Origin of the sequence: Aquimarina sp. Aq107, from assembly GCF_943733665.1 — a bacterium.
Classification (GTDB): domain Bacteria; phylum Bacteroidota; class Bacteroidia; order Flavobacteriales; family Flavobacteriaceae; genus Aquimarina.
The window spans coordinates 1,452,501-1,510,171 of sequence record NZ_OX030782.1; the positions used below are offsets into that span (position 1 = coordinate 1,452,501).

49 protein-coding genes, 2 rRNA genes and 1 other RNA gene (2 of these 52 cut by a window edge) are annotated in these 57,671 nt (G+C 31.7%); 23 read left to right on the plus strand and 29 right to left on the minus strand.

Translation table 11 applies throughout. The features are described 5' to 3' along the window. A 23S ribosomal RNA gene (locus tag NMK29_RS05840) occupies positions 1-14 on the plus strand (it extends 2,808 nt beyond the left edge of the window). Positions 15-210: 196 nt separating this feature from the next. Continuing rightward, positions 211-318 (plus strand): 5S ribosomal RNA (rrf, locus tag NMK29_RS05845). A 366-nt stretch (positions 319-684) separates the two neighbouring features. On the opposite strand, the gene NMK29_RS05850 is transcribed toward rrf, so the two are convergent. Further along, on the minus strand, positions 685-2,901 hold the full coding sequence (locus NMK29_RS05850) for an ATP-binding protein (protein WP_108803007.1): 2,217 nt from the start codon (positions 2,899-2,901) through the stop codon (positions 685-687). Positions 2,902-3,106: 205 nt separating this feature from the next. Here NMK29_RS05850 and NMK29_RS05855 point away from each other — a divergent pair, with 205 nt between their 5' ends. After that, entirely contained in the window at positions 3,107-3,733 is a 627-nt protein-coding gene (locus NMK29_RS05855; RefSeq protein ID WP_108803008.1) for a hemolysin III family protein, read from the plus strand. A gap of 46 nt (positions 3,734-3,779) precedes the next feature. Here NMK29_RS05855 and NMK29_RS05860 read toward each other — a convergent pair whose 3' ends face one another. The 4 genes from NMK29_RS05860 to NMK29_RS05875 form a co-directional block, all read right to left on the minus strand. After that, a complete protein-coding gene (locus tag NMK29_RS05860) occupies positions 3,780-4,580 on the minus strand; it encodes a hypothetical protein (RefSeq protein ID WP_108803009.1) in 801 nt (266 codons plus the stop codon). Between the two features lie 125 nt (positions 4,581-4,705). Next, positions 4,706-5,134 (minus strand): DUF4268 domain-containing protein, encoded by a 429-nt coding sequence (locus tag NMK29_RS05865; protein ID WP_108803010.1) that lies wholly within the window; start codon positions 5,132-5,134, stop codon positions 4,706-4,708. Between the two features lies 1 nt (position 5,135). Continuing rightward, complete coding sequence (locus NMK29_RS05870) at positions 5,136-5,813, minus strand: ZIP family metal transporter (protein ID WP_342667683.1); 678 nt, start codon at positions 5,811-5,813, stop codon at positions 5,136-5,138. Continuing rightward, positions 5,813-6,544 (minus strand): cyclopropane-fatty-acyl-phospholipid synthase family protein, encoded by a 732-nt coding sequence (locus NMK29_RS05875; protein ID WP_108803011.1) that lies wholly within the window; start codon positions 6,542-6,544, stop codon positions 5,813-5,815. The genes NMK29_RS05870 and NMK29_RS05875 overlap by 1 nt, the downstream gene beginning before the upstream one ends. A 71-nt stretch (positions 6,545-6,615) precedes the next feature. Between NMK29_RS05875 and NMK29_RS05880 the strand changes: the two genes are divergently transcribed. Then, complete coding sequence (locus NMK29_RS05880) at positions 6,616-7,761, plus strand: class I SAM-dependent RNA methyltransferase (RefSeq protein WP_108803012.1); 1,146 nt, start codon at positions 6,616-6,618, stop codon at positions 7,759-7,761. A 19-nt stretch (positions 7,762-7,780) separates the two neighbouring features. Here NMK29_RS05880 and NMK29_RS05885 read toward each other — a convergent pair whose 3' ends face one another. From NMK29_RS05885 to rlmD, 3 genes are read right to left on the minus strand one after another with little or no spacing between them, the layout of a single operon-like run. Beyond that, the gene (locus NMK29_RS05885) at positions 7,781-8,506 is read right to left on the minus strand and encodes a DUF6048 family protein (RefSeq protein ID WP_108803013.1); all 726 of its coding nucleotides are present in this window, start codon (positions 8,504-8,506) and stop codon (positions 7,781-7,783) included. Then, on the minus strand, positions 8,472-8,975 hold the full coding sequence (locus NMK29_RS05890; protein ID WP_027392940.1) for a DUF6452 family protein: 504 nt from the start codon (positions 8,973-8,975) through the stop codon (positions 8,472-8,474). Before NMK29_RS05890 ends, NMK29_RS05885 begins: the two co-directional genes overlap by 35 nt. Then, the gene (gene rlmD, locus NMK29_RS05895) at positions 8,976-10,388 is read right to left on the minus strand and encodes a 23S rRNA (uracil(1939)-C(5))-methyltransferase RlmD (RefSeq protein WP_108803014.1); all 1,413 of its coding nucleotides are present in this window, start codon (positions 10,386-10,388) and stop codon (positions 8,976-8,978) included. A gap of 115 nt (positions 10,389-10,503) precedes the next feature. Between rlmD and NMK29_RS05900 the strand changes: the two genes are divergently transcribed. The 3 genes from NMK29_RS05900 (at position 10,504) to rocD (ending at position 12,947) form a co-directional block, all read left to right on the plus strand. Then, positions 10,504-11,052: an RNA polymerase sigma factor gene (locus NMK29_RS05900; RefSeq protein ID WP_234424243.1), complete on the plus strand. Its 549-nt coding sequence runs from the start codon at positions 10,504-10,506 to the stop codon at positions 11,050-11,052. A 3-nt stretch (positions 11,053-11,055) separates the two neighbouring features. Further along, positions 11,056-11,436, plus strand: a complete 381-nt coding sequence (locus NMK29_RS05905; protein WP_108803015.1) for a DUF6768 family protein — start codon at positions 11,056-11,058, stop codon at positions 11,434-11,436. A 233-nt stretch (positions 11,437-11,669) separates the two neighbouring features. Continuing rightward, the gene (gene rocD / locus NMK29_RS05910) at positions 11,670-12,947 is read left to right on the plus strand and encodes an ornithine--oxo-acid transaminase (protein WP_108803016.1); all 1,278 of its coding nucleotides are present in this window, start codon (positions 11,670-11,672) and stop codon (positions 12,945-12,947) included. 59 nt (positions 12,948-13,006) lie between these two features. On the opposite strand, the gene NMK29_RS05915 is transcribed toward rocD, so the two are convergent. Both NMK29_RS05915 and NMK29_RS05920 read right to left on the minus strand, forming a co-directional pair. Then, positions 13,007-13,441: a DUF2752 domain-containing protein gene (locus NMK29_RS05915; RefSeq protein ID WP_108803017.1), complete on the minus strand. Its 435-nt coding sequence runs from the start codon at positions 13,439-13,441 to the stop codon at positions 13,007-13,009. After that, positions 13,428-13,706, minus strand: coding sequence for a CD225/dispanin family protein (locus NMK29_RS05920; protein ID WP_108803018.1), 279 nt, complete (start codon positions 13,704-13,706; stop codon positions 13,428-13,430). Before NMK29_RS05920 ends, NMK29_RS05915 begins: the two co-directional genes overlap by 14 nt. 146 nt (positions 13,707-13,852) lie before the next feature. Here NMK29_RS05920 and NMK29_RS05925 point away from each other — a divergent pair, with 146 nt between their 5' ends. Together NMK29_RS05925 and NMK29_RS05930 are read left to right on the plus strand one after the other, a co-directional pair. Then, on the plus strand, positions 13,853-14,071 hold the full coding sequence (locus NMK29_RS05925) for a hypothetical protein (protein ID WP_108803019.1): 219 nt from the start codon (positions 13,853-13,855) through the stop codon (positions 14,069-14,071). Continuing rightward, positions 14,072-14,629, plus strand: coding sequence for a Smr/MutS family protein (locus NMK29_RS05930; RefSeq protein ID WP_108803020.1), 558 nt, complete (start codon positions 14,072-14,074; stop codon positions 14,627-14,629). Between the two features lie 2 nt (positions 14,630-14,631). Here the strand turns inward: NMK29_RS05930 and NMK29_RS05935 are convergent, their stop codons facing one another. Both NMK29_RS05935 and NMK29_RS05940 read right to left on the minus strand, forming a co-directional pair. Continuing rightward, on the minus strand, positions 14,632-15,192 hold the full coding sequence (locus NMK29_RS05935) for a hypothetical protein (RefSeq protein ID WP_108803021.1): 561 nt from the start codon (positions 15,190-15,192) through the stop codon (positions 14,632-14,634). After that, on the minus strand, positions 15,182-16,315 hold the full coding sequence (locus NMK29_RS05940) for a hypothetical protein (protein ID WP_159092183.1): 1,134 nt from the start codon (positions 16,313-16,315) through the stop codon (positions 15,182-15,184). The genes NMK29_RS05935 and NMK29_RS05940 overlap by 11 nt, the downstream gene beginning before the upstream one ends. Positions 16,316-16,607: 292 nt before the next feature. Here NMK29_RS05940 and NMK29_RS05945 point away from each other — a divergent pair, with 292 nt between their 5' ends. After that, a complete protein-coding gene (locus NMK29_RS05945) occupies positions 16,608-17,756 on the plus strand; it encodes a cysteine desulfurase family protein (protein ID WP_027392931.1) in 1,149 nt (382 codons plus the stop codon). Here NMK29_RS05945 and NMK29_RS05950 read toward each other — a convergent pair. Continuing rightward, positions 17,753-20,215 (minus strand): TonB-dependent receptor, encoded by a 2,463-nt coding sequence (locus tag NMK29_RS05950; protein ID WP_108803177.1) that lies wholly within the window; start codon positions 20,213-20,215, stop codon positions 17,753-17,755. The two genes, NMK29_RS05945 and NMK29_RS05950, sit on opposite strands and share 4 nt — an antisense overlap. Before the next feature lie 13 nt (positions 20,216-20,228). Then, positions 20,229-21,944 (minus strand): M23 family metallopeptidase, encoded by a 1,716-nt coding sequence (locus NMK29_RS05955; RefSeq protein WP_234424244.1) that lies wholly within the window; start codon positions 21,942-21,944, stop codon positions 20,229-20,231. 153 nt (positions 21,945-22,097) lie between these two features. Between NMK29_RS05955 and NMK29_RS05960 the strand changes: the two genes are divergently transcribed. The 4 genes from NMK29_RS05960 to rny all read left to right on the plus strand — a co-directional run bounded on the left by NMK29_RS05960 (position 22,098) and on the right by rny (position 24,483). Continuing rightward, positions 22,098-22,388 carry a hypothetical protein gene (locus tag NMK29_RS05960; protein ID WP_108803023.1) on the plus strand — a complete coding sequence of 97 codons (291 nt, stop codon included), beginning with the start codon at positions 22,098-22,100 and terminating at the stop codon, positions 22,386-22,388. An 8-nt stretch (positions 22,389-22,396) separates the two neighbouring features. Further along, entirely contained in the window at positions 22,397-22,687 is a 291-nt protein-coding gene (locus NMK29_RS05965) for a cell division protein ZapA (protein WP_027392927.1), read from the plus strand. Between the two features lie 55 nt (positions 22,688-22,742). After that, positions 22,743-22,862, plus strand: a non-coding RNA gene (ssrS, locus tag NMK29_RS05970) — 6S RNA. 55 nt (positions 22,863-22,917) lie between these two features. After that, on the plus strand, positions 22,918-24,483 hold the full coding sequence (rny, locus tag NMK29_RS05975) for a ribonuclease Y (RefSeq protein WP_108803024.1): 1,566 nt from the start codon (positions 22,918-22,920) through the stop codon (positions 24,481-24,483). A gap of 37 nt (positions 24,484-24,520) precedes the next feature. On the opposite strand, the gene NMK29_RS05980 is transcribed toward rny, so the two are convergent. The 4 genes from NMK29_RS05980 to NMK29_RS05995 all read right to left on the minus strand — a co-directional run bounded on the left by NMK29_RS05980 (position 24,521) and on the right by NMK29_RS05995 (position 28,690). Then, complete coding sequence (locus NMK29_RS05980; RefSeq protein WP_159092184.1) at positions 24,521-24,937, minus strand: hypothetical protein; 417 nt, start codon at positions 24,935-24,937, stop codon at positions 24,521-24,523. Between the two features lie 51 nt (positions 24,938-24,988). After that, positions 24,989-25,360 carry an STAS/SEC14 domain-containing protein gene (locus tag NMK29_RS05985; protein WP_108803026.1) on the minus strand — a complete coding sequence of 124 codons (372 nt, stop codon included), beginning with the start codon at positions 25,358-25,360 and terminating at the stop codon, positions 24,989-24,991. A 113-nt stretch (positions 25,361-25,473) separates the two neighbouring features. Beyond that, on the minus strand, positions 25,474-25,860 hold the full coding sequence (locus NMK29_RS05990; protein WP_108803027.1) for a hypothetical protein: 387 nt from the start codon (positions 25,858-25,860) through the stop codon (positions 25,474-25,476). 274 nt (positions 25,861-26,134) lie between these two features. Further along, positions 26,135-28,690, minus strand: coding sequence for an ATP-dependent Clp protease ATP-binding subunit (locus tag NMK29_RS05995; protein ID WP_027392923.1), 2,556 nt, complete (start codon positions 28,688-28,690; stop codon positions 26,135-26,137). Positions 28,691-29,080: 390 nt separating this feature from the next. On the opposite strand from NMK29_RS05995, the gene gyrA reads away from it, so the two are divergent. After that, positions 29,081-31,630: a DNA gyrase subunit A gene (gene gyrA, locus NMK29_RS06000; RefSeq protein WP_108803028.1), complete on the plus strand. Its 2,550-nt coding sequence runs from the start codon at positions 29,081-29,083 to the stop codon at positions 31,628-31,630. A 25-nt stretch (positions 31,631-31,655) separates the two neighbouring features. Continuing rightward, on the plus strand, positions 31,656-32,930 hold the full coding sequence (locus NMK29_RS06005; RefSeq protein WP_108803179.1) for a tetratricopeptide repeat protein: 1,275 nt from the start codon (positions 31,656-31,658) through the stop codon (positions 32,928-32,930). 89 nt (positions 32,931-33,019) lie between these two features. On the opposite strand, the gene NMK29_RS06010 is transcribed toward NMK29_RS06005, so the two are convergent. The 3 genes from NMK29_RS06010 to NMK29_RS06020 all read right to left on the minus strand — a co-directional run bounded on the left by NMK29_RS06010 (position 33,020) and on the right by NMK29_RS06020 (position 37,440). After that, positions 33,020-33,430, minus strand: a complete 411-nt coding sequence (locus NMK29_RS06010) for a glyoxalase (RefSeq protein ID WP_108803029.1) — start codon at positions 33,428-33,430, stop codon at positions 33,020-33,022. Positions 33,431-33,592: 162 nt separating this feature from the next. Next, entirely contained in the window at positions 33,593-36,598 is a 3,006-nt protein-coding gene (locus tag NMK29_RS06015) for a hypothetical protein (protein WP_234424245.1), read from the minus strand. A 119-nt stretch (positions 36,599-36,717) separates the two neighbouring features. Continuing rightward, the gene (locus tag NMK29_RS06020) at positions 36,718-37,440 is read right to left on the minus strand and encodes an outer membrane lipoprotein-sorting protein (protein WP_108803180.1); all 723 of its coding nucleotides are present in this window, start codon (positions 37,438-37,440) and stop codon (positions 36,718-36,720) included. 91 nt (positions 37,441-37,531) lie between these two features. Here NMK29_RS06020 and NMK29_RS06025 point away from each other — a divergent pair, with 91 nt between their 5' ends. The 6 genes from NMK29_RS06025 to NMK29_RS06050 all read left to right on the plus strand — a co-directional run bounded on the left by NMK29_RS06025 (position 37,532) and on the right by NMK29_RS06050 (position 44,794). Beyond that, complete coding sequence (locus NMK29_RS06025) at positions 37,532-38,422, plus strand: DUF72 domain-containing protein (protein ID WP_108803031.1); 891 nt, start codon at positions 37,532-37,534, stop codon at positions 38,420-38,422. Between the two features lie 206 nt (positions 38,423-38,628). Continuing rightward, positions 38,629-39,015 carry a hypothetical protein gene (locus tag NMK29_RS06030; RefSeq protein WP_108803032.1) on the plus strand — a complete coding sequence of 129 codons (387 nt, stop codon included), beginning with the start codon at positions 38,629-38,631 and terminating at the stop codon, positions 39,013-39,015. An 81-nt stretch (positions 39,016-39,096) separates the two neighbouring features. After that, positions 39,097-40,206 (plus strand): DEAD/DEAH box helicase, encoded by a 1,110-nt coding sequence (locus NMK29_RS06035; protein ID WP_108803033.1) that lies wholly within the window; start codon positions 39,097-39,099, stop codon positions 40,204-40,206. 220 nt (positions 40,207-40,426) lie between these two features. After that, positions 40,427-42,907 (plus strand): ATP-dependent Clp protease ATP-binding subunit, encoded by a 2,481-nt coding sequence (locus tag NMK29_RS06040; protein ID WP_234424246.1) that lies wholly within the window; start codon positions 40,427-40,429, stop codon positions 42,905-42,907. A 62-nt stretch (positions 42,908-42,969) separates the two neighbouring features. Further along, complete coding sequence (locus NMK29_RS06045) at positions 42,970-43,419, plus strand: hypothetical protein (protein WP_027392913.1); 450 nt, start codon at positions 42,970-42,972, stop codon at positions 43,417-43,419. 22 nt (positions 43,420-43,441) lie between these two features. Further along, positions 43,442-44,794: a DUF5458 family protein gene (locus NMK29_RS06050; protein ID WP_027392912.1), complete on the plus strand. Its 1,353-nt coding sequence runs from the start codon at positions 43,442-43,444 to the stop codon at positions 44,792-44,794. 56 nt (positions 44,795-44,850) lie between these two features. Here the strand turns inward: NMK29_RS06050 and NMK29_RS06055 are convergent, their stop codons facing one another. The 3 genes from NMK29_RS06055 to NMK29_RS06065 all read right to left on the minus strand — a co-directional run bounded on the left by NMK29_RS06055 (position 44,851) and on the right by NMK29_RS06065 (position 47,969). Then, complete coding sequence (locus NMK29_RS06055) at positions 44,851-45,225, minus strand: response regulator (RefSeq protein ID WP_108803034.1); 375 nt, start codon at positions 45,223-45,225, stop codon at positions 44,851-44,853. Further along, positions 45,222-47,423 carry a PAS domain S-box protein gene (locus NMK29_RS06060; protein WP_108803035.1) on the minus strand — a complete coding sequence of 734 codons (2,202 nt, stop codon included), beginning with the start codon at positions 47,421-47,423 and terminating at the stop codon, positions 45,222-45,224. The genes NMK29_RS06055 and NMK29_RS06060 overlap by 4 nt, the downstream gene beginning before the upstream one ends. Before the next feature lie 150 nt (positions 47,424-47,573). Further along, positions 47,574-47,969, minus strand: a complete 396-nt coding sequence (locus NMK29_RS06065) for a hypothetical protein (protein WP_108803036.1) — start codon at positions 47,967-47,969, stop codon at positions 47,574-47,576. A 265-nt stretch (positions 47,970-48,234) separates the two neighbouring features. On the opposite strand from NMK29_RS06065, the gene NMK29_RS06070 reads away from it, so the two are divergent. After that, the gene (locus NMK29_RS06070) at positions 48,235-50,214 is read left to right on the plus strand and encodes a tetratricopeptide repeat-containing sensor histidine kinase (RefSeq protein ID WP_159092185.1); all 1,980 of its coding nucleotides are present in this window, start codon (positions 48,235-48,237) and stop codon (positions 50,212-50,214) included. 118 nt (positions 50,215-50,332) lie between these two features. Here the strand turns inward: NMK29_RS06070 and NMK29_RS06075 are convergent, their stop codons facing one another. The 5 genes from NMK29_RS06075 to NMK29_RS06095 form a co-directional block, all read right to left on the minus strand. Beyond that, positions 50,333-50,788, minus strand: a complete 456-nt coding sequence (locus NMK29_RS06075) for an Imm26 family immunity protein (RefSeq protein ID WP_108803038.1) — start codon at positions 50,786-50,788, stop codon at positions 50,333-50,335. 122 nt (positions 50,789-50,910) lie between these two features. Then, on the minus strand, positions 50,911-51,531 hold the full coding sequence (locus NMK29_RS06080) for a hypothetical protein (RefSeq protein WP_108803039.1): 621 nt from the start codon (positions 51,529-51,531) through the stop codon (positions 50,911-50,913). Positions 51,532-51,533: 2 nt separating this feature from the next. Then, positions 51,534-55,640, minus strand: a complete 4,107-nt coding sequence (locus tag NMK29_RS06085; RefSeq protein ID WP_108803040.1) for a DUF6531 domain-containing protein — start codon at positions 55,638-55,640, stop codon at positions 51,534-51,536. 2 nt (positions 55,641-55,642) lie between these two features. Then, positions 55,643-57,004, minus strand: a complete 1,362-nt coding sequence (locus NMK29_RS06090; protein WP_108803041.1) for a hypothetical protein — start codon at positions 57,002-57,004, stop codon at positions 55,643-55,645. A gap of 6 nt (positions 57,005-57,010) precedes the next feature. Beyond that, a protein-coding gene (locus tag NMK29_RS06095) for a type VI secretion system Vgr family protein (RefSeq protein WP_108803042.1) crosses the window boundary here: on the minus strand, positions 57,011-57,671 show its 3' portion. The gene runs 1,127 nt beyond the window's last position; the window shows 661 of its 1,788 coding nt (coding positions 1,128-1,788); the start codon falls outside the window, past its right edge — the gene reads right to left on this strand; its stop codon occupies positions 57,011-57,013.

Genomic DNA, 57,671 nt, shown 5'->3' on the forward strand with positions numbered 1-57,671 from the left:
ATAGGCTTATGCGCACGTCCTGCTAAGCAATTAGCAGGACGGAGAATTGCTTTGATAGCTTCTTTTTAGTAAAAAACGCTTTCTATTTTATAATTCTATTCTATTTAAATCAATATGTTAACTTATTATGTTAGTAATAAGTACGAAGTACAAAGTAGTAAGTTTTTAAACTTAATACTGACCACTTAGGACTTAATACTGATAACAGCTTAAGGTGGTTATAGCATCGGGGCTCACCTCTTACCATTCCGAACAGAGAAGTTAAGCCCGTTAGCGCCAATGGTACTACAATCGTGGGAGAGTAGGTCGCCGCCTTCCTTGAAAACCCTTCAATATGACATTGAAGGGTTTTTTTTATACTCAAAATCCAAATACTCAAAATACAATTAGAGGGTTTTATATAAACTATTATAAGTAAGATAATAGGATATATATGACTCTTAATTATTTTGGCGAATGAAGATATAGATCGTTAGTTATTAAGTTATAAGATGAATTGATTAGACTCTTATTCGAAGTATATAAAGATTTGAGTATAATAAGAGTTAATCATAATTAGTGGTTAACATATCACTATATCAAAAGTTATTGTACCCCTTTATCTTTATAATAATAAAACCCTTAAATCATTGGTACACGATTTAGGATTTTGATAAGACATCTTTGTTTTATTAAGTAAGTAGATTATGATGCTTTTGAAATAGTACTATTAAGATTTGATTCAATTTTGCTAAAAAACTCTTGATTTTTGTATGGTTTTCTAAGAAAATCACTAAAACCAGAACTAGGATTAAGAATTGCTTGCACAGTGTCTTGAGTATCTGATGCGGTTAACGCTATAATAGGAATGTTAGGGTCAAATTCTCTAATTATTTTGGTGGCTTCCATACCTCCCATATTAGGCATATTTAAATCCATTAATATAAGGTCATAAGAATTTGTTTTAGCCATTTCTATTGCAATAAGGCCATCATCAGCAATTTGTGATCTATATCCTTTTGTTTTTAATACGTTTTGGGTAACTATTTGGTTTATTTTATTGTCTTCGACAACTAGTATAGTATATTCTTCTTCATTTAATAAAGGAATACAATCTTTAGTTTTGTTATTTGTTGTGCTACTTTCTTTATTTGAGGAATCTATTTCAAAAGAAATGGTAAAATAGAAATTAGAACCTTCTCCTGGTGAACTTTCAATTTGAATATCTCCGCCATGTAGATTCACTAATTTTTTCACAATGTTTAAGCCTAAACCTGTTCCGGTTGTATGATCTTTAGAATCTGCTTGAGAAAACTTGTCAAAAATTAATTCTTGTTTATCAATAGGAATTCCTCTTCCGTCATCTTTAATTTCGAAGGTAATTTTTGCTTTATTGTCTATTATAACTGGGTTAATAAAGTTTAGCCAAATGTTTCCGTTTTTTGTAAACTTATTTGCGTTGCTAATAAGATTAATAAAAATTTGAGATAACCTTACTTGATCTCCAATAAGAGAATTAGGGATATCTTCATCAAAATTAAGATGTAATGTATTACCGTTTTTGTCCGCTTGATACTCGAAAGAATTTTTTATATCATCAGCTAAGTTTTTAATGTTATAAGGCGCTTCATCAAGACTTATTTCATATGATTCCATTTTGGTAACCTGAAGTACATCGTTAATTAAGTTTAGGAGATGATCAGCAGAAAATTTCATTAATTTTATAAACTTGTGATTTTCTTCATCTTTAATTCGCTCCATAAGGATAGATGATAAACCAACAACACCATATAAAGGTGTTCTTAGCTCGTGGCTAACTGTGGATATAAATTTAGTTTTTACCGCTGCCAGACGATCAGATTTTTCCTTTGAAATTTTTAATTCTTTATTTCTTAACGCTAAGGATTCTCCTAGTACCTTTGTTTTTCTATGATTATAAATGAAGAAACAAAATAGGATTAAGCATAATAATAGCAGTGATAAAGTGAAAATAGATACAGTTTGAGATTGTTTTGCCTTTTGAGTTTGAATACTGTTATTTTTATTACTTACTACTAATTTTTCTTTGAATTGATTAGTTTCTAGTTTTTCGGTTTCTAATGCTGTTTCGTGATGCTTGGTGTATTTTTTTAGAATTGCGTATGCTCTATCTTGTCTTCCAATTTTCACAAGTAGTTCTTCGTACTTTTTATAAATCGTCATTGCTTGTCTAAACATTTTGTTTTTTTCTGCAATGTATGCGGCTTCTTCAAAATGTCTTATAGCACTATTATAATTATTATGGATTTTATAATATTCACCAAAACTTAAATAGGTTATTAAAAGCTCATCAATATATTCAGAGTTTTTGCTGAAATATTTTTGACATTTTTTTAATAAGCGATATGCTTTTCTATAATTTCTGGTTTTTAGATAGATATTGGCCAGATTTAATTCTAAACTATGTTTGTAGTGGTTGTTTAGATTCTCGGAATTTTCATAAATATGTTTAATTCTTTTTAATGCTCTAGATGGCTTATTAAATCCTTCTAGATAAACTAAAGCAATATTGTTATTGACATCTATAGTTAATTCGGAATGACCTTCTAACTCTTTTATAAATAGTTCTGCAATTTTATATTCTTTTAATGCTTTTTTATATTCTTTGTTTAGAAAGTGTATTTTTCCAAGGAGATTATAAGAATATCCTTTTAGATAATATTCCTGTTGCGTATTGAATTTAGAAGAAATATCAATAATATTTTCAATTAGCATAACGCTATTAGCTCTTCCTATTGAATTTAGGTGTTCTTCTGTATGAGTAATTGTACACTCCAATTCTGGGAATGACATTTCTTCATATTGATAGGCATAAAGATTAGGGAAAAATAAGTTAAGACACAGGAAGCATATAAAATGCTTTACTATTTTAATACTTTTCATTATTCAATACGGATTTGGGGCGTTCAAATATATAAAAAAAAACGAGATTAACGGTTTAAATACAATTAATATACGTTTAAAGCGTATTTTTTTTATTTTTAACTTAATAAAAATAAGTTTATTCCTACTTTTTGTTTCAAAAGTATCCAATATTAACTAATATTAGTTGCCTTCAAAATTGATCACTTTGTTATTTTTGTCATCTATGAAAATACAATCAGCTGTAGAAGAAAGATGGAATTGGTTGACACACGCTGTTGGCTTTGTTTTTTCTTTTTTGGGTTTGATTTTATTGTTGTTTAATAATACTTACAAAACATCTTATAGTACATTTTCTGTTTTAACATATTCCATAGCATTGATAATTCTTTATTTTTCGTCATCTGCTTATCATTATACTAATGATATTATTCTCAAAAACAGGTTTAGAGTACTGGATCATATTAGTATCTATTTATTAATAGCAGGAACTTATACTCCTATAACTTTGATTACTTTATTAAATAGTAAAGGATTGTTACTTTTTACCTTAGTATGGTCATTGGCAGGTTTTGGGACAATCTTAAAACTTTTTTTTACGGGGAAATTCGAGATTGTTTCTGTGATACTATACTTATTAATGGGATGGTTAATTGTATTAGATATATCTACTTTAATTGATATTGTTGGTTCTGAAGGAATTATGTATTTGATTTATGGTGGATTAGCTTATACTGTAGGTATAATTTTCTACGCTTTTAAGAAGTTGTATTTTAATCATGTAATCTGGCATCTTTTTGTATTAGCGGGTAGTATATTTCATTATATATTTATTTTGGGGTATATCATATAATAAATAGGATAAACCATATTTTTTATGGTTTATCCTATTTTCTAAATCATCCTCTACATCCTCTGATTACTCCAAATACGTAATCATCTGCTGCTTCATTAAATTCATCTCCACAGTTTCTATCACCACTTCCGCCACTAGCATTATTTACATTACTACATTGATCATGATCCATGCAGTCTTTAGTCCATGCGCTTGGAATCCACCATCTACCGCAATCTCCTCCGCATCTTCCCATACATCCGTAGTTGGTTCTTGGTTTACTTCCAACTTTAACTCTTTCTTTATGATTCCCTCTTGAATCGTCATATTCTGCATTTACATAGGTGTTTTTTCTTATACAGGTAACGCCTTCATTTCTGCTTTTTAGAGCATTAGAATTGGAGGTAGATTTAATCTCTCTTTTATTGTATACATAATCTGATGGAGATTTACCCCAATATTCAATAAGAGCGAGTAATGTATACTCAGCCATAGATATTTCCCCTTTCTTTGTATCCAACAAATATTCAGAAATAACTCTTCCGGTATTTAATAAAGCTTCTTTTTGTGTTTCAGAAAAGTTGTTATTATGGCCATCAATAAAGATGCCTTCGTTTTCATAGTTAACCGAAGCTTCGATTGTATTTTTGTCGATAGCTAAGACAACCATAAATTGTAATTCGGACACTGCTTTTACTGAATAGTCTATGTTACTATTATTGGTGTAAAGTTTACCTGAAAAATGATTTTCATTCTCGGTTTCGAGCCCGATTTCTTCTGCTTGCGGAGAGATGTTTTCTTGAGTACATTGCACAAATAATAGTGCACATAGCAAAATTGTTATAGAGCTAACATAATTTTTCATAATTATTGAGTTTGTGTTTTAGTTAATCCTAAGATATGAAAAACTATTCAAAATAATTATTTGATAATGTTTTGATACTAATATTAAGAATTTGTTATAAATTAACTTTTAAAATTATCATTAAACTAACTTTTAATAAAATCTTTGTATTCTAAAAAGAAAGTTTCAAGTTTATCCATTTGATTGTTTAGGAATACCATAGTTTCTTTCCACTTTTTCTTATTGTGAATACTTACATTAGCTAATTCAATATATACTCTAGAAATAATTTTACCATTTTCTAATTCATATAATTCATCAAAAATTATATCGTTAATATACTCTTCTCTAATTATATTTTTTAAACTTAAAAGTTTATCAAAATAGTAAGCTTTTATTATTTCATCATGTGTTTCAATATCAATAGATACTTGAGCAAATTTTGTAGTAAAGGTAAACTTAAGGGTTACATCTTTGATTTTTGTATTATATAGTAACCACTTTCTGGGATATTTAGTACCAAAAGTGGTCCAAAATTCTTGTCTTATTTTTTTTGATTCTTCTTTACTAAACATTTTAAATAAAATATGCACTAGCTGTAGCGGCTAGAATAACCATAAGTTTGGTGATATTAAATTTATGCCCTTCATTACTTTCAAAAAGTATTGTTGTAGAAACGTGCAAAAATATACCGATAACAAGCGCTGTGATTTCTTTATAAAAGTTTTGAAGAGTCTCAAAATGTTCAGAAAGAAATGTTCCTAAAGGTGTCATTAGTGCAAAAAGAAGAAGGATCAGTAGGATAATAGGCTTTTTTATTTCGGTATTGATTAAAAAGGTAGTCAATATCATTGCTATAGGAATTTTATGAATGATAATTCCTATAAGAATACCTTCTGTATGATGAATAGGGAATCCTTCTAAAACCGCGTGAATTCCTAAGCTTATAAAAAGTAGTTTGGGAATTTGTGTAGTTTCCTTATGTAGATGTATATGGCCGTGTTCAGCTCCCTTAGAAAAATATTCTAATACTTTCTGAAGTAAAATACCAATCATAATCCAAACTCCAGTTTGTTTGGCATATTGATGATCTTCAAATACTTCTGGTAACAAGTTGAATATGGTTATTGCTAAAAGAAAAGCTCCACTAAAAGCTAAAAGTAATTTTAACTTTTTCTGATTATTAGGCCTAAATATATATACTATTAAGGAACCAATAAAAATGGCTGATATGGATAATATATAATTATACACTATTTAAATATAAGAATAAGTCGAGGAGAAGTGGTTTTATGAAATTTTTCAAGTTGGTAATTACCAAAGATATCCAATAGATCAACTTTAGCTTCTTCAAAATAGTTTTGAAAATCATTTAAAGTTAATGCTTTTACCCTTTCTGTAAAGAAAAACTCTTCATTAGTATCAGTGAACTTTATTTCTTTAAATATATATCCTGCTTTTACATACCGTTTTATATGAAAAACAATACCTGAAACCTCTTTAGTTTCTTCCGCGATAAGGTTGTCAATAACATAATCTACATTCATAAAGTCTATAACTCCAAACCCTTTTTCGTTTAGATCAGATTTTATGGCTTTTATAGTATTAAGATTACATTCTTCTTTTTCAAAATATCCAAAACTTGTAAAAAGATTAAAAATAGCTGAAAACTTTTTATTAAAAGGTTTAGACATATCATGTACTCTAAATCTTAATGTTTCGTTTTCGAATTGACTAGCGTACTCAATACTATTTTTCGAAAGATCTACTCCGGTAACATCAAACCCTAGTTGGTTTAAATAAATACTGTGTCTTCCTTTTCCACAGGCGAGATCCAGAATCTTTTCATCTGGTTCTAAACTAAGATAACCACTTAGGTTATCCATGAATTGTTGTGCCTCTGTATGACCTCTGTCTTTATATAGTATATGATAATATGGTGTATCAAACCAAGATGCATACCACATTGTAGAATCTTTTAGCATAGGGCGCAAAATTAATGTATTTTTGCGGTTTAATAATAGCGAATTAGAATATAGTGAGTAATTCATTTAAAATGGTAGCCAAAACCTTTTTCGGTTTTGAAGAAGTATTAGCAAAAGAACTACGGAACTTAGGGGGCCAAAAGGTAGAAATAGGTAATCGTATGGTTAGTTTTTATGGCGATACTGGTTTTATGTATAAAGCAAATCTTTGTTTAAGAACTGCTTTGAAAATATTAAAACCTGTTGCTGCTAAAAAAATAAGAAATGAAAAAGATCTATATTCTTTTATACAATCCATTCGTTGGGATGAATATCTTGATACTAATGATTCTTTTGCTATTTATGCGACTGTTAATTCTACAATATTTAGACATTCGCAATTTGTTTCTTTAAAATCTAAAGACGCTATTGTAGATAAGTTTAGAAAAGAAACTGGGAAACGACCTAGTGTTGATACAGACTATCCAGATCTTACAATTAATATTCATATACAACAAGATTTGTGTACGGTTTCATTAGATAGTTCAGGAGGTTCTTTGCACCATAGAGGTTATCGAACTGCTACTAATATTGCACCGATAAATGAAGTTTTAGCTGCTGGGTTATTATTGTTATCCGGATGGGATGGGCAGTGTGATTTTTTAGATCCAATGTGTGGAAGCGGAACATTGGCTATAGAGGCAGCAATGATAGCGTGTAATATTCCAGCTAATTTGAATCGAAAAGAATTTGCTTTTGAAAAATGGTTAGATTGGGATATGGATTTATTTGAAAAGATAGAGGCGGCTTCTTTAAATAAGACCAGAGATTTTAGTCACTCTATTATAGGGTTTGATAAAGCTCCTTCAGCTGTTAGGAAAGCAAAGAAAAATGTAGAAAATGCCAATCTTACTGATTTCGTTAAAATTGAAGATGCTAATTTTTTTGAAAGCTTTAAAGATGGAGATAATAAACTACATATGGTTTTTAATCCTCCTTATGGTGAACGTTTAGAATTGGATGAAGAGAAGTTTTATGCCCAAATTGGAGATACGCTTAAACAAAGTTATCCAAATACTAATGCCTGGTTTATTACTTCAAACATTGAGGCGTTAAAATTTGTAGGGTTAAGACCTTCTAGAAAAATAAAGGTGTTTAATGGTAAATTAGAATCTCGTTTGGTTAAATATGAGATGTATGCGGGTAGTAAGAAAGCTAAATTTCAGAATAAACCTTAATATTTTTAGAAGTTAAATGTTATCTTTTTCTTTTAATAAAAGGAATCAAGTAGCTTATCGTGTAGGTGTAACCTACACCAAATTCACTAAAATCATTAGTCCTTCCGTATCCCGGAATAAATAAATTCTCAAAACCTGCAGGATCTTCTTCGTTTACCAACCTTCTTAAAGAGACACTCGCTCCTAAATAAAGATTGTTTAGTACTTCTACTTTAAGCCCTAAAACAAATTCTACCCAACCTGCAGTTAGGTCCTTGGATTCTCGTCTTTCATTTCTGAAATTTTCAGGATTATTATCTAGATCGAAGAAATCCGTCCCGGTAAATATGTTGTAATTATTTAAAGTTTGGTCGAATGTTGTAAATCCGTATCGGAGTCCAGCATAGATGTTGTTCTGCATTCCATACCAATTTTTATAGGTATTGTAGTCAATTCCAAGTCTGATATAGCTTCCAGATCCTTCTACTTCTATATTGGTTTCATCCCTTAATAAAGATTCATTACCAATTTCCGCAGCCAAATAATAGTTTTTATAAACTCTATAATCTGCATTTATTTCAAACCCAGAATAATCGTCATTGACAGCGGTTCTAATTAACCTACCAATATCCACTCCAACCCTTAATCCATATTTTTCTGATGGGGGCAACGTGTCTCTTGCAGAAATATTAGTTTCTTCTTGACCTAAAATAGTACCTGAAATCAGGAGACTAATGAAAAATAAGTACGTGTGCAGCTGTTTCATCTGTTACATTATCTTCTTCTATGATTATACTTTTGATCCAATTTTCATCACCATCTTCCACAGCAACACTAGCAGTAAGTCCATTATAGTTAACTTTAAAACCGCAAGCACTACTAACATATTCTTCTACAGGTGTATATTGAAAACTAACTACATCTGTATTAGGAGTATCAGAGTCAGAATCAATGATAAACTCAAAATCTGTTAATAAACCTCTTGTTCTTAGAGGAATCATTATGGAATCTTGATTCGTTTCGTAATCAATAATGTTAAGAAACCCAGGAGATCCTATTTGTAATTCATTTGGTTGTTTGATATCAGATACTGTACCATCTTCAATAAATTTAATAATAAGTAGAGGAGTAGTCAATGTATCTTCGGCACAGATATCATCTCGTTCACAACTGGAACTAAGATATATACCAACAATTCCGAGAATAATAGGAATAAAAGCTTTATGTAACTTCATTTATGATCTTTTTTCTAATAAAACTACGTTTTCCACGTGATGTGTTTGTGGAAACATATCTACAGGTTGCACTTTTGTAACCTTATATGTACTATCTAATAACGACAAATCCCTAGCTTGTGTTGCACTGTTACAACTAACATACACAATCTTATTGGGAGAAATATTAAGCAACTGTCCTACCACATCCTTATGCATTCCATCTCTTGGTGGATCAGTAATTACAACTTCTGGTTGTCCATGAGTAGCTATAAAATCCGAAGTAAATACTTTTTTCATATCTCCTACGTAAAATTCTACGTTATCGATATTGTTATGCTTAGCATTTTCTTTTGCATCAGCAATAGCTTCTGGCACAGCTTCTACACCAATTACTTTTTTTGCCTTTTTTGCTACAAATTGTGCAATAGTACCTGTTCCGGTATATAAATCATATACTAATTCATTTCCTGTTAAACCAGCAAAATCCCGTGTTACTTTATATAATTCATAGGCTTGTTTGGAGTTGGTTTGATAGAAAGATTTTGCATTAATTTTAAAACGTAAACCTTCCATTTCTTCTTCGATATGATCTTTTCCGTGATAACAAATTACTTTCTGGTCATAAATTGTATCATTTCCTTTAGAGTTAATTACATATTGTAATGATGTAATTTCTGGAAATTCAGAAACTATGTAATCTAATAACAAGGTTCGTTTTTCTGCATCTTCATGAAAAAACTGAACTAACACCATAATTTCTCCGGTAGATACAATTCTCATCATAAGAGTGCGAAGGAAACCACTTTGCTTTCTTGCATTATAAAATGATAATTCATTTTCTGTAGCAAATGTTTTTATTTTATTTCGAATAGCATTACTAGGATCCTCTTGTAAATGACATTTGTCTATATCCAAAATTTTATCCCACATTCCAGGGATGTGAAACCCTAATGCATTTCTATTTTTAATTTCTGTATCGCTTTGGATTTCATCTAATGTTAACCAACGACTATCACTAAAAGAAAACTCCATTTTATTTCTATAAAGGAATTGATCTTCAGAACCTAGTATTGGAGTCACTTCTGGTAATTCAATTTTTCCTAATCTAGTTAGGTTGTTTATAACTTCCTGCTCTTTATAGTTTAGTTGATGCTCGTACCCCATAAATTGCCATTTGCAACCGCCACAAGTACCAAAATGTGAACAAAGAGGTTGAACACGTTTGTCAGACTTTTTATGAAAAGTAGTTGCTGTTCCTTCATAAAAAGCTTTTCGCTTTTTAGTGGTTTGTATATCCACCACATCTCCAGGTACTGCGTTATTTAGAAATATGATTTTTCCATCAGGAGCTTTAGCAATACTTTTTCCTTTTGCACCAGCATCAATCACTTCTATATTTTCAAAAACTTGCCTTTTGTTCTTTCTTGCCATAGCGCAAAAATAAGAATAGAAACTATATACTTATTAAATATTCAATATATCTTATGAAAAGAATAAAAAAAATGAACCAAATTAATATCACTACGTCTATATAATAAAGGTCACTATGATAAATGCCAATAAAACATTCGATTCTTTGTTGGTTTTACAATACCAATCTGGAAATAAGAAAGCAGCAGGGATTCTTGTTAAAAGATGGCATGGTAGATTATGTGCGCAAGCAAATTGGTATGTTAGAAATAAAGAAATCTCTAAAGATATAGTGCAGGATAGTTGGGATATAATTTTAATGAAAGTTTATCATTTAAAAGATACGAATAGTTTTGGGAGTTGGGCATTATCAATTGTTACTCGAAGGTCAATTGACTGGCTAAGAAAAAACAAAAAAGAACAGGATGTTTTAAATTCTATTATTAGAAACTCAGACCCTGTTGTTATGCCTGAAGAAGTAGAAAATGAAGAATCTAATAAGAAAATGCTGTTAAGAAGAGCTATTGAAACATTGCCAGTTGATCAGCAAATGGTATTACGTCTTTTTTATGTAGAAGAATATAGAGTTAAGGAAATAGCTAAAATTTTGGTCATTTCCGAAGGAACAGTAAAATCACGTTTGTTTACAGCAAGAGAAAAATTGAAGTTAATTTTAAAAACATAAATAATGGATAATCATATGGAAGATATTGATCGATTAATTAAAGAAACTCTAACACAAGAAGAAGCAAAGTTTTATGATGAATTAGATGAACAAAATATGATCGAAATGATTGGAGGTCTTTACAAGACTAAAAATAAGTGGATCATAATTTTGATGAATTTTGTAAATGTAATTGCCTTTGGATTATTTGTGTATTGTTTAGTGAAATTTTTAAATACAGATAATACGAATGAATTGATCAAGTGGGGTAGCGGGGGATTTTTGGCTATTATGACTGCATCAATGTTAAAATTATTTTCTTGGTTACAGATTGATAAAAACGCATTATTGAGAGAAATTAAAAGATTAGAATTACAAATTTCTTCGATAGCAAATAAAGTATAATAATAGCATGTTCAAAGATCTTGTTAATTATTAATTATGCAATTAATAGTAATATTATTTTGAATAATTAAAAATAGAATCTATTCCAAGCCTTAAAATTAAATAATAAATAAAGATTTAGTAATTTGCGACTCTCTTAGGGATGATTTCTCTCCCACGCTGAATTTTCGAGTCTTTTCGAAAGGATAAAGGTATAGAAGGAATGGTTATTTTATCAATTTAAATTATTAAAAATGGCTGTTTTAGAAAAATTAACTTCTCAACAAGCAATCGATTTAGAAAACAAGTATGGAGCTCATAACTACCACCCTTTACCAGTAGTTTTAAATAAAGGAGAAGGAGTATATGTTTGGGACGTAGAAGGAAAGAAGTATTATGATTTCCTAAGTGCATATTCGGCGGTAAATCAAGGGCATTGTCACCCTAAGATAGTAGGAGCTATGATGGAACAAGCTCAGACATTGACATTAACTTCTCGTGCATTTTATAATGATAAGCTAGGAGAGTATGAGAAATTTGCTTCTGAATTTTTTGGTTTCGATAAGTTGTTACCTATGAATACAGGTGCAGAAGCTGTGGAGACCGCTTTGAAAATTTGTAGAAAATGGGCATATGAGAAGAAAGGTATTTCAGAAAATGAAGCTCAAATAATTGTTTGCGAAAACAATTTTCACGGTAGAACTACAACGATTATTTCATTTTCTAATGATCCAGTAGCACGTAAAAACTTTGGACCTTATACATCTGGTTTCATCAAAATTGAGTATGATAACTTAAAAGCATTAGAACAAGCGTTAGAAAATAATACGAATGTTGCAGGTTTCTTAGTAGAACCAATACAAGGAGAAGCTGGAGTTTATGTACCTTCTGAAGACTATTTGTCAAAGGCTAAAGCTTTGTGCGAAAAACACAATGTACTTTTTATTGCAGACGAAGTACAGACAGGTATAGCCAGAACAGGTAGGTTGTTAGCTACTTGCGGTAATTGTTCTTGTAGTGATAAAAACTGTTCAAGTACACCAAATGTTAAACCTGATGTCTTAATACTTGGTAAAGCACTTAGTGGTGGAGCATATCCAGTTTCTGGTGTTTTAGCTGATGATCATATTATGGAAGTAATCAAACCAGGTAATCACGGAAGTACTTTTGGAGGAAATCCTGTTGCTGCTGCGGTTGCTGTTGCGGCTTTAGAAGTAGTAAGAGATGAAAAGCTTGCAGAAAATGCTTTTGAACTTGGTGAATTATTCAGATCAGAAATGAATGAGTATATCAAAACATCGAGTATAGTAAATCTTGTTCGTGGTAAAGGATTATTAAATGCCATTGTTATTAATGATGATGAAGAGAGTGAAACAGCATGGAATATTTGTGTAGCTTTAAAAGAAAATGGGTTATTAGCAAAACCAACTCATGGTAATATCATAAGATTTGCTCCACCATTAGTGATGACAAAAGAACAATTGCTAGAATGTGTGGCAATTATAACAAAAACGTTAAAAGAGTTTGAGTAAAACTTTTTTGATCGAATTAAAATAGTAAAAAGAGTAGGAACAAGTTTTCTGCTCTTTTTTTATGGAGCTAGATGACAGAAAGGAGCACTACTGATGTTACGCAATATCCAGTAGGTAATAATTGTAATAAGGATGATATATGTGAAGTATTTGTTGTAAGTCCAATCTTTGAGTTTTTTATTTAAAAATCTTTTAGCAGTATAATTATATAGTTTTATAAATAAAACGATTGCTAATATTACAAATAATAGATTATGTTGTAAAGCTTGTAAGATTCTACCATTTAATAAATCATGAATAGCTCTTTGACTTCCACAGCCAGGACAGTGATACCCTGTTAAAAAATGGAAAGGACAACTAGGAAAAAAACCTTCACCAGTACTGGAGCCAGGATCATTTAAGTAGTAATATCTTATAAAAAAAAATATAGGTACTAACGCTAGTAAGTACCCATATTTTAAATATTTGTTTTCTGTTTTTTTAGAAATTTCCATTAGCACCTAGAACACTAAATAATGCTACTCCGTATATTAAAAACATTACAACCCAAAGTAAAACACCACCTATAATTCCTATAAGTCCCCATAATTTGGCATTTTTTGATGCAGCAACGGCTCCTTCGTAATCTCCTGCATCATATTTTGAATTTACTTGAGTTGAATAAATAATACTTACAATACCTGTAATTAGACAACATAAAATTGTAGAAATAATTGCTAAGGCTAGATGATTGTTAGGTCTCGGTTGATTAGCTTCCATAAAAATAAACTTAATTTAGTAATTAATTAGTATTAAATAATAGTGTAAAAGGGGTATTAAATAAATTTACGAGGTACAATATACACAATTTGAGTATTCTGGAAATTAATGTTTAGAAAAAAACTAATATTTGATACTTTTGTGCCATGAATATATTGAAAGTAAAAAAGATTATAAGTTTTCTTTTAATTTTAATAGGAGCTTTTCTACTAATAAGTGAAATAGCTTCTACTAAAAAGGATTATTACCTGCAGGCAGGTGGTATTATTTGTTTAATGAGTGGTGTGTTTTTAATTAATACAAAAGTTACATCGAGGTTTCCGGAAAATGCTATAGATAATCCAGAAAAAAAGGATAAAGAGTAGATGAGTATGATAAAAGTTGGAGATGTAGTTTCTGTATTGGATGAGCCAATATCTGGTAAAGTTATTTCAGTTATTGGGAATGAGGTTACTATCGAATCTAATGATGGATTTGATATGATGTTTTCGGCAAATGAGTTGGTTAAAGAAGAATCCGATAATTTGATCGTTCCATCTTATGAAGAAGTACAAAAGAATCTTCAGCAAAAAGAAATTTTTAAAAAGAAATCTAAAAAAAAGATCTTAAAACCTAAAGAAAGAAGTGTTCCTGCTATGGAAGTAGATCTTCATATTCATAAACTAGTAAAATCTACAAAAGGATTGTCTAACCATGATATGGTTACCCTACAGTTGGATACAGCAAAAAGACAATTAGATTTTGCTATTAACAAACGTATTCCTAGTGTGGTGTTTATTCATGGAGTAGGGCAAGGAGTGCTAAAAGAAGAACTACAATATTTATTTGGTAGATACGATAATATACGTATTTCTGATGCAGATTATAAGAAATACGGATTAGGTGCAATGGAAATATATATTATTCAAAATCCAAGAAATTAACCCTAGTTAGTTATTGTGATATTGTCTAAACCGAGTACTAAAGATTGTTTTCTAATAGCAATTCCGTTTCCTTCTAAAGTAATATCTTTTAGTGTTACTGTTCTAGAATATGTGGTTTCCGTTGCAGAAGTAGTAAGTTCTTCATAGCTAATTTCTGCAGTTCCATTAGAACTTATTAACTCTTGTGTTACAGTAATGCCACTAACAGGAATACTACTACAGAAATATTCATCTCCGTCAATAGAAGTGTCAAATTCTCTATATATAAACTGATTATTAGTAGTGTTTAGAGTGATTACTGTAGCTTCATCTAATGATATCTCCGAAACGGTTGTAGGATTAAGTTCAAAACTAGTGTCTGTAAAGTTTAGAGATAAGGATCTATTTATATCTTGATCAACTACAAAAAACACAAAAGTATTATCATTTTCATTAGAACAATTTTCTAGATCACCGGTTAAATCATCAACAGAAACTTCTATAAGATCACCTTCGCTGCAACCGATCAACAACAGTAAAAAAAATAAAAAACACAGTCTTTTTATCATCATTCTAGTCTTCATTTTTAGGAGTGGTTATTGAGATGGTTTCATCTCTAAAACCAAAAGAGAATTCATCATTAGTAAATTGATCATTAACTTCGTTTAGAATAAGATTATCTATTGATAATGTAGTTCTAAAAATAGTAATAACCGTATTGTCAAGAATAGAGGGATTATCTGTATTCGCATTTGACTCATCGTTATTAGGATTATTAGCGTCAAGATAATTCGGGATTCCATCGCCGTCATCATCGTCATCCAAAAGATTTTCATTTCCATTGGTATCTTCATCTCTTGTAGGGATTCCGTCATTATCATCGTCAGGATCTAAATAATTCGGTGTTCCATCTCTGTCTGTATCATCATCTCTAGGATTTCCATTACCATCGACATCTTCGTCTAGTGTATCAATATTGTCATTATCATCATCTGCATCAAGATAGTTTGGTGTTCCGTCCATATCCGTGTCCAGAAAACTTTCATCATTAGGATCACTATTAATTAACTCTACACTGGTTAACACGTTATCATTATCATCATCCTGATCTTTAAAATTTGGGATTTGATCATCATCAGTGTTATATCCATCTTCAATCCCTAAATCATCAGCTGTTTGATCTGTATTTCCAATAGCACTATCATCCATAGCATCATCAAGGTAATTGGGAACACCATCGCCATCAGGATCAGCTTCTGGATCAATTCCGTTAGGAGATTCCTCAGTAGATTCTAATCCATCATTATCATCTTCACTGACAATCTGATTTATGATAGTGGCTTGACCACTTACGCTTAAAAGTTCTTCGGTTACTATAATGTTACTATCAGGGATGTTACTACAATAATAGTCTGAGGTAATCGTATTATTAAATTTTCTGTAAATTAAACCATTATCGGTGTCTTCTAAATCGATAATAATAGGGTTTTCAGTTTCAGTAGTTTCAGAATATGTAGCATCAATAAAATTATAGGATATAGATTCATTGATAGAAGTATTGATCTTAAAGAAAACAAACTCATTGGTTGTAGCTCCTTCACAAAGTTGAAGATCAACATCATCAAACTCAAAACTTGTTACGATAATATCACCATCATCACAAGAAGCTAATACTAAAAAGGTAAAAATATATAAAAGCTTTTTCACTGTTTGCATTTTGAAAATTAATAACAAAGTAACGTTTCGTTATAGAAACAATAACGTATTAAAAGTTTTTCTTTTTTATAAAGACGAATGAAATTTATAAATGTTCATTCTAATATTATTTTTGTACGTTTCGACAAAAATAATGGAATTGAAAGATTATAACGCTCGGTGTGGAAAATAATTTTATTTGAATTAGATTTGCGGTGTTATAATAAGGATATAATAAAATGAGTACTCTGTTACTGTGATTATTGTATTTTTTCGCCAATCATCAACTAAATTTTTATATTTAATGCAAAAGGTTTATTTCGATAGTGCAGCAACTACACAGTTGCGTTCAGAAGTAATTGATAAAATGACTACTGTATTAAGAGAAGATTATGGTAACCCTTCTTCTACTCACGGATTTGGTAGGTCTGCAAAAAATCATATTGAGCAGGCTCGTAAGAATATAGCTAAATATTTAGGAGTGAAAGCTTCTGAAATTATATTTACTTCTGGAGGAACAGAAGCGGATAATCTTGCTTTGAACAGTGCGGTAAGAGATTTAAATGTAAAACATATTATTACTTCTAAGATTGAACATCATGCAGTTTTGCATACTGTTCAAGAGATACAAGCACATGCTGAGATTGCAGTTAGTTACGTAGATATTACGTCTGATGGATCAATAGATTATAAACACTTGGAGAGCTTATTGTCTAATGCTTCTGAAAAAACATTAGTTAGTTTGATGCATGTGAACAATGAGGTTGGAACAATTTTAGATATTAATAGAGTAGGTGGTTTATGTAAGGAACACGAAGCGCTTTTTCATAGTGATATGGTACAATCTATTGGGCATTTAGATGTAAATCTAGGTGATCTTCAGGTAGATTTTACTGCAGTAAGCGCGCATAAATTTCATGGTCCTAAAGGAGTTGGTTTTGCATATATTAAAAAGAATTCAGGGCTTAAACCATTGATTTATGGAGGAGAGCAGGAGCGTGGCTATCGCGGTGGAACAGAAGGAGTGCATAACATAGCAGGAATGGATGAGGCTTTGAGATTAGCGTATGCACATATGGATGAAGAGAAAGCATATATTTCTGATCTAAAACAATACTTTGTAGATCAATTAAAGGATCAGATAAAAGGAGTTAAGTTTAATGCTAATTGTTGTGATTTAGCTCATAGTACTTATACCCTCATTAATGTTTGTTTACCTATATCACAAGAAAAAGCCGGTATTTTGTTGTTTCAGTTAGATATTAAAGGAATAGCTTGTTCTAAAGGTAGTGCTTGCCAGAGTGGTAGTGGAAAAGGATCACATGTACTTGCCGAAATACTTTCTGAAGAGGATATGCAGAAACCTTCCGTTAGATTCTCTTTTTCCAGATATAATACAAAAGAAGAAGTGGATTATGTTATTAGTGTACTGAAAGAGTTTCTGGAAAGTTAAAATCTCATCCCTAATCTTATATTGAAAACCCTTTGGGTTAAAAAGTTAGGAATAGCAAATTGACGCTGAGAAGCTGCATCTCTTACAAAAGTATTGGTAATAGAGTTAAGGTTGTCAAAAAGATTGAAAATTTCGAATCCGACATTCAATTCTCTAAATTTATTAAAGAAACTCCCTTCTTTACGTCTTATTTTTTGATCCACAACTATATATGAGATTCCTAAATCAGCCCTTCTGTAATCTCGCAATCTAGTCTGAAATTCATATGGATCTGCATTAGCAGGGGATCCTCCGGGTACACCAGTTTGGTATACCAAATTAAGATACATTTTTAAGTTAGGAATTGTGGGGACATAATCCTGAAATAAAGCTCCTATTTTTACTCTCTGATCAGTTGGTCGATCAATATATCCTCTATCGTCAAGATTTTCTTCGGTCTTTAGAAGACCTAAACTAAACCAACTTTCAGTTCCAGGAACAAATTCTCCATTTAACCTAAGATCAAATCCTGCAGCATATGCCTCTGCGTTATTATTAGCACGATATCTAATTCTAACATTTTCGATAGTATATGAATTTACATCAGTAAGTTTTTTATAGTATAATTCTGTAGTAAGCTTAAAAGGACGATCCCACATATTAAAACTGTAATCATTTCCAGCAACAATATGTATAGATTGTTGCGCTTTTACATCAGGTTGTACAGTGCCTTGTAGATCTCTTAATTCTCTATAAAAAGGTGGTTGATGATACCAACCTCCAGAAAGACGAAATATCATGTCTGATTTCCAGTCTGGTTTAATGGCAACTTGTGCTCTTGGGCTAAATACTGTTTGAGAAGAACTACTTATACCATCCCCAGAGACATTCCAATTATGTGCTCTTACACCAACATTTGCCCAGATTTCATGCTCTTTTATGTTTGTTCTTAAGCTATATTGAGCAAATCCAGAAAATCTATCGATATTTACCATATTAGTTGCTCTTACACTCGTAAAAGGGACTATAGGGCTAGCATTAGGATTGTAGGGTTGATCATTTACAAAAGTCCCAGGAGGACGAATTGAAAAACCTGCCGAATCAATAACTTCATATTCCTGAATTCGATCTCTGATATCTTCAGAAGTGTATTTTATTCCCCAATCAAACTGATGTTCATCGGCAGTATAGGTTCCTTTATGTTCTAGGTTGAAAATTAAAGCATCAAGGTCATTTCTTGCGTGTGTTAATTGTGAGCCAACACCTTCGCTAAATTCTACTTCGCCTAGGTCCTCTCCACCAATATCAGTGTTGACAGAACCTAAGAAATATGCTGCAAAAATATCAAAGTGTTCTTGCTCTTGAGTGTGATAAGCGGAACCAATTAATTTTAAAGTTAAATTGTCATTTGCCCTATATGTTCCTTTTAAAGCACCAAAATATGTTTCATAACGATCTTCTTCTTGCCCGTCATAAAAAACCGTTAAGGCAATAGGGTCTGTGATAGGTCCAAAATTAGTTTGACGTGTTAGTGGTTCGTAATCATATCTGTTTATTGCAATATTACCTAAAAAACCAAGCTCAAACTTTTTAGAAAAATTATATGAAAGATATGTCTGAACATCTGCAAATCTTGGTCTAAAATTGGTTTCTGTTTGTCTAGCATCTACGAGTAGACTATTGTCACGATATCTTACTCCAACGACACCTGCGAATTTTTTATCTTTTGTGATTCCTCCCGCAGATATGCTACCGCCCAATAAGCTTAGATCTGCTGATAAGTCAAACCGTGTTGGTCTGCGATAGGTAATATCTAATACAGAAGAAAGTTTATCTCCATATTTTGCTTGAAAACCTCCTGCAGAGAAATCTACATTTCTAACCAAATCAGTATTTACAAAACTTAAACCTTCTTGTTGACCTGATCGAATTAAAAAAGGTCTGTATACTTCTATTTCATTAACATATACAAGGTTTTCGTCAAAATTTCCTCCTCTAACCGCATATTGCGTACTTAATTCATTATTAGAGCTTACTCCTGGTAATGTCTTTAATAAACCTTCGACACCAGCATTAGCAGAAGGGGTGATGCGTATGGTCTCTGGATCTAAAGTAGTAATACCTTCTACTATTTTTCGTTCTCGACCGGAAATAATCACCTCACTAATTTGTTCAATATCTGTTTTTAATATTGGATTTAACTCGTAAGTCTGATTTTCTTTTAGGTTTATAGTAAACGTAATGTCCTTTAGCCCTACGTGACTTATTTTAATGGTTATATCTTGATTAGAGGGTATGTTTAAGATGTATACACCGTTTTTGTCTGTTCTAGTTCCAGAATTTTCAAAAGATACATTGGCACCAGATATTGGTTGGTTGGATTCGTCCAAAACCACACCCTTAACAATTGCGTCTTGTGCTAATATATATTGATTAAAAGAGACTAGAAAAAAAACAAAAATAAAGAGGAGATTTTTCAAAGAGTATATCTGTTTATGGTTTTCTAAAGAATATTGTTTCAAATGTAGTATTATTTCCTACTTTATCTAACACAATAAGTTTAAATTTATTTTCTGTTTCTGAAATTATTTTATCTTCAAAATTATAAATAAGCATTCCTGTTTTGTAATCGTATTCCATTAAAATGAACTTTCCGTTAATGGTAGCTCTGTAACTTTTGATACCAGAATCGGTGTCATCAATTTTAATTTTTAAAAAATTAGCTTTGGACATCCATTTTTTATTAGCCACATTTATAGGAACAATTGTTGGTTTTTCTAGATCCGAAAATAAAGAGTAGCTACCTAAAGTTCTTGTTCTGGTAGAAAAACGATTATTTTTTTTGTTTGTTTTTACGTGATAATGCTTGTTATTGTATCCTAATCTTCCAATATATAATTTCTTCTTATCGGCGGAGCTATAATTAGTGACATCAAAAACAATGGTCATATTTTTATGTAAAGGAATTTCATCTTCATGAATTTTTATAGTATCACCATTAGTCTCAATGTCTAAATACGCTTTTTCGTACAAACTACCCTTTGGAATATATAAGTCAAAAATCCCAGAGTTATACGTGAAATTTTCTGTTGGTTTCACTAGATGAGGAGTTTTTATTATTTCTTCTTTAGTGATATCATCAATCTGTTCCCCTTTTACTGGAATGCTAATTTCTGTTGTATTGTTTTTGAAATCTTTCACAAAGACCTTTAAGGTATATGATAAGCTATCTTCTATAGTGAAAATGCCTTTGCTTGTTACATTTTTATAGATGGAAAGCGGATTGTTTTTTTCGATAAATAGTTTGGTTATTCTGCTTCGATTCTTTTTGTAATGCTTATAATCAATTAAGCGATTGATATAGCGAGTTTCAGAAAAAGAAAATCGTTTCATTTCCATTGAAAAGTTTTCTTGCCCATTTAATTCTGTTGTTATCTTATAAACTCCATTTTTATTGGCAGCTAGATTTTGTTGATCTATTGTAGAGACACCAATCCCTATTTTTCCTAAAGCTTTTATTCCTTCGGCTTTAAAATCACCATTATCCATAGGAATTAACCTCAATTTAGTTGGTTGTTGGTTTCCATTGGTGTGCGAAGTGTCGTCTAAACTGTAAACCCATACACCATTGATTGTTGGTTTTTTGGTATCTTTTATATCAATACCAAAGGACATCGGGTTCATAGGTCTTGCTTTAGCATCTCTTATTTCAAAATGCAAATGTGGTCCACCACTACCACCAGTATTTCCACTAAATGCCAGCACATCACCTTTTTTTACAGATAGTGTACCTGCTTTAGGGAAAAGTTCTATTTCATAGGATTCTTTAGCGTACTGTCTTTTTTTTATGTAAGCTTCTATCTCTGGGGAGAATTTTTGTAAGTGAGCATACACTGTAGTATATCCATTAGAATGTGCAATATAAATAGCTTTTCCGTATCCAAAATGAGAAATCTTTATTCTTGTTACATTTCCGGTTGCTGCAGCATATACTTTTAATCCCTCTTGTCCTTCTGTTTTTAAATCTAAGCCAGAGTGAAAGTGATTAGATCTTAATTCTCCATAAGTACCCGAAACAGCAAGCGGGATGTCTAGAGGGTTGATAAAATAATCAGTTGGAATGTCTTTTTGGCAGTATCCAATCGTAAAATTGAAGATTAAAAATAATGTAATAACTCGCATAGAAGGTAAATGTAAATATTTAGACATTAAAATTAAAGTGATGTTTAATTAAAAACTAAAAGGCTATAAACGAATTACTTGATTGACTAGATATTGTCGCTATAAAATTAGTTTAAAAACTATTGGGTTTTTTCAATTGGTATGTTAACTTTGTGTAACGAAGTATTGCGTAAAATTAAAATGAGTGATTTAATTGAAATTGTTGATTCTCTTGAGAATAGGATAAGTAAGTTGCTTCATAAGTATGATTTACTTAAGCAGCAAAATACCGATCTGAAGGGAAAGATAAAGAATTTAGAAGAAAATTCTGAACTCCAGGTTGATCAATTAAAACAATGGGAAGAGAAATTCAGTGCACTCAAAAATGCAAATGCAATGCTAGGCAGTGATAAATACAAAAGGGAAACCAAGCTCAAAATAAATGCCTTAATAAGGGAGATAGATGTGTGTATAGCGCAATTATCAGAGTAATTAATACTATGGCAGATAAATTAAAAATCAAACTTTCGGTTGCGGATAGAGTATATCCACTAACGATAAATCCTGATCAAGAAGAGGGATTACGTAAGGCAGCTAAAAAGATTGAGGCCATGATTAAACAGTTTGAGCAAAGTTATGCGGTGAGAGATAAGCAAGATGTATTGGCGATGTGCGCTTTACAATTTGCTGCACAAGTAGAACAAAAGGTTATAGATAAAGATAGTGATGAAATAAATGTTTTGGGCAGATTAGGTGCTCTAAATGATTTGTTACAAGATCATCTATCTTAGACGTTCATTAAAATAAATAAGGTTACTGCCTGCACTAGTTATTATTTTTTGATAAACTCAACAAGAATTATTTTAAAAAGGGTGAGTTTAAGTTGTAAAAGCAAGCCGTGCTGATTTTTCAGTTTCACGGATCCTTGATCAGCTTGTTAGCCCTAAACCTGTTTTTACAGAGTTTATACAAAACCCATGCTAGTGCAGGCTTTTTTTATATATAAACACTAACTAGGATTATGGATAATATTATATTTTTGATTATTGCGGCAGTTGCGGGATTAGTGATTGGCTTTGTCATCGCTAAGGTATTAGAGCGCAATAAAGCTTCAGAAATTATCAAAAGCGCTAAAAAAACTTCTCAAAGTATTATAAGAGAGGCAAAGAGTGAAGGAGAGACAATTAAGAAAGATAAAATACTTCAGGCTAAAGAAAAATTTATCGAATTAAAATCTGAGCACGAAAAAGTGATCCTGTCTCGAGATAAAAAGATGGCTGAGGCAGAAAAAAGAACAAGGGATAAAGAATCTCAGGTTTCTAATGAGTTATCTAAAGGTAAGAAGCTTAATGCCGAATTGGAGCAGAAGGTTAAAGATTATAATCATCGTAATGATTACCTTGAAAAGAAGCAAAGCGAATTAAAGAAACTTCATAAAAGTCAAGTGCAGCAATTAGAAGTAATATCAGGATTGTCTGCAGAAGAGGCTAAGGATCAACTTGTAGAGTCTTTAAAAGAGCAAGCGAAAACGGATTCAATGGCTCTGATTCAGGATACTATTGAAGAAGCTAAGCTTACTGCGCAACAAGAAGCTAAAAAAGTAATAATAAATACTATTCAACGAATTGGAACAGAAGAAGCTGTAGAAAATTGCGTTTCTGTGTTTAATATTGAGAGTGATGATGTAAAAGGTCGAATTATTGGACGAGAAGGAAGAAATATTAGAGCAATAGAAGCCGCTACAGGAGTAGAAATCATAGTGGATGATACTCCGGAAGCTATTATATTATCCTGTTTTGATTCTGTAAGACGAGAAGTAGCTCGTCTTTCTCTACATAAATTAGTAACTGATGGTAGAATACATCCGGCACGTATTGAAGAAATAGTAAAGAAGACTAGAAAACAAATTGATGAAGAGATTATAGAAGTTGGTAAAAGAACCGTTATTGATCTTGGTATTCATGGATTACATCCAGAGTTGATTAAAACGGTTGGTAGAATGAAATACCGTTCTTCTTATGGTCAAAATCTTTTACAACACTCTAGGGAAGTTGCAAAACTATGTGGAGTAATGGCTTCTGAATTAGGTCTAAATCCTAAATTAGCTAAAAGAGCCGGATTGTTACACGATATTGGTAAGGTTCCAGATACAGAAACAGAAGTTCCGCATGCTATTTTAGGAATGCAATGGGCAGAGAAGTATGGGGAGAAACCAGATGTGTGTAATGCAATAGGGGCACACCACGATGAAATAGAAATGAATGCGCTTATTTCTCCAATAGTTCAGGTTTGTGATGCAATTAGCGGAGCAAGGCCTGGAGCGCGTCGTCAAGTCTTAGACTCCTATATACAGAGGTTGAAAGATTTAGAAGATATAGCATTTGGATTTAATGGAGTTAAAAAAGCATATGCTATTCAGGCTGGTAGAGAGCTAAGAGTTATTGTTGAAAGTGAGAAAGTGAATGACGAAAGAGCGGCCAGTTTATCGTTTGAAATTTCTCAAAAAATACAAACAGATATGACATATCCTGGTCAGGTAAAAATTACTGTTATCAGAGAGACTAGAGCGGTTAATATTGCAAAATAGAAAAAATAGTTTTATATAAAAAAGAGCATCAATTATTTTAATTGGTGCTCTTTTTTTGTTGGTCTATTAGTAATAAATCTTCTTTTCTCTGTCCAAGAATTTCATCTTTCCAAGTTAATGCAGATTCTAAATCTTCAAATTGCTTAAAATCTTTTTTAAAAAAAGACTTTTCGTAACTAGCTAGAGTCTTTTGTTTTGGGTCATTGGATACAACTGCAAATCCCTTAAGATTGGTAACCTCAGCAGTTTTTATATAAATAATAGGGTCCACAGCGTACGAATGAACTCTATGAGTTATATAAACAAAAGGTGTTTTTTTAAAATGTTTCTCTGCGATTTTAATGAGAATTGAATTTTTTAGAGTGCATACTACTATTCCTTCATTCATAACTGCAATCATGTAGTTATGATAAATATCTAGTTTGCAAAAATCTAAATTATATGATCTAATCATTGGGGAGGTTTACATGTTGGATTTAATAAGAATAAAAGTATTTAATAAGATTTATTCCTTTTTTAATATTTCATTTTTCCACTCTAAAGCTTCGCTGATACTGGAGAAATACTTCAGTTTCTTTTCGAAAAATTTGCTTTCGAGTTCCGTTAATTTTTTTTGTCTATGATTTTTTGATACCACCGCAATACCAACAAGGGTATCTATCTTGGTAGTTTCATGGTAAACTGTGGGGTCAACCGCGTATGTATTAACTCTGTTAGAAATATATACAAACGGTTTATCCTTGAAGTATTTTGTTACAAATTCCAATAGTAGTTTGTTATGCTTAGGCATAACTAAAAACCCTTCTGAAATGGTGTTTTTTAAATAATCTTCCCGGATTTCCACCAAAGCGAAACCTAAATCATAGTGTTTTGACATTTTAGATAAAACGATACTATTATTTAAGTATGGTTAATTTTTCATTAAGTTACAATAAAAGTATTGTTTTTAAAAATTAAAATTCAATTGGTTAATATGTTTTAGGGGAAATTTCAGTAAAATAATTTTTCATATTTATCCAGTAATTCATTTTTCCATTGTAGCGCAGATTCTATATCATCAAAACGTCTAAGTTCTTTACTGAAGAAAGCTTTTTCTAGTTTTGTTTGTTTTATTTGAATGGGATTGTCTGATACAACTGCAAAACCAATTAAGTTTTCAATTTTAGCGGTTTCTAAGTATATAGTAGGATTTACTGAGTAAGAATTGATTCGATGTGTTAAGTATAAGAACGCCTTATTCTTATAATGTTTTTCTACCATTTCTAAAAGAACATCGTTATGCTCTGGGGATACTGTTACACCTTCGTTTATGGTAACCTTTATATAGTCTTCGAATATTTCTATAAGACCAAAATCCAATAAATAGGAAGTAATCATTTGGGGTATTTTTTAGGTAAAGCAAATATATATTTTCAGAAATTAAAAAATAAGTATTTTGTAATTTTATTTGGGATTTTTCCCGTGGTATTTTGTTTTTAATTCGTTCTTACTGTAAGCTTATTGGATCTCTTTCGGATCATTCTGTTTTTTATGTTTTTTTAATTGATTTTTGTAAGACAGAAGTTTATCAGCTATGTTGCAAATATTCACAAAAAAAAACTCTGGTATATAGAATATACCAGAGTTTTTATCAAAAATGTTTAATTGTAAGCTAAGATTCTGTTGACTCTTCAGCTTTCTTTATTTTTATAGTTAACTCATTGGAGTCATCATCAAGATCCATAAATATACTATCACCTTCTTGTAACTGAGCGCTAATAATTTCCTCAGCTAAAGCATCCTCAATATATTTTTGGATAGCTCTTTTTAGTGGTCTTGCTCCGTATTGTTTATCAAATCCTTTTTCGGTAATATAATCCTTGGCTTTTTCACTTAGAGATAGATCATATCCAAGGCCTTTAATTCTTCCGTAAAGTTTTTCTAATTCTATGTCGATAATTTTATGGATATCCTCACGTTCAAGTGCATTGAATACAATAACATCATCAACCCTATTTAGAAATTCTGGAGCAAAAGCTTTCTTTAAAGCGTTCTCAATAACTCCTTTGGCATAACTGTCTGATTGAGTCTTTTTTGCACTAGTTCCGAAACCAACACCTTGTCCAAAATCTTTTAGTTTACGAGCACCAATATTAGAAGTCATTATAATGATTGCATTTCTGAAATCAATTTTTCGACCAAGGCTATCTGTTAGATATCCGTCATCTAATACTTGAAGCATCATGTTAAATACGTCTGGATGTGCTTTTTCAATCTCATCTAATAGAATAACTGCGTACGGTTTTCTTCTTACTTTTTCGGTAAGTTGTCCACCTTCTTCATAACCCACATATCCTGGAGGTGCTCCTATTAATCTAGAGACTGCAAACTTTTCCATATATTCACTCATGTCAATACGGATTAGCGTGTCTTCGCTGTCAAAAAGTTCTCTTGCAAGTACCTTGGCTAATTGCGTTTTTCCAACACCAGTTTGCCCAAGGAATATAAAGGATCCAATAGGTTTGTTAGGGTCTTTAAGTCCCGCTCTATTACGTTGTATTGCTTTAACTACCTTAGAAACAGCTTCATCTTGACCGATAACTTTACCTTTTATAAGATTTGGTAGTTCAGCAAGCTTATTGCTTTCAGTTTGAGCGATTCTATTAACCGGAATTCCTGTCATCATAGAAACTACATCAGCAACATTTTCTTCATCTACGGTTTCTTTATGTAGCTTAGAATCTTTTTCCCATTGTTCTTGAGCTTGACTTAATTCTTTTTCAAGATTTTTTTCATCATCTCTGAGCTTAGCAGCTTCTTCGTATTTCTGCTTTTTGACTACGCTATTTTTTAATTCACGTACTTCTTCAAGCTTTTTCTCTAAATCCAAGATTTTCTTAGGAACATCAATATTTGTAATATGAACTCTAGATCCAGCTTCATCCAAAGCATCTATGGCTTTGTCCGGTAAAAACCGATCAGTCATATATCTATTGGTAAGCTTTACACATGCTTGAATTGCTTCATCAGTATAACTTACATTATGGTGTTCTTCATATTTTTCTTTGATGTTGTTTAGGATTTCTATAGTTTCTTCAATGTTAGTTGGTTCAACTATAACTTTTTGAAAACGTCTTTCTAATGCACCATCTTTTTCAATATATTGTCTGTACTCATCTAATGTAGTAGCACCAATACATTGAATTTCACCTCTAGCTAAGGCAGGTTTAAACATGTTGGATGCATCCAAACTACCGGTTGCTCCACCAGCTCCTACGATGGTATGAATTTCATCAATGAAAAGAATAATATCATCATTCTTCTCTAACTCATTCATTACAGCTTTCATTCGTTCCTCGAATTGCCCTCTGTATTTTGTTCCAGCTACTAAACTAGCTAGATCTAAGGTAACAACTCTTTTATCAAATAAAATCCTAGAAACTTTTCTTTTAACGATTCTTAGAGCTAAACCTTCTGCTATAGCAGATTTTCCAACTCCAGGTTCTCCAATTAGTAGAGGATTGTTTTTCTTTCTTCTACTTAATATTTGAGAAACACGTTCTATTTCTTTTGTTCTTCCTACAACTGGATCTAATTTTCCTTCTTCTGCCATTGCAGTTAAATCTCTTCCGAAATTGTCTAATACAGGAGTTTTAGATTTTTTGTTTGTTTTAGCACCACCAGTTGGAGAATTAAATGGATTCTCTTTTGAAGTGTCTCCAGCCATATCATCATCATCAGAAAATGATTCGGCTTTTGGGTTTTCTATAAATTCTTCTTCGTTAGCAATCATAAATTTAAATTGATCTTTAACATTATCATAATCTACCTTAAGCTTGTTTAAAAGTTTGGTAGTTGGATCGTTTTCGTTACGTAAAATGCACAGTAATAGATGTGCAGTATTAATAGAGGAGCTCTGAAACAATTTTGCCTCTAAAAATGTTGTTTTAAGAGCTCTTTCCGCTTGTCTAGTTAGGTGTAAATTCTTTTTTTCATTTGTAGCAACCGCTACATTAGGATTTGCAGGGCTAAGAATTTCAACTTTTCTTCTCAAATTTGTTAAATCAATATCTAACGCATCAAGTATACTAATTGCTTTTCCACTTCCATCACGTAATAGTCCTAACATAAGATGTTCTGTACCAATAAAGTCGTGCCCTAAACGAAGTGCTTCTTCTTTACTGTATGCAATTACATCTTTGACTCTTGGTGAAAAATTATCATCCATATAATTAGTTTCTTTCTTTTTCTGTATTTCTTTATTACTAAATATAGTAATTTTTTAAAATTAAACTGACAAAAACTATTCCTTTTAACCATCATTAACAGGAAAGCTGACATAATAGCCCTTAATGTCATATTTTCAGTAAGTCTAAAAATAAAATTAAAATCTCCCTCGAAATTTAGTAAATATAATCTTGGGTATTCAGATTTTTGAGTAAATAGACAAAAAATGCATTAATAATCAAAATCTATATTTATAGACTTATTAACCAAATTGGTCGTTTAAGTTGTTAATAAATTACGTATATTAGAGAGGGTATTGCCTGTTAAAACCGTCTTAATTTACTTAAATTAGCGCGTTAAATAAAATCAATTTTAGAATAAAATAATTTTTATGGCAGAAGGAGAAAAGCTAATACCTATCAATATAGAGGATGAAATGAAGTCTGCGTACATCGATTATTCGATGTCGGTGATTGTATCACGTGCACTTCCTGATGTTAGAGATGGTCTTAAGCCAGTGCATAGGAGAGTTCTATATGGTATGTATGAGTTAGGCGTTAAAGCTAGTAGTGCTCATAAGAAATCAGCGAGAATTGTAGGAGAAGTTCTTGGAAAATATCACCCGCATGGTGATACTTCCGTATACGATACTATGGTACGTATGGCTCAAGAGTGGAGTTTACGTTATATGTTGGTTGATGGTCAAGGTAACTTTGGTTCCGTGGATGGAGATAGTCCAGCTGCAATGCGATATACAGAAGCAAGAATGCGTAAGATTTCGGAAGATATGCTTGCTGATATCGAAAAAGATACTGTAGATCATACATTTAACTTTGATGATACACTACAGGAACCAACAGTATTACCAAGTAGGGTTCCGGGATTGTTAATTAATGGAGCATCAGGGATTGCTGTAGGTATGGCAACTAACATGCCTCCACATAATCTAAGCGAAGTTGTAGATGGAACTATTGAATATATCAATAATAATGATATTGAAATAGATGAACTTATACAGCATATTAAGGCTCCTGATTTTCCTACAGGTGGTATAATTTATGGTTATGATGGTGTAAGAGAAGCTTTTAAAACTGGTAGAGGTAGAATAGTAATGCGTGCCAAAGCTAGTTTTGAAGAGGTTAATGGAAGAGAATGTATTATTGTATCTGAAATTCCTTATCAAGTTAATAAGGCAGATATGATTAAGAAAACTGCCGATCTTGTAAATGATAAGAAAATAGACGGTATCTCAACTATTAGAGATGAATCTGATAGAAAAGGAATGCGTATTGTATATATCTTAAAAAGAGATGCGATTCCTAATATAGTACTAAACCTGTTATATAAGTATACTGCGTTACAGTCATCTTTTAGTGTTAATAATATTGCACTGGTTAAAGGAAGACCACAATTATTGAATGTAAAAGAAATGATTCATCATTTTGTGGAGCATAGACATGAAGTTGTCGTGCGAAGAACGAGATATGAATTAAGAAAGGCAGAAGAAAGAGCACATATTCTTGAAGGTTTAATTATAGCTTCAGATAACATAGATGAAGTAATTAAACTGATAAGAGCATCTTCTAATGCTGAAGAAGCAAGAGAAAAACTTATTAAGCGATTTAAGCTTTCTGAAATACAAGCAAAAGCTATTGTCGAAATGCGTTTGCGTCAGTTGACAGGACTAGAGCAGGATAAGTTACGTGCAGAGTATGACGAATTAATGAAAACTATTGAAGACCTTAAGGATATTCTTGACAAGAAAGAGCGTCGTATGGATATTATTAAGGAAGAACTTCTAGAGGTAAAGGATAAGTATGGTGATGCACGTCGTTCTCAAATAGAATATGCAGGTGGTGATCTTAGTATAGAGGATATGATCCCTAATGAGAAAGTAGTTATTACTATTTCCCATGCAGGATATATTAAAAGGACATCTCTAACAGAATATAAAAAACAGAATAGAGGAGGAGTTGGTCAGAAAGGAAGCACAACCCGAAATGAAGACTTTTTAGAACATTTATTTGTTGGTACAAACCATCAATATATGCTGTTTTTTACTCAAAAAGGAAAATGTTTCTGGATGAGAGTATACGAAATACCAGAAGGGAGTAAGACTTCAAAAGGTAGAGCAATACAAAATCTTATTAATATAGAGAATGATGATAAAGTAAAAGCATTTATTTGTACACAGGACTTAAAAGATGAGGAATATATTAATTCTCATTATGTAATAATGGCGACTAAAAAAGGTCAGGTTAAAAAGACTTCTTTAGAACAATATTCTAGACCACGTACAAATGGTATTAATGCTATTACTATTAAGGATAATGATGAGCTATTAGAGGCTAAATTAACTGATGGTAAAAGTCAGGTTATGTTAGCTGTTAAATCCGGAAAAGCAATTCGTTTCGAGGAGGAGAAAACTAGGCCAATGGGTCGTGGCGCTTCTGGTGTAAGAGGAATACGTTTGGCTGATGATAAAGATGAAGTAATTGGAATGGTTGCTGTAAATGATATGGATAGTAATATTTTAGTTGTTTCTGAAAATGGATATGGAAAGCGTTCGAAGTTAGAAGACTATAGAATAACTAATAGAGGAGGAAAAGGAGTAAAAACGATATCTGTTACAGATAAAACAGGAGAATTAGTAGCAATTAAAAATGTTACGGATTCTGATGATCTGATGATTATAAATAAATCAGGTATTGCTATACGACTTTCAGTAGAAGATCTTAGGGTTATGGGACGTGCAACTCAAGGAGTTCGTCTTATTAATCTAAAAGGTAAAGATTCTATTGCTGCGGTAGCGAAAGTTATGCACGAAGAGGACGATGTTGAAGATATTGATGAAAATATTGAAGAAATTGATATATCTTTGCAAAATGATGGTGATGCTAACGATGGCACAACTATTGATAAAACAGAAGAAGAAGAATAAAAAGAATCCCGTAAAATCAAAAGTAATGAAAACTAAATTTGTCATAGCATTTTTTTTAACTATTAGTGCTATTGGATTTTCACAAAAGAAAGCACTAAATGCGGCTAAAAAAGCATTGAAATCTGGTGATCTAGAAGTTGCAAATGATGCATTAAAAGCTGCTGAAGGGCAATTAGAAGCTGCAGATGATAAGCAGAAAGCACAATATTATTTCTTAAAAGGACAGGTTTCTTCGGCATCATCCGATAAATCTTTAGATAAAATTGAGCAGGCTGCTAATGCTTATATGAAAGTATTGGAAATAGAAGAAGCTTCAGGTAGTAAAAAATATACTGGTCAAGCTAATACAGGTATACAGGCTTTGCGTCAGTCTTTAGTAGAACAAGCTGTAGCTGATCAAAAAGCTGGTAAAAATAAAGAAGCTGCTGATAAGTTGTATTTAGGATATAAAACAAAAAAAAGTGATACTTCTTATTTGTATTTTGCTGCTTCTAATGCAGTAAATGGGAAGGATTATGATACAGCTCTTAAGTATTATAATGAATTAATTGAAATTGGTTACAAAGGAGTTGAAGAACGTTTTACAGCTACTAATAAAGAGACAGGAGAAGTAGACCCATTTGATTCAAAAGAATTAAGAGATTTTTCTGTAAAAGCAGGAACGCATATCAAACCAGAAGTTTCTAAGACGAAATCAAGACAAGCTGAAATAACTAAAAATATAGCTCTTATTTATATTACTCAAGGTAAAGATGAAGAGGCTATTAAGGCAATGGAAGCTGCTAAGGCTCAAAACCCTAATGATCCTGCTTTAATGCAAGAAGAGGCTAATATGTTCTATAAATTAGGTAATTTAGAAAAATACCAGGAGTTAATGCAAGCGATAGTTGCAAACGATCCAGAGAATCCTAACTTATTATATAATTTAGGTGTAAGTGCATCGCGATTAGGAGATAATGAGCAGGCTATTACTTATTATAAGAAAGCTTTGGAGATCAAGCCTGATTATTCTTCTGCTCAAATAAATATTGCTGCTATTATCTTAAGTGGTGAGACAGCTCTTAATGAAGAAATGAATAGTCTTGGTGGATCTAATGCGGATTACAAAAGATTTGATGTTCTTAAAAAGCAAAAGCAAGATTTATATAGAGAAGCTGTTCCTTATTTAGAAGGAGCTCTACAATCAAAACCTGATAATGTAGAGGCTGTTCGTACGTTAATGCAGATTTTCTATCAATTAGATGATCCTAAAGCGGATGATATGAAAAATAAATTAAAAGCTTTAGAAGGTGGTAACTAGACTTCATTAAAGTATTTAAAATAACAATAAAAAAGCGGATCAAAATTTTGATCCGCTTTTTTATTGTTATAATAACCACATAGTAGTGTTTAACATGTTGTAATCAGTTTGTCTAATAATTGGATATTACTTTGTAAACGTTCTCTAACAATATTCATCATTCTTTTGTTTAAAGACGATGAATTTTCAATGTATATAAGATATTCATCTACCGTAAATTGTCCAATAATCATTCCTTTTAAGCTATTTCTAAATTTCATGTCTTTTTGAACGGCATTTTCAATAAACAACAATCGTTTTTCTATAGAGAGCTCATAAAAAGTATTTTTTCTTTTTTTGATATAATTTCTAAACACTTCAATTAATAATTCATTTTGTAATTTAATAATTGGTCTAATCGTTTTGTTTTGAAATTGCTCGTCATTCGACATGTTTTCAGAAACTCTTGCATTTAAAATTTGTGGGCGTATAGCCAATAAATTTGATTCTCTGTTTTCCATAATAAAGAGTGTTTACTAAAAATACAGAATTGTTCAATCGAAACTTAAGAACACTTATCTGAGTTTTAAACCAGTTATGAACATTTTTTTATGAACAAAAATAATGTTTAGGCTTTATCAAAAAAATAAGGCTTCCTAAATGGAAGCCTTATTTTTTGATGTTTACTTTTTAAGAAATTCTGTTTTTGATTTAATATCTATAGGTGCAATTTCATTTTTCTCTAGATATTTCACAAGTTTAGATATTCTTTTATCTTTTATTTTTTGATAATCTATAGAGGCTTTCTTTAATTTTTCATTCAGTACTTTTTTGTTATTTAATTGAGCACTGGATGGTTTTTCAAAGTTATTTGTGATCGCATTATATAGATTAGAAATTTTCTCTCTTAATTCTGGTTCTGCTTCCTGAACATAATTATCTCCAGTGGTAATAACCAAAGATTCTTTTAATTCGGTTAATTCTTTGATAACAGGTGTAGCGATTTTTGCAGATTTTTCTTCAATTGATTTAGCTTTTTTAACTGTTTGATCAATTTCATGAACTAAATAAGCCAAGTCTTCTATCATAACATAAAGTTCTTTAGAGGTTTTACGTTGTAATTCTCTTTCGACTTCAGTTACTTCAGAATTTTTATCTTGTTCTACTTCTATATTATGCTCATAGCTATTTTTACCTTTTGTAAGCACTACCTTGTATTTACCGGCAGCAACTCTTGGTGCAGCTCCTATTGAAAATGTTTTACCGGATGCAGATTTTGGAGATATACTTCTATAATTCCATCGAACAATGTTTATTCCTTTCGCCTTTCCTGGAGGTAAATCAGTAATTTTATTTCCATCTAAATCCTGAATTTCCATACTCATTTTTCCAAAAGTATGTCTCTTTTTTAGATAGTACATAATTTTCAGATTACTGCTTGGATTCTGTCCTACAAACTGGGTTTCAGTACTTCCTCCGCCAAATCCATTGTTTTCTTTTATAATTCCCGGTTTCGTGTTGAAGAAATGTACATTTTTAGCTAATACTTCTTGATTTATTTGACGTAAAGAAGAAATATCATCTAATATTATTACTCCTCTTCCATGGGTACCCAGAACAAGATCATTTGTTTTTTTATGAAGATCTATAAAATGTACTGCAGTTGCTGGCATATTATTAGTGAATCTAGCCCAGTTTTTACCACCATTAATAGTAACAAATAGCCCAAATTCTGTTCCTACGAACAATAAATCTTCTTGTTCATAGTCTTCTTGGATATTTCTGGCAAAACCTATAATGTCATCGGTTGCAATAGATTTCCAGTTTTTTCCATAATCAGATGTTTTATATACGTATGTGTTCATGTCCCCAGCAGTATGTCCATCAAAAACTGCGTATGCTGTTCCAGCATTATGGACGCTTGCTTCTATATGATATACCCAAGTATTGGCTGGTAGATTAGGAATGTTACTAACTGTATTCGTCCAGTTTTTTCCTCCATCTGTAGTCACTTGTACATTTCCATCATCAGTTCCAACCCAAATAACGTTCTCGTTAACTGGAGACTCTGCTATGGTAAAAATAGTAGTATGTGTTTCAGCTCCTGATTTGTCCTTAGAAAGACCCCCAGATTCTTTATCTTGTTTAGAAGGATCATTAGTTGTAAGGTCCGGAGAGATTTTTGTCCAGTTATTACCCATATCTTCAGATTTATGAAGATATTGACTACCCATATAAAAACGATCTGGTTTGTGAGGACTAATAGCCATTGGAGCATTCCAATTAAAACGTAGTTCTTCATCACCATCAGGTATTGGTTCTACATTTTTGGTAGTATTTTTTTCGGTATTTATTCTCCATACATTTTGAGCTCCTTGCATTTCGGAATATATAATTGGTTTTGTAGGGTGTTTTAATACTCTAAAACCATCTCCATAACCTATTCTTTTCCAGTCTCTTGCTTCGATTCCTCCAGGAGAAGAAGATGGGCCATACCAAGAACCGTTATCTTGTAGGCCACCATATATATTGTAAGGCTCTTCGTTGTCTAAACTAATTTGATAAAATTGTGATACAGGAATATTTTCTACTATTTCCATAGTTGCACCACCATCCCAACTTCTGTATACTCCACCATCTGTACCTGCATACATTCTATCACTATCATTGATATCAAAAAGAATGTCATGAATATCAGCGTGCATGTTTCCAAGATTTTTGAAGGTTTTTCCACCGTCTTTAGAAATAGCTCCAAGATATCCTCCTTTTACAATAGTTTCGGGGTTTTTTGGATCAACAACAAGACGAGAAAAGTAAAATGGTCTTACTACTAATTCAAAATCATTATTTAATTGCTTCCAATTTTTACCAGCATCGTCAGATCTATATAATCCTTTACTTTTATCATCTTCACTTTCAATTGCTGCATATAATATTTTTGTATTAGATGGAGCTACTGCAATACCAATTCTTCCTAAATTTCCTTTAGGAAAACCAGAATGAATTTTATTCCAGTTTTTTCCTCCATCTATAGATTTATATAGCGCACTATTGGCACCTCCAGAATTAAAAGACCATCCAGTTCTTCTAAATTCCCACATAGAGGCATAAAGAGTATTCGGATCGTTAGGGTCCATTAAAAGATCAGAAATACCTGTCGATGTATTTGTGTATAGTATTTTATTCCATGTTTCGCCGCCATCAGTAGTTTTGTACACTCCGCGTTCATCACTGTCACCCCATAAAGCTCCTAACACTCCAACATAGACTTCTTTAGAATTTTTTGGGTTTATCACAATGCTACTGATACGTTCAGATTTTTCAAAACCAATTTTTTTCCAAGTGTCACCTCCGTTAGTGGTTTTATAAAGACCATCTCCAATAGAAACACTATTTCTTGTCCATATTTCTCCAGTTCCAACCCATATTGTTTTATCTGGATCATTAGGGTCAACAGCTACAGCTCCAATGGATTGAGCATGTTCGTCAAAAATAGGATTAAATGTTACCCCTCCATTTGTTGTTCTCCATACTCCACCACCGGCTGTTCCGGCATAAATTACTCTATCATTGGTAGGGTGAGCCTCTAGGTCAATTATTCTTCCACTCATTAAAGCAGGACCAATATGACGTGCTTTAATGTCACCAAAAAGCTCTTTTCCGCTTAATGATATTTCTTGTGCTTGCATGCTTATGTTTATAAAGAATAAGCAGCATAAGATTTTAATGTATTGTTGCATAATAGTTGTTTGTGTGATTAAAAAAAGCCTCAAACTTAGATGAGGCTTTTTTTATAAAAGTGTGTTTTTTATTTCTCTGCAGGAAAAGCAAATAAAGTAGCTTCTATTTCTGGATTCAATACAATTTCTTTAATTTCTATAGGCTGTGGGCCTTGAGACATAGAGAAAGGAAAATAAAGACCATCTACTTCTTGATAATCACTCATAGTAACTGTGGTTTTATTTGCTCCTTGTGTTGTTTCTACCATAATAGGAACATAGTTTTCAGTTTCGAAGTAGTAGTAGCTAATACTTGGAGATTCTACTCCATTTAACGATACAGGTTCTGTAGTTAACTGCACTTTGAAAGTTTCAGTACCTTCTTTTGTTTCCTTTCCTAAATACTCTACAGTATATCCTTTTTCTTTATAATCTATAAAAGGATTAGGGAAATCATTCGTTGATAATTTCATGTTATCTGTAGTTTCTTTGTCACTTTTTTCTGCTTTCATAGTCATGAAATTAGTAGACCACATTGTTTCACCATCAAAAGCAAACTGAGTAATTGTTTTACCTTGTAATTCAATAACTACGGCTTGTTCACCTTTATTCCCAGAATAGATGGTTACAGGTATTACCATTCCTCCCTGATTAACTTGTGCTACCATTTTAGTACCAGTAAGTTTTTTCCAGTTTTCTTTACCTCCTGTGTTTTCTAAATATGTATCGATAATTTCATCAGCAGTTTGCGCTTGTGTAGGAGCAATAATTCCTATAATTAATGCTACAATTAATGATTTCAAAGTATTCATTGTTAAATTTTTTATTATTGTTACTGCATAGTTAGTCATTCGAATCTTATTTTTGTTACACTATTTACAGTAAACTTTTTAAATAAATATTATGAAATTTGGTAAAGTAGAACATCCAGAAAGTATAAATTTTATCTTACCAGAGGATCATCGGGATACTTTAAAAGTTTTACAGCGAGAAAGTAGTACTAGTTTTTCAGTATATGTTGGTTGTGCTAAGTGGAATAAACAAGATTTAAAAGGTTTTTATCCTAGAGGTACAAAAGATGAGTTACAGTACTATTCTAGACAATTCAATTGTATCGAATTAAATGCTACTTTTTATCGAATCTTTTCTGAAGATCAATTCAAGAAGTGGTATGATAAAACTCCTGAAGGGTTTAAGTTTTTTCCAAAACTTGTACAAAATATATCACATCTTAAAAGACTCAATGAAGATGTCCAGCCTTATGTCGATCAATATGTGGCAAATGCGATTCATTTAAAAGAAAAACTAGGAACGATCTTTTTGCAAATGCACAGTAATTTTGCTCCTAAGTATTTTGAAAGAGTTGTGCGTTTTGTAGAAAAATGGCCAAAGGAATTATCATTAGCTATAGAGTTTAGGCATACAGATTGGTTTAATGATGAGGTTGTTGCCAGCGAATTGTATGATTTGTTAGAGAGTTCTAACGTGTCGAATATAATTACAGACTCCGCAGGAAGGAGAGATTTATTACATATGAGACTTACTAATAAGGAAGCGTTTATTAGATATGTGGGAGCAAATCATGAAACAGATTATACAAGGTTAGAGGAATGGGTGTCTAGATTAAAAACTTGGAAAGATCAAGGAGTTGAAGATATTCATTTTTTTGTTCACCAAAATATAGAAAAAGAATCTCCATTACTTTCTAAATTCTTTATAGAACTAATAAATAATAGATTAAATACAAATCTTAATTTACCGAACCATTCTTCTGATGGAGCTACATTATTCTAGTTGTAAAAGGTTGTGTTACGGTTTTAACTTTCTTGTTGTAGTCTAAATCATTCGAAAATAATGTTAAATGCATAAAAATATTTGCACTTAATCTTATTTATGTGTATTTTGCCGATGTTTATAAGTAATACTATTCAAAAATACGTCACTTATTTTTTGTGTTAGAGTAAATTTGAACCTGTATTAATAAGCCAAAAAATATACATATGACTAAACTATTACGCCCCGCTTCATTATTTGTTTTTGTATTGTTTTCTTTTATTATTCAGGCACAGGAGGATGTTTTAAAAGAAACTATAGGCCAGTTTAGTGGCAGTATAACTACTTTTGATTTTTCAATTCATCAAAAAAATATAATCGAACAGAGTGAGAAGGTTTTTTCTTACGAAAACTGTAATCATGATCACTTGACTCATAATGATCATAATGAATTCCATACTGAAAGTATTTCTCTTATGGACATCATAACACCAGACGAAGGCGCAGATGTTAATTGTTCTGGTGGTTTTTGTATGCACGAATCACATTTTCATAAAAAGGGATTAACGCTAAGAAGACAATTATTCGATTACTTCATGAAAATATCTTGCTAATTTTTATTTAATTTATCTATCGATTGTTTTAGTTGGGCAATGAATTTATTCATCTATTTTTGCACTATAAAAAAATAGAGGATGAAATTTTCAGAATTAGGTGTTCCTAAGGACCTAAATAAAGGTCTTAAAGAAATGGGAATAACAATACCTACAAAAATTCAAGAGCAATCAATACCTGTGCTTATCAATAATAAAGTAGATTTTATTGGTAAAGCTCAGACCGGAACTGGTAAAACAGCCGCCTTTGGTATTCCTTTGTTAACTACTATAGATTCCCAAAAAAAAGAAGTTCAAGCATTAATCTTGGCACCTACACGAGAATTAGGTCAACAAATTGCAAAACAACTCTTTAAGTTTACAAAATATACAGATAAGATTTTTACAGAATCTGTATATGGTGGAGAAAAAATAGAAATTCAATTATCAAGATTAAAAAGACCAACTCATATTGTTGTTGCAACTCCAGGTAGATTAATTGATTTAATTGAAAGGAAGGCTGTTGATATCTCCAAAATTAAAACGATTGTATTAGACGAGGCTGATGAAATGTTGAGTATGGGATTCAAAAAGGATCTTACTACTATACTAAGTAAGACTAAAGGATATAGAAATGTATGGCTTTTTTCTGCTACAATTCCGTCAGCGTTAAATGAAATAATTAATTCTTATGTTGATAAGAATGCTGTAAGAGTATCAGTCGATAAAAATGATGCTGTTAATAAGGGGATCGATCATCATTTTGTAGTCGGTGAAGAAGTAAATAAATTAGATACGCTTACTTATTTTCTTAAATCTCAAAAAAACCAAAGAGGAATAATTTTTACTAAGACAAAAGCAGCTGCTCGTAAGTTATCTAAACAATTGAATGCAAAAAATTATGAAGTTGGCTTATTAGAAGGTGATATGATTCAAAAAGATAGAGATAAAGTAATGCGAGCATTTAAGAAAGCTACTTTAGAGTTATTGGTATCTACTGATGTAGCTGCGAGAGGAATTGACGTGGCAGATTTAGCATTTGTAGTACATTATCAGTTGCCAGATCAAATAGAATATTATACACATAGAAGTGGTAGAACGGCTAGAGCCGGAAAAACTGGATTATCATTAGCACTTATAGTAAAACAAGAGTTAAAAGTGATTAGAGACCTAGAAAAAAATCTGGGTATTAGATTTTCTCAGATCCGTTAATTTTTTTAAATATCATACCTGAAAACAGGGGGTTTCTTTTACCCAAATACTAGGTAGATATATTTGATATTTAATTATATTTTTGGTTAAGCTAAAGTATTTATTGTTTTTTTAGGGAAAAATCACTCGAATTGATTGAAAATCCATTTTTATTTTCAGCAATTTGATAATTTTTTGCTAATTATTGGGTTATTTATTTACTTTACGAAAAACCAACTTCATGCAAATACTAGATTATACATTATCATCAAAGGTTGATAATGCCATTCATATAGCACAATCAATTGCAAAAGAGTACCATAATGATGAGTACAATGCTGCACATTTGTTGAAAGCTCTTTTACACAAAGATGTAGGATTAAAAGATTTTTTTAATCAGATTGATGGTGATATATATTATTATGAAGAATGGTCAGAAGTAAGAATAGAGGCTTTACCAAGAGTTGTTAATATTCCAGATGCTGTTCAAGGAGATAAATCCATAGAAGCAGTATTCAATGAAGCGGATACATTAAAACTTAAGTTAGGTAAGGATGAAATAACTCCGCATGCAGTTTTAATTGCATTATGCACTCCAGGTGTTGGATTCTCTTACGAACAATTAAAGACACTGCCACTTAAAGCTGATGAGATTTTAATAGCAGCAACCCAAGGAAAGACTGGAGGTGAAAAAGCGGTTTCTACTAATGGTGGATCTACAAATTCACAAGTACAAAAAGGAGATTCTGGGATATTAGACGAATATTGCTTTGATAAAACTTTTGCTGCAAAAAATAAACAATTAGATGATGTTTTTGGAAGAGATGCTGAGGTAAAGATGATTACCGAGATCTTAGGAAGACATTCTAAACCAAATGTATTGATAACAGGTGAACCTGGTGTTGGAAAAACGGTGCTTTTGGATGGTTTTTCAGAGGCTGTTGTGAATGGGAATGTGCCTGATGGTTTGCAAGATGCTCAAATTTATGAGTTAGATTTTATTAACCTTGTTTCTGGAGCAAGTTATAAAAGTGAAGTAGAGGATCGTTTTAAAAAGATTTTAGTCGCATTAAAAGAATATGATAAACCTATCTTATTAATTGATGAGATTAATAATTTGACAGATAAAAATAGTGGGAACCAAGGGTTGGTAAACATTTTAAAATCTGAATTAGCAAAAGGAGAAGTTACGTTCATAGTTACTGCTACAAATGACGCCTTTAGAAAACATATCGAAACCGACGAAGGACTTACTAGGAGGTTTGAGGTTGTTGCGCTAGACGAACCTTCAGAAGAAGATGCACTAACCATGATTTCTAATACTATTAATAAGTATAAAGAACACCATAGTTTAGATATTATAGATGAAACGATTGCAGAGGCTATTAGGCTTTCAAAACGTTTTAATAAAGATAGAAGTCTACCCGATGCTGCAATAGATCTTATAGATAGAACAATGTCGGCTTCTAGATATATGATCGAGACAACAGCAAATAATGTAGAGTCTTTACTAAAAGATGTAAAAGATATAGGAGAGAAGAAATCCGAAGAAGCCGATAAAGTAAATGCAGTAAGTTGGATCTACAATAATCTAAAAAGTAAGTTTAGTTATCTTTTATTCAATGAACTAGGAGAGGATGAAATGGTTCTTGGAGAAGAAACATTTGATAATTATAAAACAAAAATTGTTTCCATTTTGGATCAATTTTTTAAGAAAGCTTCAGAAGAGAAAACCTTTATAGATAAAAATGATGTTTCTGCCACGATTGCAAATAAAACCGGAATTCCAGTAGGAAAACTTCAGGCTGATGAGAAAGAAAGATTGCTTAATATGGAAGATCACCTAAAGAAAAGAGTGATTGGACAAGACCATGCAATCAAAACAATTTCTGAAGCGGTACTGGAATCGAGATCGGGCTTAAGTAAACCAGGACTGCCAACAGGCTCTTTTTTCTTTACAGGTCCTACGGGTACAGGTAAAACAGAATTAGCAAAATCTCTTGCTGAGTTTCTTTTTCAGACTGAAGATGCTATTATTAGGTTTGATATGTCTGAATTTAAAGAAGAACACTCTGCCGCACTATTATATGGAGCTCCTCCAGGATATGTAGGATATGAAGAAGGAGGGTTGTTAGTAAATAAAATAAGACAAAAACCATATTCTATTGTACTTTTTGATGAAATAGAAAAAGCACATCCATCAGTTTTTGACATTTTTCTTCAAATTTTGGATGAAGGAAAGTTGAATGATCGATTAGGAAAGACTGGAGATTTTTCTAATGCTGTTATTTTATTTACTTCTAATATTGGGAGTGAGCACGTTGTAAAATCATTTACAGATGGAGAAATTCCTAAATCATCAGATCTATTAGAATTGATGTCTAGACATTTTAGACCAGAGTTTTTAGGAAGGTTAACAGAGATTGTTCCTTTTGCACCGATTACAAAAGAGAATGTAGTAAAGATTTTTAATATTCAATTAAAGGATTTACACAAAGCCCTTAATAAGCAAGAAGTAACATTAGAGCTTACAGAGGCTGCACAAGAATATTTAGCTTATAAGGGATTTACCCCCAAATATGGGGCGAGACCTTTAAGAGGAGTTATTAGAACTGATTTAAGAGGTCCTTTGTCTAAAATGCTGATTACAGGTAAGATAGGTAAAGGGAGTAAAGTCAGTCTTGATATAAAAGATGAAAAAATGGAATGGTCATACGAATAAAGAACCATATCCTGCAATAAAATTAGTATATTTATAATTCACAATCATTATTTAGAGAAAATATGAGCAATAACACATATGGATTAGGAGGAACAGAGGTAAAAACCGATGCTAGTGAAGCTATATTGGAAATCGGACAAAATAAAACACTTCTTGTTCAGAAATTAACTCAAGATCAGCCTATTAAGCCGCAGATTGTAAACGGTTTGACATCTATTGATCATGTATTTGAAAATTATAAGCCTGAGGTAGAGGTAGAGTTTGAAGATGCGGATGGAGTAGAAAGCAAAGAAACTTTGAAATTTAGCCATTTAGGTAATTTCGGAAAAAAAGGGATTATAGATCAGAGTAAATTTTTAAATGATTTAGATACTGAAAAGGATCAGTATTTGAAAGTGGTGAAACAACTTAAATCCAATAAGATCTTAAAAACTGCTTTAGCAGATCCAGATGCAAAACAAGCGTTGATAAGATCAATCGAATCATTATTAGCAGAATTACAGCAAGGTTAAAAGATAAAGACACATAAATCACATGGCAGCAGGAAAACAAGCTCAAGAGAGTGTTAAAATAGAAAATCCAGCAAAGGAATTAAAAATAAACGAAGAAAAGTTAGCTAGATATGGCGGTTTTGATCTTTTAGAAGCGTGTATCGATGATGTTCAGAATATGAACCCCGATCGTAAGGCACGTAAAAAGATTTTTCTTACAGAATCAACTAAAAAACTAGAAAGAGCTAAGCTTCAAAAAACATTAGAAATTTGGAGAGATGTTTTATCATCATCAGATGATATCTCTGAAATGGTTGAAGAATCAGAAAAACGTTCTGAAATTGCTGGAAAATCTTTGGAAAAAAACTTAGGCGCAGCATTAGAGCAGACTAGAGAACTAGAACAATCATATAGATCTGTGGCTTTATTCTTTAAGAATACAGAATCTCAAAAAGTTAAGAATATTAATATCATGAATGCCGAATTGGAGCAGTTAAAAGATCTAGATAACACTAGATTTATTGATGCGATCCAAGAGGAATTAGTTCAAGGGTATGATCGTCTTGATTTAAGAGATAATTATGGGATTTTAGTGATACCAGGTTATTTAGGATCTAATAAAGTGGTAGAAAAATGGGCAAAGATTGCTCATGAGAATAAGGTAATGATGATTACTGATTTCGAACATCTTGATGAACCAGATGATGTTATGGAAATGTTTGAAGCAGCTAATCTTACCGGTGGAGATAAGTATAGGTCTAATGTTATGATGGCTTGTAATTGGTTAGTAGGAAGAGGAAAGCATGATGAAGTAGGAGAAGAAGATGATCTTTTTGTACCACCATCTAGTGCATTAGCAGGACAGGTATATAGAACATTGATGTCTCAGGTTGCTGCGGGTAAGAAACATGGTGGGATTAATGAGGTAGATGGTGTTCGATTTGACCTAAAGAAAAGTGAGATTGCTCAGTTAGAGAAATTAGGATTAGTTCCTATGGTTAATGAATATGGAAAAGTAATGGCATTTTCTGCTAAAACGTTGTTTAATGGCGATAACTTAGGGTTACAAACATATTCCGTAGTTAGGGTATTTGATTATGTAACCAAAGTACTAATGGATTTCTTAAACAGGAGAGCATTTGAAAACTTTAATGCAAGAACGCGTAAGGAGTTGATGGGACAGATCGTTAAATTCTTAGATGGAATTACAGGTCCAGATCAATTAATTGAAGATTTTTCGATTAAGCGTTTCGAACAAGATCCGAATCAAAAGGATAGAGTATATCTAGATATACATATGAAACCTTATTTTCCAGCTAAAAACTTTATGATAAAAATGGATGGACAGAAAGGTGATGATGGTACTGATTGGGATTCAGATTATGAGCAACAATAGTTATAGACTATAATTAAATAAGAAAAGAGCGCTAATTATTTTTTAGCGCTCTTTTTTTATTTAATTTTTGATTTCACTTTAGAAATAGCAGATAAAAGTTTATCGAAGTTAACTGGCTTAGAAAAGTATTTATCAAAGCCTATTTTGATAAATTTTTGAGCATCACCAGGCATAGCGTATGCAGTTACCGCATATATAGGAATATTCTTAAGTACATCTAGCTTTTTAAAACGTTTTAATAGTTCGCATCCATCCATTTGGTTTAGACCAAGGTTTATATCTACTAGAATTAGATCAAGGGTAGATTCTTTAACCATTTTTAAAGCTATTGGACCATTTTCTGCAATAATTACATTGGATGAGTTTTTAGATAACATCCGATTCATAACCATAGCATTAATTTTATTGTCTTCTACGTAAAGTATATTCATATATTTTTTGGGATTGTAATAATGAATTTTGTTCCCTGATTCAATTTACTTATTACTTTTATTTTTCCTCCAAGGATTTCAATATATCTTTTTGATAAACTTAAACCAATTCCGGTTCCTTCGTACTTTCTGCTTAGACCAATACTTTCCTGTATAAAAGGATCGAATATCTTTTTCAAACTATCTTTTCCTATGCCAATTCCAGAATCCTTTATTGTAATTTTTATTTTTTCTTCTTCTCCTTGTACTTTAACCAATACCTTTCCTTTATCTGTATATTTAATAGAGTTATGAATGATGTTGTTTATAGCAGTTCGAAAAATATCTTCATCTATCGAAGCGGATGGACAGTTTTCATCAAGTTTTAAAACGTAATTTAGATTTTTAGAGTTGGCAAAATGTCGATATTCTCTATAAGAAGTCTCTATGGTGTAATTCATATCAACTTCTTTATAGTTTAGATTTTTCTGAATTGTTTCTATTTCACTAAAATGGGATAAATTATTTATCGTAGCAAGAAGCCTTTCTTTGCTTTCATCAAGATATGCACTCAATTTTTTTCGCTCTTCAGGGTTTTCTTCACCTGATAATAAGATATTGCTTATTGTAACAATTCCATTAAGTGGTGTTCTTATTTCGTGACTAAAATTAGATAGAATGTTAGATTTTAGATTACTTAACTCCTGTTCTTTTATATGAGCTTCTTTTCTAGCAATTTCTGCCGTTTTTTGCTCCGTTATATCATGAAAACTAACTAAGATAGAATTTACTTTATTTTCTTCATCTTTAATAGGAGTGTATTTGGATTCTAACCATTGAGACGCCCCTTTATATGTTGTTCTTTCTATTTCTTTTTTTACAGTATTGCCTTTTAAAGCTTCATTAAATTCGTGAAAAAATGTTGTTTTAAAATTTACAGGCATTACTTCTATAAAAAGAGTAGGTTCTTTTGTAGGATCTACGTTAAAATCTCTTTTTATAATTTTTAGAGAATCTTCATCAGCCATTAGGATTTCTCCAGAAGTATTTAATAAAACGGTATAAGCAAAACCGTTATTTATCATAGCCAATAATCTACGATGGTTTTCTGCTATAGTATGTTCATTCAATTTTCGTTGATGAACATCTATAAGATTACCAATCATTCTGGTAGTTTTATTGTCTTTATCCTTTTTACGATACCCGTGAATTTCGTAATACCTATAATCTCCTTCTTTGTTTCTTATTCTATAATGATTAAAATAATGATTCCCAGGCTTTTTTAGACCTTGAATATGTCTTGTGATAGAATCTTCTAAATCATCAGGATGAACTAATTCTTGGAGTAATGCGGGAGATATAAAATCTTTATCTAATGGTAAACCAAGCATTTTTTTGAAATCCGTACTATAGTATGTAGCATTAATATCAAAATGATGATCAAATAAACCAGAGCGTATACCTTTTAATGCTAGACGTTTAGTCTCTTCGTTATATTTTAATTTTTCTAGATAATTCTGTCGTTCTGTTATATCTGCAAAACTTCCATTGATAAAAACTACCTTGTCATTGTGAATAATTGGTTCTCCTAAGACTCTAATCCATTTTTCTGTACCTTTTTCTGTAATTATTTTTTCTGTGTAATCTGTCGGCTTTTTGTTGATTAGATCTTCAAGAAACTTCCAAATTTTAGGTCTTGATTCTGGGCGATAATAACTTATTGCTTTTTCCATTGTTATTGGTGTCCCAGGTTCTAAGTCATGTAAATTGTAGCATTCTTTTGAAAAAAACATTTCTTCACTAATTGGATTGTAATACCATGCACCAGTTTTGGTTAGTTTGGATAATGAAATAAGCGAATAATGTTCTTTGTTTTCTTCTGTAATATCAATTCCAGAGGCATAAATAAGATCTTCATACAAGATGAAATCAAATTTTAATGTCAATATCCCACTGCTAGAGTTAGGAGAAAATCGAAATGTATAGTTTTGTGGTGATTTAAGATTACAGCATTTTGATATGATTTCTTCAAACTTACTTTCTTCTTCATCTATAATAAAATCTCTAATAGACGTCCCTATTATCTGATCATTAGGTAGTTGGAATAATAATTCACTACGCTTATTGGCATAATGTACTTTTCCTTCTTTATCTATAATAATAAGATAAAGCATTGTTTTTTCTGTCAAAGTAACGAACTCTTGTCCCGTAAATGCCATAAATAATGTAGGTGATTAGCTTTTTAAAGTTACAAAAATGATTTATATAACGAAACGTTAAACCTTTTTATATCCAATTATCGTGTCTTTTAGATTTTTAAAAAAAGTATTTTTATAAATTATTTGTACATATTGATGTATGAGAAATAATTATTTTGGTCTTTTTATAAATCTGTAAATCAGGGTAATAACACCAAATAAAATAAGGATGTATAGTCCATACGATTGCCAAAAAGAGCCGCTTTTAGTAGTAAGTAGGAGCGGAGTTTCTTTGTTATATAATATTTGAATTTTATCCCCTTCATTATCTAAAGGACCTATAAACGGAATGTGCATTAATTTTACTGTACTGGTCAAGCTATCTCCCTCTAAAGTTTTATAAGCGACTTTTGCAGTTGCAGAGGATCTACGAGATTTAATTTTAAAATTAATTTCTTTAATGATTGCTTCTGTTTCAATATATTCTGTAGTATCATCTTGAGCAAAAAGTGAAAAAGAAAAGCAAATAAAAAGAATATGTATGTAATAGATTTTAAAATTTTTCATTGTTGGTTAATTAGAATTTTAAATATACTATTTCAAGATAAGATTAGGAAATAAAATAAGGTGCTATCGTTAAGATTTGTTTTTACAATTGTTTTATTACTTTTTATAATATAGGTATTAAGTGATCGAGGTATGAAAAAGGCGTATAGCAAACACTAATACTAAAATTTATGTAAGAATAAAGCTACTTAATATGATGTATTTATTATTTTTTGTGTATTTTGATGGAGTAATAAGTATTTTATCTATATTCAAAATAGAATTTATGAAAAAAATAATTATCATTAGCTGTTTAGTTACGATAGTATGTAACTATCATGGTTTTTCTCAACAAAAGGCATTAGATAGTATATTACCAACAATAGTAACGCAGAAAGATTCTGTGGTTTTCGATGTTGCCATGAAACATTTTGAAAAAATATGGAGACAGAAACAATTTGAAACAGCCTTATCCTATGAAGATAAACTTCTTTCTATCTCTAATAATATACAATATGATAGAGGAATTGGAGATGTATATCAGCATATAGGTAATATATATAACTTTACGCAAAAGCATATAAAAGCCTTTTATAACTACGATAAAGCCGAGGCTTATTTTAAAAAAGCAAATCATCAAAGAGGTCTTGCCATAATCAATAATAATAAATCAACGATAGAACAAGGGAGAGGTAACTCTGAAAAAGCCATACATTACATATTGGAAGCAAATTTATATTTTGAACGAGTTCATGATAGTTTGGTTTTATCCAGTACCTATAACAATTTGGCTAATATTTACTCTAATATCGATAACTACAAATTAGCTGAAGAATATTATAAAAAATCTATTGATTTAAAGAAAAAATTTAATCCTAAAAAGACCAGTTCATCATTAAATAATTTAGCGCTTCTGTATACCGAGCAAGGAAAGAATGAGGAGGCAAAAAAATTAATTCAGGAATCGTTAGAGATTAGTAAGAAAAATGATAATACTTTGGATAGATCGATGGTTTATAATAGATTGGCTTCATTGTTTTTGATAGATAAAGAGTATGCTATATCAAAGAAGTACTATGATTCTTCATATGATAATGCAATAAAAGCTCAAAATAATAGAGTAGCGGCTAATGTAAAGCAGCAACAGGGATTAATTGCTATTAGAGTTAAAAAATACAAAGAAGCTGAAAAACTTTTAAAAGAAGCCAGAGAAGAACTGTCAAAATTGGAATCTCCACCTTTACTTTTAACTAATTATCGATATTCGGCAATTTTAGATTCTGCAAGAAATAACTTTGCTTCTGCTTTTGCTTGGCAAACAAAATATCAGAAGATAGCAGATCAAAGTTCAGTGAATGAAACTACCAAAAAAGTATCAAAGGCAGAAATTCGTTATAAGTCGGAATTAGAGCAACTTAAACTCCTTGAAGCTCAGAAAAAAAGAGAATTACAGACAAAAGAAGAATTAGTAAGATATAGGATTTTTACTTTTATCAGTTTAGGAGTTTCCATATTGATTGGTGTTTTTTTAGTATTTGTAATAAAAACACGGAAGGAAAGAAAAAGGTATATTAAAGAATTGAATACTTCTAATGAGGTGAAGAACAAACTTTTTTCTATTATTTCTCACGACCTTAAAAATGAGATACACGGACTTGATTCAATGCTAAATTTATTAGAAGAAGATGCAATTTCTAAAGAACAATTTCAAGAAGTAGTCCCTTTATTGGCTAATAAAACGCATCAAACATCTACTATGTTGAATAACTTATTGAACTGGTCTAAATCGCAACTAAAAGAATTAAATGCCAGACCAACTACCTTTAGTGTTCAAGAAGTCATTGAGAGCAAGTTTGAGTTTTTTGAACCAAAAGCAGCTAGTAAAAAAATAAAACTGAATAATCACTTAGATGCTAGCATTGTCTATGCAGATAAAGATATGTTTTCTATTGTATCGCAGAATTTGTTGGCAAATGCTATTAAATTTTGTAAACCGGGAGATTCTATTACATTACGATCTGAGGAAAAAGATGAACATTTAGAAATTAGTTTTCAGGATACAGGTATAGGTATTCCTGAAGAAAATTTAAACAGATTATTTTCTGAAGATACATTTACAACAGAGGGAACTGCAAAAGAAAAAGGAACTGGTCTTGGACTACGAATTTGTAAAGAACTAATAGAACTTAATAAAGGTGTTATTGGGGTAAAAAGTATTCTAGGTCAAGGTAGTACCTTTAGTGTTTTATTACCCAAAGCATCCTAATTAAGAATCGCTAATATTATTATGTTTACTATCAATTAGATACAGATCTTTTTATTGGTTAATTATGTTGATTATAGAATTTGGATTTTTTACCTAAGATATTTTAATCAAGGCTATATTATTCTTTTTTTGCTCTCCAAAATTTAATTATTTTTTTGATCTGAATATCACCTTTTGGAATGTAGGGTGGATATCTATTATCATCGGTACTATCTTTTTCTTCTTTATTACCAAAGATATCTATTAAAGTAGGATTACTTTGATCTCCATATTCAAATTTAGTCGTTTCATTTTCAGGAGGTATGAAGTTCTTATTTTTATCTTTTACATCCCAGTTGCCCTCTTTACCAAGCCAAAACAGAGAATGGGAATCAATAATTTGAGGTTGAAGAAGTCTAGAATCATAATTTATATTTAAATATTCATTTGGGTTATCACCAATATGATTAAAGATCTCTATGCAATGACCTATGCTTAGTTTAGATAATACTCTTGCAAATCCATATTCATTATTACCTAAATAAATACTTAAAATATCACCGTTTTTTAGTTTTATTTTTTTTTGCTTTGGCATATTTTGTTTCTGAATATTTATCTCAAAAAAACTATTAATCTTGTATAATTTTTATGTTGTTGCCTTTAGCTGTAGCTGAAAATATTTTTTTTCAATTTTCTTGTAGGTTATCATGTCTTAAACTACCAACTAGCTTCCATTTTTTTTATGATTTCTGGTTTTGATTTTTCAGTATCTAACGAGTTTTCTTTAAACCATTGTATAGCAGTACTTTTATCAGTAACAAGAAGATGCATTGCAGAAACCCGTACTTGGCGTCTTATTTTTTTAAACTTATGGTAATCATTAAGCCATTCATGTTTGTTGTTAATTTCTTTTAAAATACTTTCTAGTGTTGGAAACTTGTTGAATAAGTTAAAACCACCATCTTTAATATTTTCAATAATTTCATTTGCAACACTTTCTACTTGATCCGAATTACTAATAGGGATTGAAATAAAATTGTTATCTGTATCTTTAAAGTGACCGATAGATCCGGTAATTATAGGATACGAATTTAGAAAATCCTGAATTATCTTTTTGTCTAAAGAATTCACTTCCTTATAATAAATACCCGATGTGACACCTATATATGTTTGATCTGTATGCGGAGCTCTTCCTTTTCTGGAGGAAAAAGAAATCACTTCTTCTCTTTTATGAAGTTTTTCTTTCTTAATAAAATCGTTTTTACCTCTTTTTGTATATCCTTTATCCATTAAAAAAAGGCCTACTTTATCTTTTACGGCTTCTAAAAGTTCATTCATGCTTAATTACATCTTATTACTGTTACTTTATCGATTCCATCTACTCCGGCTACTTTTGCTTTATTGCCAGTTGGAACTATATTGTGATTCCCGCTATTAACTTTTCCGTCAAAAGTTTTTTGAGCTTTTCCATATGATGCCGTTTGCGAATTTTTGACTTCAACACCAATTATTTCTCCAGTATCTACATCTTGAACTACGATATCATATCTTCTGCGCTGTCCTGTATCTTGATCTTTGAAAGATATTTCTTCTCCAAGAACATCATATTTTGGATCAGATTCAAAATCTTTTACAACATCAGCAGCTGCATCACTACCAGGTACAGAATCTCCAGGATTCTTTGGTAAAAATTTTCCTTGAGCATCTCTACCTTGCTCAGCCAAACCAAAAATATCAATCCAAGAATTAGTGTCTCTTACGTATGAATAATGATTTTTATTACCTCCTTTCAGACCCATCGGATCTTGACTTAAATACACTCCTTCATCAGCCGAATAATATCTAAATCGATTATAATATAAACCTGTTTCGATATCTTCATACTGACCTGGATATCTAAACGGACAATCATTCAATGAACCTTTTACAAGTTTACGTACTTTTCCATAAATATCATACTCTACTTGCCAGGTTTTTTCTCCTTTGCTATTATACATCTCAACAGGAGTACCTAGGTAATCCGTTATGATAGAGTAGGAGTCTTCTGATGTTATCTTAGCAGCAGGTTTAAAAGTGCCTTCATCAAATACCCAAGTAATTAAATTTTCAATAGGTTCTGGTTTACTTTCTTTAAGCATACCATATTCATCTACTACTAATTCGGGTCTTTGATTGAGATCATATTTCCATTCATGGAGAGGTACGTTGCCGTCCCACACAAACCTTGTTATTTGCTTATTGGCCTTAGACAGGCTCAGGCTGACATCCTTTATCTTAGCGGTACGACGACCAAGTGCGTCGTATTCAAATTCAGTAGTGCTATTTTTTGGATCAGTAACTGATCGTAGCATTCCGTTGCCGTACCAAGAATATTCAAATGTGCCAGTGGCACTGATTTTGGTAATAAGATTTCCTTCGGCATCGTACTTAAATTTATTTCCATTGGCTTCCAGTAATTGTCCTCCAGTTCCATATTTTCGATCTCCTTTACTCTCAGTTCTGTATAAATTACCTACTTCGTCTGGTAGTTTATAGTCAAACTGTTTGTTTTCATATCGTGCTCCTGCCAAATTATTGAACTCATCATAGCTATAGGCTACAGTTCCATTGGTTAATTGATCTACCATTTTGGTGAGTCGATCATTTACGTTCCAGGTATAGGTACGATGACGCATTTCTTTATTGGCAGAGGTTACTTTGTGTTGTATTGGTCTGCCCGCTTGATCATATTCGATATGATTAATGACACCACCAGGAAGCATTCTTTCTACTTCCATCCCTAGGCTATTGTGTGCAAATTGTGCATTCCAAGCTTTAGTTGATTCTTCAGTTTGAGATAGATTGCTAGCATTTATTTTTTCTACCAATCCAAGTTTATTTCTTGTCAACGCAATATTGGCTCCAAGACTACTTGTAATGTTAGTTCGATTGCTTAAAGAGTCGTATTCACTTTCTACCAGGTGTCCGTCTTGATTTTCAGCAATTATGCGTCCTGAAGTATCTCGTATGAGTTGCACACGACTATTTTCATTTACAGCTTCAATCAGATTACCGTTAAGATCATAACTATAGGTTTCCCATGTACCATCGCTGTATTCTGCTCTTGTAATTCTACCGTTAAAATCATATTCGTACTCCGTGTATTTATCATCGGGTCTATTTACTTTTAATACTTTTCCTGCTCGGTCCCGATCATATTTTCGGGTAAGTCCATCAAAACCAATTTCTCTAATAATTTCCCCTTTTTCATTTCTAGAAAAACGATAATATTCATTGTGCTCATTGGTAATGGTATTCAGTTGTTCTTCTGTATCATATTTAAAGTAAACTTTTCTACTATTTTCTTCTCGCATTTTGAGGCTTCCCATCGGAGTGTAGTCAAAATTAACTTCTCGTTTCTTTTGATCTATGGTCTGGATTATCTCATCATAGGCATTATACTTTAATTTAATAAGATTATTATCTGCTTGTCGTATTTGATAAATACGGTCTAATTCATCATAAAAGAATTGTTGTTGATGGTCTTCAGAATTTTTGGTATGTAGACATCTTCCCCAAGGGTCATATTCCCAAGTAGATTCAGCATTATTAGGTAGTGTTAATTTATTTAGGTTATGATCTTCATCATAATTTAGAAAAGTCCTATTCCCTGCATTATCTCTTACTTCCTGAATTAACCCTTGGTTATTGTATTCAAAAGAGGTAACGCCTCCATCTAATCCAATTACAGCGTGTAGACGGTCATTTTCAAAAGTTTTTACTACAGATCCTCCAGCTGGGTCTTTAGTAAGAACCAATCTATCTTTTTCGTCGTAAACAAATCCAATAACGGAACCATCAGGTTGATGTAAACCAATTAAATTTCCTCTATCATCATAACTATATCCAGTAATATTTCCTTCTTCATCAATATCGCGATACGGTTCCATATATGGCGTATATTCATGGAAAATATGATCTCCCATTGGATCGGTAACTTGTGTACAAAGATTTTGATTGTTAAAGTAATAGATACTCTCTTGATCTAGTGAATTGATAACTACATTATACCCTTTGTTATATTCAATTGTTCCTGATAATATGCCTCCATCTCCCCAGGTTCTAATACATTTAGCACCAGTTGTTTTTCCGTCATATTCCCAATAGAATGCCTGGCCATTACGATCAGTTTTCTTTATCATTAGGTGATTTTCATATTCCATCACCGTTTTTTGATCTAATGCGTCAATAATTTCAATTAAATCTCCTTCTTCATTATAAGAATATTTTACTAGCGTTCTGGTTTCTCCCTGATGCGTAGCGGAAACTTTAGTTATTTTGTTTTCTTCATTTAGATCTAAATCAATTCTTCTACCAGCAGTATCGATGATTTGTTCTAATTTATAAACAGCGTTATAAATGAATTGAATTTCAAAACCTTCAGGATTTTTTAAACTTGTCGGTTTGTATAATGTATCCGTATATTTCTTAAATGTATATGTTTGTTGTGATTCATTGTCAATAACTTCATAGGTGCTACCATCAATAAAGGTAAGTGTTAGTTTTTCCGTTCTGTTATAAGAAGTTTCATTTTCTGTAAGCAACATTGGGAAAGAAGTTATTCTTCCATCTGGTAATCGCATTACGATGGAATCCTCATCATAATCAACGTGTAATGAGAGATCATAATTGCAATGCATTCCATGTCCCATCATCCCTTCATATCCAGAATCTGAATACCAATTTCGTTCCCAACGAATAGGTATTGGTCCAGCTATGCTAAAATCTTCTCCTTCATATACCATACGACCTGTAATTAGGTCAACCGGTTCGAATCCCATTTTACACATTTTTTTACTAAGACCTTGTGTGGCAGGAAATTTCTTTAATACTTTATGATTTAATTTGGTCAATCCTTTTCCAGCTCCTTTCATAAGAGCACCAAAACCGTATGACATCACTAAAGCCATTAGCATTCCCATCAAATCTGGAGCATATGGTCCTCCAACATTAACAGGTTTTCCCATTGGTAAAGGAACACTCATTGAAGATGGTAGATACAAACTAGGAATTGGTTTCATCTTTTTTCCAGGAGTCAATGACAACGGCATCCCGATGTCATTACATGTCATTGTCATATATCCCGCAGGAGTAAAATAGGCATCTTCTGCGCTTACTTTTGTGCTTCCAAAAAAGTTCATAGAATCGTGACCAATCATCGGAGCCATTGCAAACGGACCTCCCATAGGTATATGAACTACTGTTCCGATCATTCCTGCTGTTCCACTATTTCCTTTGGGAACACAGTTTACATTTACGGTAGATCCAATAATAGGAACATAATCCATAGGATCAATAACCATACCTATGTATGGATGAGGAATTGGTATAGGAACTCCAGGCGGAACGATTATGATATGTATATCAATTCCGATGACAGGAGTAAAGTGTTTACTTGCTAATAACATATCTAGAACCAGTTTAAAATTGAAAGACTTTTTTTCTCCATTTCTTTACGATGTGTTTCTACTTGTTCTCTCCATTCTTCTCCTTCAATTTCTTTCATGAAGAGATCAATAGATTCACATTCTGCAGTATTTCTGTTTTTTTCGCAACTGTTATAATAATCCGCTGCGATATATGCCATACACGTAGATTTTATTAGTTCTGTTGGCAATGTTACTCCATATTGGTATGCCTCAGTAATAATAGTTGTATAGCGTTTCTTGTCTCTTTTTTTTATTACATTATATCCCAACCACCATGCTGTCAATGCTTGTGGACCAAAACCATATTCAATAGACATTTCTGCTTGTTTACAAAATAAATTTGCTGCTGTGTCTTTTTGTTTTTGTAATTGCTTACAACTTGCTTGATACCCATAATTTTGTACAATAATTGGCTTACAAGTATCATCACCTACTGATAATCCTTGTTTTGCTATAGCCATACCTTTTTGTAGTAATTCTTCTATAATTTGATATTCTTTGAAATTGAAAAGCATTCCAGCATATATCACATGAGCAGTGGCAAAGGCAGATTTACTTCCAGATTTCTGAGTAATCATTAATCCTTTTTTACCCCAATTCTGAAGTCGTGGGAGATTTTTTTTAGTTACACTTTTAGACATTTCGATCATGCATTGTCTAAATTGAACTTCTGGATCATTCGGATCTCCCGCAGCTGCTATTTTGTTAATAGCACCTTGTAAATCAATGGGCACAGCTAAAGATTTAGAAACATCCTGATGTGTTTTTATAAGTTGATCAAAATGTCTTTCTTCTACATAATCAAAAAACATAAGTCTTACTTTATCTGGCATCCCTAATTGTATAAGGTTGTCAATCCATTTGCTATAGTCCTTAGTGTCTTCTATAGAGTAAGGGTAAAGCGATAAAGTTAAATGTAGTTGAGGGTTAGGCATTGCTTTTTGAAAATTACTGAGCATCTCCAATAATAAAATATTACAATCAGTATTCTCATTTTCTAGTTTCGCTTCATAGTCCACAATATTCCAATTGAATTTTAAGTTCCTAACTTTTAGTTCTTGTTGTAATTTTTCGTCTTTTTTAAAAGTTTCAATCCAATCTTCTATTAATTTTCTGCTGTGAGTTTCTTTTGTTTTGAAAGCCGTAAGCAACACAATTGGAACATCGGGAAGTCCTCCATTTGGAGTAGATTCTAATCTTAGAAAACCCTCATATAATCTAGCTTGATCAGGTTTGATTAACCATCGCACCAATTGAATATGATTATACGGACTGACTTCATTAATCCATTTTTGTTGGATTGTAGTAATTAATTGCGCTATAGGATTATGCTCATTATTCATGATATATTACCCACAATTTAGATTTAACAAACCTCCTTTTACATTAGTCATTGCTGTACCATCAATATCCGTCATTCCTTTACTAGTAAGCTTTAGTTCTGCTTTTCCTTCTACCAAAGTACTAGGTGCTCCGACTTCGACCTTGGCTCCACTATTGATAGTAACTTTAGCACTACCATCATTAAGGATTTCTTTGGACTTAACATTTACATTATTTGTGCCGTCAATATTTACGGTCTCCGATGCATTAATATTAATTTCTTTAGAAGAAAAATTAATTTTTTCTGGAGCACTGATGTTTATTTCTTTTTTGGAAGTGTCTAAGATGATAGAATTCCCATTTTTGTCAGTAATAGTAATCGTTTCTTTTCCGTCTTCATCAGAGAAGGATAGTGTGTGACCACCTCGAGTTTTGATCGCTTTTATATCATTTTTTTCGGTTTTCCAATCCCCAGCATTACTACCTCCCGTAAAAAGAGCTCCCATTACATAAGGTCTTTCTGCATTACCTCCTTCAAAACCAACAATAACTTCTTCATCTTTTTCAGGTGTAAATTGAAAACCTTTACCACCTCCTGCGTGCGGAGTTAAAACACGAAGCCACGGAGTTTCTTCTCCAGTTGCTTTTTGCCAAGGAAACTGAACTTTTATTCGACTCATTCCTTCT

Coding starts and splice junctions, on each gene's coding strand:
- NMK29_RS05850 (WP_108803007.1), bottom strand. CDS start 2,901: ATGAAAAGTATTAAAATAGTAAAGCATTTTATATGCTTCCTGTGTCTT.
- NMK29_RS05855 (WP_108803008.1), top strand. CDS start 3,107: ATGAAAATACAATCAGCTGTAGAAGAAAGATGGAATTGGTTGACACAC.
- NMK29_RS05860 (WP_108803009.1), bottom strand. CDS start 4,580: ATGAAAAATTATGTTAGCTCTATAACAATTTTGCTATGTGCACTATTA.
- NMK29_RS05865 (WP_108803010.1), bottom strand. CDS start 5,134: ATGTTTAGTAAAGAAGAATCAAAAAAAATAAGACAAGAATTTTGGACC.
- NMK29_RS05875 (WP_108803011.1), bottom strand. CDS start 6,544: ATGCTAAAAGATTCTACAATGTGGTATGCATCTTGGTTTGATACACCA.
- NMK29_RS05880 (WP_108803012.1), top strand. CDS start 6,616: ATGGTAGCCAAAACCTTTTTCGGTTTTGAAGAAGTATTAGCAAAAGAA.
- NMK29_RS05885 (WP_108803013.1), bottom strand. CDS start 8,506: ATGAAACAGCTGCACACGTACTTATTTTTCATTAGTCTCCTGATTTCA.
- NMK29_RS05890 (WP_027392940.1), bottom strand. CDS start 8,975: ATGAAGTTACATAAAGCTTTTATTCCTATTATTCTCGGAATTGTTGGT.
- rlmD (WP_108803014.1), bottom strand. CDS start 10,388: ATGGCAAGAAAGAACAAAAGGCAAGTTTTTGAAAATATAGAAGTGATT.
- NMK29_RS05900 (WP_234424243.1), top strand. CDS start 10,504: ATGATAAATGCCAATAAAACATTCGATTCTTTGTTGGTTTTACAATAC.
- NMK29_RS05905 (WP_108803015.1), top strand. CDS start 11,056: ATGGATAATCATATGGAAGATATTGATCGATTAATTAAAGAAACTCTA.
- rocD (WP_108803016.1), top strand. CDS start 11,670: ATGGCTGTTTTAGAAAAATTAACTTCTCAACAAGCAATCGATTTAGAA.
- NMK29_RS05915 (WP_108803017.1), bottom strand. CDS start 13,441: ATGGAAATTTCTAAAAAAACAGAAAACAAATATTTAAAATATGGGTAC.
- NMK29_RS05920 (WP_108803018.1), bottom strand. CDS start 13,706: ATGGAAGCTAATCAACCGAGACCTAACAATCATCTAGCCTTAGCAATT.
- NMK29_RS05925 (WP_108803019.1), top strand. CDS start 13,853: ATGAATATATTGAAAGTAAAAAAGATTATAAGTTTTCTTTTAATTTTA.
- NMK29_RS05930 (WP_108803020.1), top strand. CDS start 14,072: ATGAGTATGATAAAAGTTGGAGATGTAGTTTCTGTATTGGATGAGCCA.
- NMK29_RS05935 (WP_108803021.1), bottom strand. CDS start 15,192: ATGAAGACTAGAATGATGATAAAAAGACTGTGTTTTTTATTTTTTTTA.
- NMK29_RS05945 (WP_027392931.1), top strand. CDS start 16,608: ATGCAAAAGGTTTATTTCGATAGTGCAGCAACTACACAGTTGCGTTCA.
- NMK29_RS05955 (WP_234424244.1), bottom strand. CDS start 21,944: ATGTCTAAATATTTACATTTACCTTCTATGCGAGTTATTACATTATTT.
- NMK29_RS05960 (WP_108803023.1), top strand. CDS start 22,098: ATGAGTGATTTAATTGAAATTGTTGATTCTCTTGAGAATAGGATAAGT.
- NMK29_RS05965 (WP_027392927.1), top strand. CDS start 22,397: ATGGCAGATAAATTAAAAATCAAACTTTCGGTTGCGGATAGAGTATAT.
- rny (WP_108803024.1), top strand. CDS start 22,918: ATGGATAATATTATATTTTTGATTATTGCGGCAGTTGCGGGATTAGTG.
- NMK29_RS05980 (WP_159092184.1), bottom strand. CDS start 24,937: ATGATTAGATCATATAATTTAGATTTTTGCAAACTAGATATTTATCAT.
- NMK29_RS05985 (WP_108803026.1), bottom strand. CDS start 25,360: ATGTCAAAACACTATGATTTAGGTTTCGCTTTGGTGGAAATCCGGGAA.
- NMK29_RS05990 (WP_108803027.1), bottom strand. CDS start 25,860: ATGATTACTTCCTATTTATTGGATTTTGGTCTTATAGAAATATTCGAA.
- NMK29_RS05995 (WP_027392923.1), bottom strand. CDS start 28,690: ATGGATGATAATTTTTCACCAAGAGTCAAAGATGTAATTGCATACAGT.
- gyrA (WP_108803028.1), top strand. CDS start 29,081: ATGGCAGAAGGAGAAAAGCTAATACCTATCAATATAGAGGATGAAATG.
- NMK29_RS06005 (WP_108803179.1), top strand. CDS start 31,656: ATGAAAACTAAATTTGTCATAGCATTTTTTTTAACTATTAGTGCTATT.
- NMK29_RS06010 (WP_108803029.1), bottom strand. CDS start 33,430: ATGGAAAACAGAGAATCAAATTTATTGGCTATACGCCCACAAATTTTA.
- NMK29_RS06015 (WP_234424245.1), bottom strand. CDS start 36,598: ATGCAAGCACAAGAAATATCATTAAGCGGAAAAGAGCTTTTTGGTGAC.
- NMK29_RS06020 (WP_108803180.1), bottom strand. CDS start 37,440: ATGAATACTTTGAAATCATTAATTGTAGCATTAATTATAGGAATTATT.
- NMK29_RS06025 (WP_108803031.1), top strand. CDS start 37,532: ATGAAATTTGGTAAAGTAGAACATCCAGAAAGTATAAATTTTATCTTA.
- NMK29_RS06030 (WP_108803032.1), top strand. CDS start 38,629: ATGACTAAACTATTACGCCCCGCTTCATTATTTGTTTTTGTATTGTTT.
- NMK29_RS06035 (WP_108803033.1), top strand. CDS start 39,097: ATGAAATTTTCAGAATTAGGTGTTCCTAAGGACCTAAATAAAGGTCTT.
- NMK29_RS06040 (WP_234424246.1), top strand. CDS start 40,427: ATGCAAATACTAGATTATACATTATCATCAAAGGTTGATAATGCCATT.
- NMK29_RS06045 (WP_027392913.1), top strand. CDS start 42,970: ATGAGCAATAACACATATGGATTAGGAGGAACAGAGGTAAAAACCGAT.
- NMK29_RS06050 (WP_027392912.1), top strand. CDS start 43,442: ATGGCAGCAGGAAAACAAGCTCAAGAGAGTGTTAAAATAGAAAATCCA.
- NMK29_RS06055 (WP_108803034.1), bottom strand. CDS start 45,225: ATGAATATACTTTACGTAGAAGACAATAAAATTAATGCTATGGTTATG.
- NMK29_RS06060 (WP_108803035.1), bottom strand. CDS start 47,423: ATGGCATTTACGGGACAAGAGTTCGTTACTTTGACAGAAAAAACAATG.
- NMK29_RS06065 (WP_108803036.1), bottom strand. CDS start 47,969: ATGAAAAATTTTAAAATCTATTACATACATATTCTTTTTATTTGCTTT.
- NMK29_RS06070 (WP_159092185.1), top strand. CDS start 48,235: ATGAAAAAAATAATTATCATTAGCTGTTTAGTTACGATAGTATGTAAC.
- NMK29_RS06075 (WP_108803038.1), bottom strand. CDS start 50,788: ATGCCAAAGCAAAAAAAAATAAAACTAAAAAACGGTGATATTTTAAGT.
- NMK29_RS06080 (WP_108803039.1), bottom strand. CDS start 51,531: ATGAATGAACTTTTAGAAGCCGTAAAAGATAAAGTAGGCCTTTTTTTA.
- NMK29_RS06085 (WP_108803040.1), bottom strand. CDS start 55,640: ATGTTATTAGCAAGTAAACACTTTACTCCTGTCATCGGAATTGATATA.
- NMK29_RS06090 (WP_108803041.1), bottom strand. CDS start 57,004: ATGAATAATGAGCATAATCCTATAGCGCAATTAATTACTACAATCCAA.